The following is a 57,671-nucleotide window of genomic DNA, read 5'->3' as shown; positions in this document are numbered from 1 at the left end:
TCGGCTCAATGGAAGGTGGACCCTGACCGGGGGCGCGTCGCTGATGGGGGCCTTCGCGGGCCCGCTCACCGTCTTCCAGGGCAGGCTCAACGGCTCGCACCTGCTGGTCGCGCCGGGCGGTTCTCTGGGCGTGGCGTACCGGCTGAATCCCTCGCTCGAACTGCGGGCGGAGGGTGGCCTCGAGCTTCCGTTCGACGTGAGGGACGGCCGCCGTCAGCCGACCGGTTACGCCGGACTGACGCTCCGCTGGGGACGCACCTCCCGTCGCTGACGTGAGCGTCCGCGCGCGCTCGGCCCTCTTTGGCTGGGGTGTCGCGCGCAAGGTGACAGCGATGCATGGCCCCGGGACGGGTGGCTGGAGGGAGTGGAGGCACCAGCTTGCGCCCACTCTTTTCGCACCCGTTGGAGGGGGCCCATGTCCTTGCCGCGCCGCTGGCCGGATCCATTCGCCATCTGTCTTTGCTTCGGGCTGGGCTGGGTGTTGCTGGCGGGGGCCAGGGCTCCAGAGCCCGCCGCGCGGGCCCTGCCAGGGGGCTTCTCGTCCGAACTCGTGGTGGGTGGACTGCACTACCCCACGACGTTCGCGCACTTGCCGGATGGGCGCATCCTCGTCGCGGAGAAGGCGGGGGTGGTCCGGCTGGTCAAGGACGGCGTCCTGTTGCCCACGCCCTTCCTGGACCTCGGCGCGCGGGTGAACAACCACCATGACCGGGGCCTGCTGGGGCTCGCGGTGGACCCCGCCTTCGCGCAGAACGGCTACGTCTACCTGCTCTACACCTACGACGACGATGCCACGGATGACGACGGGCCCAAGACGTCGCGCCTGGCGCGCTACACGGCGGTAGGGGACACGGCCTCGCCCGCCAGCGAGTCGGTGCTGCTAGGCACCGTGGTGGCCGGCTCCTGCAACGACCATCCTCCCGGCTCCGACTGCATCCCTTCGGACAGCGCGTCGCACTCCGTGGGCAACATCCGGTTCGCGCCGGATGGCACGCTCTTCGTGTCGCTGGGGGACGGGGCCCGCTTCGACGCGGTGGATGACGACGCGCTGCGGGCGCAGGACCTGGACTCGCTGGCGGGCAAGGTGCTGCGCGTGACGCGCACCGGCGAGGGTGTGCCGTCCAATCCGTTCTGGAATGGGAATGGCCAGGCCAACCGCTCGAAGGTGTGGGCGCTGGGGCTGCGCAATCCGTACCGCTTCAACCTGCGGCCGGGCACCGCCACGCCCTACGTGGGCGACGTCGGCTGGAACGACCACGAGGAGATCAACGTCGCGACCCCGGGCGCGAACTTCGGCTGGCCCTGCTACGAGGGCTCGGGTCGCCAGCGCGGCTACGAGCCCAAGGGCGTGTGCCAGGCGCTGTATGCCCGGGGCCCGAGCGCCGTGCGGCCGCCGCTGTACTCCTGGACGCATGCCGAGGGCCAGACGTCCACGGGCGGCGCCTTCATCCAGGACCCGGCGTTCCCGGAGCAGTGGCGGGGCGCCTACTTCTTCGCGGACTACACCCAGCAATGGATCCGCGCGCTGCGGGTGGATGCGAATGATCAGCTCGTGCCGGACAGCGTGGCGCTCTTCGCCACCGAGGCGGGCGGCGTCGTCGACCTGAGCAGCGGGCCGGGCTCCCAGCTCCACGTCGTGGACATCCTCGCGGGTGAGCTGCGCCGCATCCGCTACCCGGCCAACAACACGCCGCCGGTCGCGGTGGCCTCGGCGACGCCGCGCGAAGGCGGGCCGCCCCTGCGGGTGTTCTTCTCCAGCGCCGGCTCTCGCGACATGGACGGCGACGCGCTCCAGTACGTGTGGGACTTTGGCGACGGCAACTCCGTGTCGGGCGTGGCGAACCCGGAGCACCTGTACGAGGTGGCCGGCCTCCACGTGGCCCGGCTGACCGTCAGCGACGGGCATGGCGGCAGCCACACGGCCTCCGTGCGCATCTCCGTGGGGAACCTGTCGCCGGTGGTGTCCATCCACTCGCCGTCGGAGGCGTTCCGCTTCAAGGTGGGAGACGTGGTGACGTTCGCGGGCTCGGCGAGCGACGCGGAGGACGGCGCCATCCCCGCCGACCGGATGGCGTGGACGCTCACCCTGGTGCACTGCACGCCGGGCGCGTGCCATTCCCATCCCTACGCCGAGGGCCAGGGCCCCAGCGGATCCTTCACCATCCCGGACCATGGCGACGACGTGCGCTTCGCGCTGACGCTGACCGCGACGGACTCCGCGGGGCTGACGGGCAGCCGGATGGTGACGCTGCTGCCCCTGAAGGTGCAGGTGACGCTGGAGACGTCGCCTCCCGGGCTGGAGTTGGTGTTCGACGGGACGGCCAGCCCCTCACCGCTGGTGCGCTCCGTGGTCGCGGGCTCCTCGCACGCGCTCTTCGCGCCGTCACCCCAGGGCCCCTACGGCTTCGTCGGCTGGTCCGACGGCGGGCCCGCGGAGCACACCCTCCAGGTGGGCACGGAGGACGTGGGCGTCACGGCCTTCTTCGAACCCGTCGGGCCCGCGGAGTGCCCGGCGGGGCAGTACCGCGCGGAGTACTTCACCAACCGGGAGCTGGCGGGCGTCCCGGTGGTGGTGCGCTGCGAGGGGGCACCGCTCATGAACTATTGGGGGGCGGGCAACCCCGTGGAGGGCGTGGGCGCGGATGACTTCTCCGTGCGCTGGACGGGGCGGTTCTACTTCGCGACGGGCCTGTACTTCTTCCTGGCCCAGGCGGATGACGGCATCCGGGTCTTCGTGGATGGCAGCCGCATCATCAATGGCTGGAAGGACCAATCCTCCACCAACTACATGCAGGCGCGCTGGATGCGCGCCGGTGAGCACACCGTCGTCGTCGAGTACTACGAGCACGACGGTGACGCCGTGGCCGGGCTCCGGTGGTTCCGGTAGCCCAGCGAAAGCGCTCGTGATTGCGCCGCCGCCGGAATAGAGGAGGCGCATGCCCGAGAAGAACGACGTCATCCGGACCGCCACCTGTGCCTGTGGACAGGTGGCGCTCGAGGGGCGCGGTCCGCCCATCATCCACGTCGAGTGTTACTGCGACGACTGCCAGGAGGGGGGCCGCCATATCGAGGCCCTTCCGAACGCGCCGTCGCCTCGCGGCCCCTTGGGCGGCACGGATTTCCTCCTCTACCGGAAGGATCGCCTCCGTGTCTCCCGAGGTGAGTCGCTCCTGTCGGGCTTCAAGCTCAAGGACGCTTCAGCGACGAGGCGGCTCGTCGCGACGTGCTGCAACTCGGGGATGTACATGGACATGGGCCCGGGGCCGCACTGGTTCTCGGTCTACCGGAACCGGTTCACCGGCGAGGTGCCCCCGTTGGAGCTGCGCACCTGCACCCGTTACAAGCCCGCGGGCGTGGAGCTCCCCAACGATGTTCCGAACCATCCGAGCTTCCTGTCGGTCAGGTTCATGACGAAGCTCTTCCTCGCGTGGATCCCCATGCTGCTGAAGCGCTGAGCAGGCGGCCCCCTCAACCCAGGGAGGCGGCGATCTCGAACCATCCTTCAGTCCGCGCCATCCGGCCGCTAGCTCCTCGAAGCCCGCCTCCGAATCCAGCTCCACCCGGGAGGCGCGCAGCGCTTCGTTGAGGTCGCGCTCGATTGTCACGGTGCATCCTCCCGACGACCCAGGCGGCGCCACGTTCACCTCACTCCGGCGCCGGGAAGTGTAACGCGTTGGCGGCACCAGCGGGCGACGAGCGCCTCGTAGCCTGCGTAGGACAGCGGCAGGAGCAGGGCGAAGAGGAGGGTGAGCGAGGGCAGGGCGGGGTGGGCCAGGGGATCCCTCACGTGCGAGGCCATGGCGCGCAAGAGGCGGTCCGGCTCCGAGAGCACGTCCCAGCTGTTCCAGCGCTCCACGCGGCCCAGGTAGATGCCATAGCCACACAGGCCGGAGGTGATGGCGACGAAGGCCCACGCCGCCGTGCGGCCCCAGCGCTCTTCCAGCCACCGCTTCCAGATGTCCAGGGACAGCAGGCCCAGCAGCCACCCGGTGGCGGCGAAGAGGGCCAGGAGCGCGGCGTCGAACCAGAGCGGGACCACGGGCCGCTGACGCAGGTGGATGAAGTCGGTGACCAGGTAGGGCGCGTTGGGAAACAGCGCGAGCCAGCCAAGCGCCAGCGGGGCCAGGAGCCACGGACGGCCCAGGCCTCGCACCATGAGCCCGCGTGCGATGAGGGCCAGGGTGTACGGCGCCCAGGCCAGGAACAGGTTCCACGACAGGAAGGCGAAGCTGGCGCGCTCGCTCCAGTCGAGCCGCAGGGCCAGCAGGTCCACCGCGAGGATGCTGCACAGGATCGCGGGCAGCAGTCCGTGGCGGCTCGGGATGGAGGCGAAGGGGGAGTGCGGTCGGGACATGGTTGCGTGTGGCGACCCAGCCGCGCACCGTGGCGGAATGGCCACGGTGCAACGGCTCCGGGAAGGGCGTGGACCCGGAGCGCCGTCATTGGAGCCCTCGGGCCTGCCCTTGAGCAATGCGCGGGCCAGGGCCAGACGCCACCGTCCGCCCCGGCCGCGCCCGGCGCTCAACAGTCGAGGTCGTACGTCTTGACGTCATCGTTCGGCGCGACGACCCGAAGTGTGTTGCTGCCGTCGTACGTCGCGGTGAACGTCCCTTCGCTGGTCTCCACCTGCACCATCCCCGCCGTGGGGCACTGGTGGTCGCAGCGCTGGTAGCCGGACACGGTCGCCGTCGAGTTGAGCCCGCCCTTCGTGGCCTGCGACGTACTGTCCACGGTGATGCACCCGCTGCCCGCCGTCCAGGTGACCGTGCTCTGGGACGTTCGCGAATCGAAGCGATTCGGCGAAAAGCTGTTGGAGGTGACGGTCACCTTGCGCTGGTCGCCATCCGGCGGGGAGCCGGCGATCTGCAGGGAGAGGTTGTACGGCTCTCCGTTGATGGTGAGCCCGCTGGAGTTCGCCGTGGCGGCGAGCTGCCCCTGATTGTCGGAGAGCACCACCTCCACGTTGCCCGAGATCTGCGTGAGCGAGACCGCCGCCGTGCAGTCGTTGAAGGTGTAGTTCACCGTCGCGCCCGTCGCCGTCGCGGTGGCGCAGCCGGAGGGGGTGAAGGCGGTGGAGGCATTCGCCGCGAGCTGGGTGGCCGCGGTGGCCGGGTCGACGGCCATGGCCTGCACCTGGCCGATGGCGTAGTACCAATAGCTGTAGACAGGGTCGACCCAGGCATAGCTCCAGGCCGCGTCATACGCCCCGTAGTACGAATCGTAGTAGACGTCGTCGTAGTAGTACGGGTCGTAGGTGCTGGTGCAGCCCAGGCCTGCGCCCAACGACAGGAACAACAGCGCCGCTTTCATCCGTTTCATCCGCCGCCCCCCTTGCGTGCGTTCATCTGACCGGGCCCAAGGTGGGCTCCGGTGGTGGGCGGGTGTACTGACCCGCGGACCGGCACGACTGCGAGGTGCTGGTCCGCGGCTTCACCTGTCAGTCCGGGCTCCGAAAAACATTTCCCGCCTTGCGAAGGGCGTTGAACAGCTTTTCCCGGTCCAGTCGCGCCCGAGCGAAAGCCTTTGGCACGAAGAGCTGTTGGAGCGACGCGTCCGTGGCGTCGAAGTTCCCTGCGGCGAAGTGATGCGTTGCCTTCACCTGGGCTTGCACGTCGTGGTCATCCGCGATGACCGCCTTGGCCTTCAGCACGCCGCCGACCCGGAGCGCAGCGTCGTTGCCGTGCCCCCAGACGACCTGGGCCTCCAGGTCCTGGCCCACGACCAGCTCCCCATCCGTATCCACGCCGCTCGCGCGCAGCGAGCCGCCCACCACGAGCAGGCCTTCGGGCCCTGCGTTGCTCAGCACGCCCTCCACCGTGAGGTTTCCTGTCACCAGCAGGGGCCCGTCCACCTGCACGTCGCCCTTCACCACCAGGTCCCCGCGCACGAAGCGTGGGAGCTTGGAGAAGGAAGGCGCCTTGGCTTCGGCTGGGAGCACATCCCGGGCGAGCTCCACCAGGGCCATGGCCGTCCAGGGAGGCATGCCTTGCACCGCCGCCGCGAGCGCGTCCCACGACGTGGCGCCTTCCAGCGCGAGCCGATTCAGGACCTGCTCCACGGAGTCCACGTCCTTGTCCTCGAAGTACCAGGCCTTGAGCAACGCCTTCCGCTTGCGGGTCAGCGCGGCCAGCAGCGGCTGCACGTCCAGCGCCCCCTTCTTCCCCGAGGGCGCCCTGGCGCCCATGAGCTGGGCGAGGTGCGGGTTGCCGTGCTCCAGCGCCTCCTTCACGGGCGTCTGTCCCGCCGCGTTCTTGCGAGCCGCGTCCGCTCCGGCCTGGAGCAGGACCTGGATGACGGGCCCGCGCTCCTGGATGCGCGCGTGCTGGTGCAGCGGCGTCCAGCCCTTGCCCGCGTTGGGGTTGGCGCCCGCGTCGATGATCGCTCGCGCCACGTCCGCCCGCCGCGCGTCGAAGAGCGCCGTGCGCCCCGCGTTGTCGAGCGCGTCCACGGGAACGCCGCCCTTCGCCAGCAGGGCGATGCAGGCCGTGCTTCCATGCTCGGCCGCGGCGTGCAGGGGCGTGGACTTCGCTGAATCGGTCGCGTCCGCGGGAGCGCCCAGCCGCAGGAGCTCCTTCACCAGCGATGCGTCGTCCACCATCGCGGCCAGGTGGAGGACACCGCGCTTGTTCTTGTCCCGGGCCTCCAGGTCGGCCCCCAGCGCAATCAGTGCCAGCACCCGGCCCGTGCGCCATTCCCCCTCGAAGCCAGGGCCGAAGAAGGGCGACGCGTCGAGCCCCGCCGCCTGCAGGAGTGCGTCGTCCAGGGCCTTGGCCTTCTTCGCCGGGGGGCGCGTCGCGGCCTTCTGCTTCCGGAGCCACGCGTGGAAGCCGTCGTTGGAGAAGGCGCCCTCCAGGCCCTGGAAGGCGAACGGATCCTCGTTGCCCTCGTCGTCGCGGGCGCGCGGGTCGGGAGCGGCCTCCACCCGGGCGAGCAGCTTCCGGTAGCCCTGCTCCGGAGTGCCTCGCCGCAGCGCGTGCCACGCTTCCAGCCCCCGACGCGCGCAGGCGTGGTCCGCGATGTCGCGCAGGGCTTCGGCCTCCACCAGCGCGGCCTCCGCCTGTTGGAGCTGCGCGTCCGTCGGCTTGCGCCGCACCAGATCGTCGGCCCACTGGCTCAGCGCCAGCGCGCGCGCCTTCTGCTGGGTCGACAGCTCTCCGCCGGGCTTCGTCCCGCGGGTCAATTCGAGGATGCGGTCGCGAACCCGCCAGTGCTCGGCCTTCACCTCGCGCTCCCAGCGGTGGGGCTCCATGCGCCGGGTCGGATCCAGGGCCCAGTTGAGCGAGTGCAGCGCCAGCAGGTGCTCCGGATCCGCCTCCACGATTTCGCGCAGGAGCGCGATGGCCTGCTCCAACTGGGGCGGCATCTCATCCAGCAACGCGTCCGCCTTCTTCATCAGCGCGGCGGTGTCAGGCTTCCTGGGCGTCCGGGGGCGTGGCATGGCAGGGGACCTTGCCAGGAGGCGCACGGGGTTGCCCGGGCAAACAGCGGCGTCACACGACAAGGCCCCGGATGCTCACAGGCAATCCGGGGCCTTCGTTCTTCAGCCGCGACGTGGGGCTACTTCACCGTCATGCGCCAGGTGCGGCTCTCCGTGGTGCCACCCCGGCCGTCCTCGGCGAGGACCTTCCAGAAGTAGTCCCTGCCGCCCTCCAGCTTCACCGTCCTGGACTGCTCGGGCACGCCCTTCGTGCAGGCCGCGTAGGTGAAGCGGGTGTTCACGTTCCAGACGCAGTGCCGGTAGACGACGGCGTCCCCGTCCTTGTCGTACGCGTCCTTCCACTCGAAGGTCACGGTCGACGAGGTGATGGCGGTCTCCTGCGGCGCCACCAGTTCCAGTGTCTCGGGCGGGAGGTTGCGGCCCAGCTTCTCCGTCGTGATGAACGTCTGGGCGAAGCCCGGCTCGCCGGTCGCGGCCACGTCCTGCGCGCAGTCGCGCAGACGCGCCTTCGACACGCCCTTGCACAGCGCCTCCGCCTCCTCCAGCGGAATGGCCTTCAGCGGCTCCACCACCGGGATGCCGGGCGGCGCCTTCTCGATGCGGCACATGTCCGCCTTGTACCCGGGCCATTCGCGCAGCGTGTACGACTCAGGGGAGTAGCCGGAGGCGTAGTCGAAGAGGGACGTGTCCTTGGACACGCGCCAGGACTCGCCGAACTTCTCGTACAGGCCGACGTAGCGGTCCCCCAGGTCCGAGGGACGCTCCCCCAACTGCGAGCCATCCGGCAGCACGGGCAGCCAGTTGCCCGGGGCGATGGGACCCAGCAGGCCCTCCGTGGCGCGCGCCTGCCGCACGTCGATGTTCATGTACCAGAGGCCGTAGTGCGCCCACCAATCCGTGGTGATGGTGATGCGCGTGCCTCCCGCGGATTCGATGCGGATGCCGCCGTTCGTCCCTGTGGACGTGATGCGTCCTCCGGCGGGGAGAAGCAGCTCCTTCTCCAGCGTCACCGGCTTGCCGTCGACGCGCAGCTCCAGCAGCTCCGGCTTCTCCGCGTTCATCTGGTAGCTGACGCGATGCGGGCCGACGCGCGCCGCCACCGCCGTCGTGATGCTCGCGCAGGCCGTCAGGCCGGTGTGTGGATCCGGCCCCACGGGGTGCTCGGTCTGCACGGGTGTGTGGCGCGCCTGGAGCTCCAATCCCGGGTCGCGCAGGAGCACGTACTCACCGGCGCCCTGGAAGTCGTAGCGCACGCCGTCCATCGTCGTCAGGTGCGGGTCGCCCCAGAGGGAGGGATTGCCGCCGATGATCCACCGCTTGATGGTTTCGATGTCCGTCTGGCTCAGCGGCGGCCCGCCACACGGCATCATCCCCAGCCCGTTGCCGCAGGCCTCCGACGTGCGGGTGATGCGGTCGAACAGCGGCGCCGTCAGGCTGGTGGCCAGGGACTCCGCGATGGCATGCGGCGCCGTGAGCGGATTCACGCCGGGGGCGCTCTGGTTCTCGGCCAGGTTCAGGTAGGTGCCGAAGTTCTTGTACGGCGGGTAGTCCAGCCCACCGTGGCACTCGATGCAGGCCTTGTTGAAGATGCGCTGCACGTCCGTGTACGTCGGGTCGGCGCCCGCGGGCGGCAGCGAGGCCAGCGTCGCGTTCACCGCCGGAATCAGGCTGGCGCAGGAGTAGGGCGCCGCCAGGCCGGGGACGGGGTCCGCCGTCAGATTGGCCTCCAGCTCCGTGCGCAGGGCATTGGTGTACGTGCCGAACACGTCGGCGAAGCCATAGGCGCGCGAGCGGCCGCGCACGCCCAGGGACCACTTGTCCACCGACACGCCGAGCGGCTCCAGGAAGTACCGGTACAGGGTCACCAGGTTCGTATTGGGGCTGTACTGCTCCCGGTCCACGAGGATGCCGCCCATGACCGTCGAGTCCGGGGCTGGGTTGTCGATGGGCCGGCGGAACACCTCCTGCCGCAGCCGGGCCAGCGACACATCCGTCGACGCGCTGGTCGCGGCGCCGTACTGGGGAATAAGGCCGTTCACCGTCGTCCCGGTCGTTACGTAGGGGTCGCTCGCGCGGCTCAGGTTGAGCTTCTCGATGTCGGCCTTGCGGCGCGGGATGCTCTGGGTGCGCGCCAGGGTGTCGTCGCGCAGGGCGTTGATGCCCAGGCCGTTGCGCGACGTGAAGAAGGGCAGGTCCACCGCCAGGCCCGCGGGGTTGCTCTGCACCGTGTTCAGCGAGCTGTTGATGGTGAGGCAGCCCTTGGTGATGGCCAGGGCCACCGGGCGCGGGTCGACGTAGACGCTGCCGGTCGCCCAGCGGTGGCTGGCGAGCTCGTCCGCGATGCGCCGCTGGTTGAGGCTTCCATCCAGGCCGCCCAGCAGGTCGAACAGCTGGACGCCGCGCCCCTCGTCCCCGGAGATGAGCGAGTCATGGAACAGCGTGACGGACGGGCCGCCCCGGGTGACGGACGTCAGCGCGCCCACGCCCGGCTGGGCGTTGAAGCCATACGCCGTCGCGATGGTGGGAGCGTTCCCTGACGGAACGGGCTCCGTCGTCACCGGGGGCGTCAGGTCGAAGCTGAAGCGCGGCGTCCCGTCGTTGGGGCCGCCCCGGTAGCGCGTGATGAGATGGGGGCTCCCCGCCGGCAGCCGTCCGGGGGGTTGCAGCCGGAGCTGTTCGATGAGCCGGCGGACCTCGGGCTGCGTCCGCCACGTCCAGGGGTTGAACAGCTTGCGGAACGCGGCGATGTCCACCGAGCCCTGGTAGAGGCGATCCCGGTTGAAGGGGAGCATCCCTCCCCAGTTGTCATAGGGGTCCCAGTTGGGCTTGTTCTTCGTCTTGATGACACCCACCGGGATGCCATCCGTGCCGGGGACGCCCGTGCGGTTCAGCACGTTGCGCGTCGAATGGCAGGCCGCGCACTTCCCATCATCCTTCTCGATGTGGCGCGAGCGCGGCGGGATGGCGCCCATCGGGGGGATGGCCGTGAGGATGATTTCGTGGAAGCGGAAGTTCTTCGTCGCCTCGTCCCACTGCATGTATTCGATGACGTCCGGATGCGAGCCTGGATAGGACGCATGCGGCGCGGGCCCGATGGAGAAGACGGACCGGGCGTCCTTGCTGGAGAGCAGCAGGCGCGGGTGCTCCGCGGTGCCCGTCTGGAGGCTCTCCGAACGCGCCATCAGGATGGGGCTGGCCCTGTACTCGGCCGGCAGGGCGCTGACGAAGCGGGCCACGGTGTTCGTGGCCGCGTTGGCGGGATTGTTGAGATACGCCTCGATTTCCTCGGGCGTGATGGCGCTCGGGTTGGCGACGGGGATGGGGTTGACGGTGCCCGCCGCGAGCCGGAAGACAGGCTTCACGGACCGCGCCACGCCCATGGACAGGGTGCAGAGGGGCGCCGTCCCCGTGCAGTCCGGCGTGGACGTCAGGTCCTCGTCCAGGTCGATGTTCCAGCCCGCGAAGGAGGACCCCGCTGACGGCGTGGCGGTGAGGGTCACGGACGCGCTGGCGGCATAGGTTTCATCGCAGTCGCTGCCGAGGCTGTTGGTGCAGTTGATGCCCGTGCCCGTGACGGTGCCGGAGCCAAGCCCCTGGGGCATGACCCGGAGGGCCGCGGCTTCGGCCGTCGCCGTGTACAGCGACGCCGCGAAAACCAGCTGAAGGGGAAACGAAGCAATGAGTCGGTTGCGTCTCATGCGCGGACCTCCGGGAAGGACGTGAGGCGTTGGGAGCGTCCGGAATCGCTGCAAGGAGATGGCCGCGTTCAACCGCGCGGAATCACTCCCCAGCGGCCACGTCTCCCGTGGCCCGGGAGGCAACGAAGCCCGCGTGGATGTTGCTTCGCTGGCAACGTCTGGCCCCGTGTACTCTCACAGTGAAAAAGGAGAACGCCGTGGCCAGTCCCAATCCCATCATCCGCGTCCTGACCCTCGCGAATCAGACCCTCTTCGTGACCGGCTTCGAGGGGTTCGCGCCAGGGGAGTGCCTCATCCCGGCGGGGACCCGGATCCTCCCCGGCGAGAAGACCTATGCGGATGTCGCGCGGCTGGACCTGTCCCAGGCGGAGCCGCGCCAGACCCTGGTCTATCTGGGGCTGACGCGCGCGAGCCGGGACTTCACCTGTTACATGCGCACGGATGGCAAGAGTCCCCAACTCCTCTTCGGGCTCTACCAGGGAGACGGCGCCGCACCCGCGCCGCTGGATGATCAGTACGGTTACGCCAAATCATTCACAGATGGGCTGCGTGAAGACATCTGGCAATACCAGTTGAGCAAGCTGCCGCCGTTCCCTGCGGCCCATGCCCGGCTCCAGCCGCTCGTGGAGGGCGCGGTGTTCGCAGGCGATATCTTCCAGCTCAAGTACCAGCTCCCCAAGCTGGTGATGGGCGCCATCGTCCGAGGCTCCGATGGATCCTTCGCGAGCACGGTCCTGGGCTGGGGCGGCAAGGATTGCCTGGAGCCGGATGCACGGACGCTCGTGCCGCTCGGCTCCATCACCAAGGCCTTCACGGGACACCTGCTCGCCAGGATGGTCGTGAAGGGGGAGGCCCGCTTCACGACCCAGGTCGTCCAGAATCCGGCCATCCGCCTCATCGATCTCGTCACGCACACGAGCGGCCTGCCCCGTGAGGTCTCACCGGACATCGGGCTCGAAGCGCCGGAGCCGGAGGAGCTGCCGTCCGTCCTGTTTCCGCCGGGAACGGGGGCGCTCTATTCGAACGTCGGCTTCAACGCCTTGTCCCGGGCGCTGGTCGATCAGTGCAACCCGTCGCGGGCCGCGTCCTTCTACGAGCTGTTGAAGCAGGAGGTGCTGGCCCCACTCCAGCTCGAACACACCTCGTACAACGCGCCGCCCTGGAAGGTCGGGTGCACCGACGACCGCACCCAGAACCTGTTCGGCGGCTACCATCCTGACGGCAAGCCGTGGCACATGGCGGACGAAGGCAAGCCGACCCACGACTCCACGCCTCGGGGCGCCAGCGGCCTGTACTCGACCCCTGGGGACCTGCTCCGGTGGCTCCAGTGGCACCTGGAGGTCGGTGGATCCGACACGGAGACGCGGTTGTTGAATCACGCCACCTACGTGCAGCGCGACGGGCTGCACCCCGTCCTCGGCCTCGACGAGTCCGGCCACATGGATGCGATGGGGCTGGGTTGGGTCGTGATGATGCCCAGGGGCGACCGGCCGTTCATCCTCCAGAAGGCCGGGGCCACGCGCGGCGTGTTCAACTACCTGGCGTTCTCACCCGTTCGCGGGGTCGGGTTCTTCATGAGCGTCGACAGGTTCGACGTCGGCGCGGCGACGGAGATGCCGCAGATGATCAACGACCTCATCGCCAGCGCCGCGCCGCGCTGAGCCCGGTTCCCGGGAGGGACGGCGGTGCTCAGGGGCTCCAGCGAGCCCGGCGCACCAGCCATGAGCTGCCGCCGCGCCCGTCCCGCACCACGGCCCAGAACGTCACCTCCTGGGCCGCCGCGCCCTCCGCCGGCTCCCACTCCACGCGGTGGCGCCCCTGCTGGCCACCGAAGTCCGCGCCGCCCGTCTCCGACAGGTTGAACTCTCCCAGCGTGGTGTACCAGGCGATCTCCCACGCCTCCTTGAGGTTGACGGCCTGCAGGCGCAGGCCCGGGACCACGTAGTTCTCCTCCCGGTCCGACACGTCCTCGGACGTCATCACGAAGGGCCCTGGGCCGCGCAGCTCCAGGGGCTCACCTTCCGGCCAGGCCACGTCGTCCACCCGCAGGCCCGGAAGCACGGGCTGCACGTTGGCCGTCATGCCCTCCACCACCGGGCACCAGAAGACCATCAGCTTCTGCGCGTAGACCTCTTCGTCGCCCGCCGACACCCTCAGGACGAGCGGCATGCGGATGCCTCCCAGCCCCTGGTACGCGTCCTCCGCCAGCACGCGCTCCAGGAGGAGCTTGTCCTGCGAGACCCGGGCCGCGCCGGGACGGATGGGGAGCGTCAGCTCGCCTGCGACGGTGGTGCCCTCCGCGAGCAGGGCGCGGTCCGCCTCGTTCGCGCAGATGCGGTCGTCCTGATCCGCGCAGGCCCACAACTGGTACTGGATGGGCCGTCCCTCGCCGGCGGGGTCCACCAGCAGCGCGCGGTACGTCACCTCCTCTGCCAGCTCGTCGAAGGCCTCCGGCGTCTGTTCGCAGGTGGAGGCGATCAGCTCGGGCTTTTCCGTGGACACGCCGAGCACGCGGAGGTCGTGCACGCTCGACGGCTTGTCCTCGGGTTCGACGCAGGCGAGCGCCGTCAGCGCCAGCAGCAGCAGGCTTCCGGTGTTGAGCAGGGCTTTCATGTCAGAAGCTTCCTTTCACGCCCACCACGGGGAGGATGGGGATGCCGGGCACTTCGTACTCCCGGCGCTGCCGGTAGTCGTTGAAGGTGAACTCGACGTTCTCCGCGTTGTAGAGGTTCTGCACGTCGAGGTAGGCCCCCAGCGTCCAGCTCTGGAACTGCCAGCTCTTGTCCAGCCGCACGTCGAGCTGGTGGAACCCTGCCATGCGCGCCGAGGCGTAGGGGCCGTACATGCCGGTGAAGCGGTTGCGGTCCACCTGGTACTGGTCGAACGTGTGGTTGAGCGGCGTCGTCGGGCGGCCGGTGGTGTAGCGGAAGCGCCCGCCCAGCTCCCAGCCGTTGCCCAGCACGTAGGTGCTCACCAGCGTGAGGATGTGCGTCTGGTCGAAGGGGCTGAGGCCATACGTCTCGTCGCCGTTGCCACCGAAGCCCCCGCCGAAGTCGCCACCATTCCCTTCGGGGGCGGAGCCCGTGCGCCCGTCGAGTGACTGGCTGAAGGTGTACGACAGCCAGCCGGACCACTTGTCCGTCGCGGACGCGCGCTGCTTCTTCACCATCACCTCCACGCCCAGGGCGCGGCCGATGCCCTGGTTGGAGTACGGCAGCTGGACCACGCCTCCACCCGGGAGTGAGAGGATGTCGCCGGGCGCCGCGATGTTGTCGAAGCGGCGGTTGAAGAAGCCCGTGACGTCCACGTTGAACACGTCGGTCAGCCGGTGCTCCACGCCCAGGCTGCTCTGGAACGCGCGCTGGTAGGCCAGATCCGGGTTGCCGTACGGCAGGGAGATGAAGCGGAACGTCTCCGCCGGCTGGCTGTAGAGGCCGAGCGAGCCCTTGAGCTGGGTGCGCTCGGTGGCCGCGAAGCTCACCCACAGCCGGGGATCCAACGCCACGTTCCGCGCGTCGCCCGCGCGCTGGTAGTTGGCGCGCACGCCGGGGGTGAAGGTGAATTTGCCCACCTTCAGGTCCGCCTCCACGAAGAGCGCGCCGTCGAAGGAGCCGAGGCCGATGTGCTCGACCAGCAGCTCGCCCACGGACTCGGCGCCGGGGAAGGCCACGTACTCGAAGTTCTCCGGGGCGGGGAACTCCACGTCGAAGGACTGGTGCTCGTAGACGAGGTCCAGGCCGGTGCGCACGGTGAGGTTGGAGGACAGCTCCAGGCCCAGCACCTCGCGCGCGCCCACCGTGTAGCCCACGCCATCCTGCTTCGCGGCGCCGAACTTGAAGCTGGTGCCGTCGTAGCCCACGTACGGCGTGAAGACGGACGTGAGCGCGCCCTTGCGGTACGTCCAGTCACCCTTGATGCGGTGGAAGAGGGTGTGCGTGTCCACCGTCAGGTCGCGCTCGGTCTCCGGGCCTCCGGTCACCAGCCGGAGCTGGTCGTCACTGCCAAAGGCCATGACGTAGCCGGTGCTGCGCGCGCCGCCCGCCAGGGCCTGGGCCTCCTCCTCCGAACGGGCATCCCGCTTCGCGCCGAAGTCCACGCGCAGCTGGTAGTCCCAGTATTTGGGGACGACGGACAGGGTGCTGCCCTCGCTCTTGGGGAGGACGGCGGGCAGAATCGTGTCGATGTACGAGCGCCGCGCGGCGGCGGCCACGCTGATGCCGTCCGTCACGGGGGCTTCCAGGAAGAAGCCCGCGTCCAGCAGGTCCACCTTCACCGAGCCATGGAATGTGTCGGCTGCGCCCTTGCGCGTGCCGACCTCCACGATGCCGCCCACCGCGCGGCCGTACTGGCTGCCGTAGCCGCCGGGGAAGAAGTCGAGCTGGTCGATGAACTCGGCGTTCACCACCGAGGGCCCGCCGAGCAGGTGGAAGAGGAGGGGGATGCCGACCCCGTCCATCATCGTCGCCGTCTGGCCGGGGTTGGAGCCGCGCACCAGCAGCTGGCCGGAGATGAAGGGCGCACGCGCCACGCCCGGCAGGGTCTGGATGACGCGGATGGGGTCGCCGAAGGTGCCCGGCGTCCGCTGCGCCTCCTGGCGCGTGATGGTCCGGCGCACGACCTCCTTCTTCGGCCGGTCGGAGCGCACGACGGTCTCCAGCGCGCCGCCGGTGGGGGCGAGGAAGAAGTTCACCTCCGTCGTCTCGTCCGCCTGGAGCTGCTCCTTCGTCTGGTAGAGCTGGTAGCCGGACGCCACCACGCGCACCGCGCACTCGCCAGGGGGCACGTCCAGGCTGAAGCGGCCGTCCGCGTCGGAGAGGGCCTCGGGCGCCTCCGGGTCGTCACCGCAGCGCACGGTGGCGCCGGCCACGCGCGAGCGGCTGCCGCGCGAAATCAACTGGCCCTTGAGCGTGGCCTTCCGCGCCACTGGGGCCTGGTCCGGTCCGGGGGCCTCCTCCGGAGGGACGTTGAGGGTGAAGTGGTAGATGTATTCCACCTGCACCGGCGCGGGCACACCGTCCACCTCCGCGGGTGAGAAGCGGAACTGGCGCACCGCCGCGATGGCCGCCTCGTCGAAGCCATGGCCCGCGGGCTCCGTGGGCAGCACGTCCGACACGGAGCCGTCCGCGGCGATGGTGATGATGAGGCGCACGGAGGCGGTGAGCCCCTCCGCGAGCGCTTCGGGAGGGTAGGGGGCCTCCACCTGCTGCAGCAGCTCCGGAGGCCTGGTGATGACGGGCTGGGCCTGCGCGGGCGGGGCCGCTTCCGCGGGCGGCGCGCCGTCCTGCGGTGCCTGTGCCAGCGCCGGGGGCGTCAGCAGGAGCGAGGCCGCGGCGAGCGCGCTTCGGGCGTTCAGGTTCAGGGACATGGGGCGCGGAGCATACGGGATGAGGCCTCGGGTTCCGCATGCCTGAAGCAATCACGGGACTGAATGTCACCGGCCCGTGCGCGCCGCGATGCCCGGGTGCCCTCCCGGAGGTGCTCCGAGGACGTGGACCGCGTAGAGATCGTTCATCCCATGAGGGGACCGCGCGCACCGAGGGCCGTGTCGGCACCCCGGCGAGGTCGAGAGGTGCGCCATCATGGGAAGGGCGCCGGGCGGCGGTAACCTATTCTCGGGGCCACGCATCCGTGTCAGCGAGCCGAGGGAGCGCACACCATGTCCGAGTCGCAACCACGTCCTGCGGAGCCTTCTCGCGAAGCGATGACGGACGCGGAGCGCCCACTCGAACCGGCCCGGGCGGACACCGGCCGGACGCGACTCGGAGAGCTCGGGGTCGCCGTCGCGGCGGTCTCCATGCTCTACCAGACGGGGCTCTTCTACGTGGTGCTGTTGCACGACGGCGTAGTGCACAACCAGTATTCCATCCACCGGCCATCCGCTGAACGGCACGGTGAAGTCGTTGACCTTCACCAGCCCGGTCATCACCACGAAGGTCCGGCTGGTGTGCAAGGACGCGCCGTACTGCCGCCTGCGGGAGCTCAAGCTGATGGGAACGCCGGGCGCCGTCCTGCCCACCGGTCCCACCACCTGCGCGGCGGGCCAGCAGACCGTGGCGCGCGGCCCCCGCTATGACGCGGCGGTGTTCCTCCCGGAGCACTACAACGACGACCGCACCACGCACTGGCCGCTCATCATCGCGCTGCACGGGATTGGCGGCTCGACGCTCAACCTCGAACACACGGCGGTGCTGAGCAACCCCGAGGGTCTGGCGAAGCAGCTCAACTCGGCCAGCTTCCGCGCGGCGATGCAGGCGATCGTCATCTCTCCCAATCAGCGCATGCCCGTCACCAACAGTGGCAATGGCTGGTTCAATGCCAACACGTTGATGGCGCTGCTGGAGGACGCGAAGAAGAACTACCGGGTGGACGCGGACCGCGTCTATTTCACGGGCCTGAGCGGCGGTGCCAACACCAGCATCGAGCTGGGCATGACCCAGACAGCCCACCTGGCGGCGATCGTCCCCATCGCGCTGACCTCCACGCCGACGAACGACCCGAATGTCTGCGTGCTGAAGCCGCTGCCCATCTGGGCCTTCCACGGGGCCCTGGACACGCCCGGACGCTCCACCAACCTCAAGCTCTGGCTGGACACGAAGTGCGGAGCGGGCGCGAGCGCGATGCGGGCCGTCACCGTCTATCCCAACGGCGGCCACAACGGGGCGACCTGGGACACGGCCTACGCCGACCTGTCCCTCTACGACTGGTTGTTGCAGCAGCGAATCAGCGACCGGCAGTAGGCGTCCCGGATTCTTGCCGGGATCGACTTGCATTCCAGGTGGCCAGGGGAGCAACGTGAATGCATCACCCCGATGGGAGGCATCAGATGCGCAAGCTTTTGCGGTTCCTGCTGGCCACCTCCGCCGTCCTCACACTCGCCCCGATCGCCTCAGCCCGTGCGGAATCATGTGAGACCGCATGTACCTGTGCGACTCCCTGCAACACGTCCTGCACCCATGATCAGGGCGGGTGGATCACGTGTAGCCGGTGGGGAGGAGATTGCATCGGCCGCTGCTTCAAGCCGGAATCCACACCTTCGGTGGCCACCCGCGACGAAGAGCCGCGGGACGAAGCATCCGGCCAGGTCTGCAGTGAGGAGCATCCGGAGCAGGAAGGCTCCGCCGCCATCAAGAGCTGAACCCCGCAGCGACTCAACGCCCGGCGCAAGGCAAGGCGCCGGGCCGCGAGCGCACCTCAGTTCCGCTGGGAGACAGGCCGTGCCCAGAACACATCCCAGGTCCAGTCCGGGAAGGTCTGCCTGGGCGTGGTGATCCGCACCCGCACCTGGGATGCGGCGACCTGGGCACCTTGTTGTCGCGCCTCGTCGAACAGCTGGGTGCGCAGGCCGGGGCCATCGACGTAGCTCGCGAACAGAAAGCCTGACTCCCCCACGGGCTCGGGTGGGGCGGAGAGGGCGGGCTCGGCGGGCTTGAGCCCCCAGTCCTCCAGAACGTCCGGATACACCTCGTCCAGGTCCATCAGCTCGACGCGGACGCCCCGGGCCCCACAGGGACAATCCCAGCCGATACCGCCCTCCAGCATGCCCGAGGCGAGCGTCCGTCCGCGCGCGGGTGCGCCGCACAGGCCACACCTCACCGGTGCCACGTCGCCCACCCGCTGGCCCTGTTCATCGAAGAGGAGGTGGAGCACTTCCGTGGGTTCGGGCTTCATGGACGCGGTGAATCAGAGCATGGGGGAGAAAGGCTTCTTGAGGGTCAGCGTGAGGCCAATCTCCCGGCCATACGGGAGGCGGCCCGACAGGTCCCGCCCGTCCTGGAAGGGGAGGCTGAAGCGGACGCCCACGGAGCCGTAGACGAAGCCGAGGAAGGGCGCCAGGTGGAGCGACGTCGTGGGCCGGTGGGCCGCCGTCCCCGTCTCGTGGGCCACGCCGGTCTCCAGTCCGAAGATCAGGAAGGTGCCCTGGACTCCACCACACAGCCGCGCGTGGTCGCCGTCCATCCACTGGCCCTGCCCGAAGACACCCACGGCGCCTGACTTGAAGGAGCGCGTGCTGTTGTTGTGCATCGCCAGGTTGAGCGTGGACTCCAGGCCCACGCCCCAGGTGGAGTCCCCCTGGCGGCGGCTCGCGCTCAGCAGCGGGCCCACCGTGAACCAGGGTTGCGGCGAGCCGTCTTCAGGCGACGCGGCAGGGACCACCAGGGCGAGCAGGGCAAGGGCATTCATCGCGTCAGGATACGCGGGAGACTCCCTGTCGCCCGGATTCCCCTCCAGACACTGTCCATGCAGGAGGATGCGTTACGCTCTTCCCCATGGCTCCCTCACCCTTCCAGGCGGAGTTCCGCGTTCTCATCGGTCCTCCAGAGCATGGAGGACCGGAGCGCCTCGGAGAACCCCATCTCGCCCCGGGTCGAAGTGGCGTTTCTTCCCTTCGCCCAATCCCTGGCGCGGCAGGGGCTTGCCTTCCTCGCGTGGGCGGAGCGGGTGCTCACGGCGGTCGACGCGCGTGAGCCTCCGGTGCCGGCTGCCCTCAAGACGGAGTTCAGCCGGGCCCTGAACCTTCCCCGCGACGTCCTGGAAGAGGTCGCCTCCAAGGTCGGCGTGACGGCTACCGGGGGATGAGGATCACATCCTCATCCTGTTCCAGCTGGTACGTTCCGTCAGGCTGCTGGCACCGCTCGGCATGCGCGCGGATTCGAGCATCGAGCCTTGCCGCCTCGTCCGGGTTCAGGGCCGCCAGTTGCGCGGCCGTGTAACACCCCTCCAGCACGAGGAAGCGGCAGAGCGTGTACATCTCCTCGAAGGTCTGCGCGGCGAACCCGCTCATCGTCGCGATCGCCTCGTGGGGCAGGTGCTTCCGCCGCAGCTCGGCGACGACCTCCTCGCTGAAGTGCAGGGTGTCGGAGAACTCGCGGCACATCGCATGGGTCGGCCCCCGGGCGGCGGCCATCACAATCAGACAGCTGCCGCCGGGCCGCACGAAGCCGAGCAGTCTGTCAATGAAGCCGCCCCATTCTGAGACAGGCACGTGATACAGGACGTGCGAGCAGACGACCAGGTCATATCTGTCATTGGAGGCGTACCGCTCCAGGGAGGCAGGGACGACCGTCGCCTTCTCATGATGGAAGCCGGAGCTCTGCTCGGGGTGGGGTTCGAGCAGGGTGAGCGAGCCGAAATGCGGAGCGAGCCGTTCCGCGACCTTGCCCGCCCCCGCTCCGACATCCAGCAGGGTGGGGTGCTCGGGGAGACCTGGGAACAGTCGCTCCGTGACGATCTGGTGGATGTTCGTCGGATGCCTTGCGGACGCAGCGAGCAGGCGGAACGCCGTGGCGTACTCCTGCGGTGACATCGTGATTGCCATGATTCCCCCGGTGTCGGGACGACTGCCGGGGGGACGCTATCATTCCGTCGCGCGGGGGGCCCGGAGACCCGGCTCCCTAAGATCTCTTCTGGGCGCGAGCCCGGGTCGGCTCGGGTGCCTTCCCAGAGGCAGCCTTCGATGCGCCTCCGACAAACTCCGCCAGGTGCTTGCCGGTCAGCGTCGACTTCGCCGCGACCAGGTCGGCCGGGGTGCCTTCGAACACGATGCGTCCGCCGTCGTGGCCCGCGCCCGGCCCCAGGTCGACGATCCAGTCCGCGTGCGCCATCACCGCCTGGTTGTGCTCGATCACGATGACGGACTTCCCGGAGTCGACCAGCCGGTCCAACAGCCCGAGCAACTGCTCGAGGTCGGCCAGGTGCAGGCCGGTGGTCGGCTCATCGAGCACGTAGACGCCGCCTTCGTCCCCCATGTGCGTCGCGAGCTTGAGCCGCTGCCGCTCTCCACCCGACAGCGTGGTGAGCGGCTGGCCGAGCCGGAGGTAGCTGAGGCCCACGTCGGCCATGCGCTGGAGGATCGCGGACGCGGCCGGCGTCTGCGCCTTGCCTGAGCCAAAGAAGGCGACCGCATCCTTCACGGGCAGGTCGAGCACCTGGGCGATGTTGAGCCCGCCGAGCTTGTACTCCAGCACCGACGCCTGGAACCGCCGGCCTTCGCAGTCTTCACAGACCGTGGTGACGCCCGCCATCATCGCCAGGTCGGTGTAGATGACGCCGGCGCCGTTGCAGGTCGGGCAGGCGCCTTCGGAGTTTGCGCTGAACAGGGCAGGCTTCACGCCGTTGGCCTTCGCGAACGCCTTGCGGATCGGCTCCAGCATGTCGGTGTACGTCGCCGGGTTGCTCCGCCGCGAGCCGCGAATCGGAGCCTGGTCGATGGACACCACCCCGTCCCGGTTTCCCACCGAGCCATGGATCAGCGAGCTCTTGCCCGACCCGGCCACGCCGGTCACCACCACCAGCACACCGAGCGGGATGTCGACGTCGACCTTCTTCAGGTTGTGCGTGCTGGCGCCGCGCACCTTCAAGACGCCAGACGGCTTGCGCACGGACGACTTCAGGGCAACCCGGTCGCTCAGGTGGCGCCCCGTGAGCGTGTCGCTCGAGCGCAGCGCCTCGACGGTGCCTTCGAAGACCACTTCGCCACCGGCGGTGCCGGCTCCGGGGCCCAGGTCGACGACGTGGTCGGCGATCGCGATCATCTCCGGCTTGTGCTCGACCACGAGCACGGTGTTGCCCTTGTCGCGCAGCCGCAGCAGCAGCTCGTTCATCCGCTGGATGTCGTGCGGGTGCAGTCCGACCGTCGGCTCGTCGAAGACGTAGGTCACGTCGGTGAGCGAGGACCCGAGGTGGCGGATCATCTTGGTGCGCTGCGCCTCACCGCCCGACAGCGTGCCGGCAGGCCGGTCGAGGCTGAGGTAGCCCAGGCCGATCTCCACGAACGATTCGAGCGTGTGCCGCAGCGACGCCAGCAGCGGGGCGACGGACGGCGAGTCCAGGCCGCGCACCCACTCGGCCAGGTCGCTGATCTGCATCGCGCAGGCGTCGGCGATGTTGATGCCCTTGATCTTGGAGGACCGGGCGGCCGCGCTGAGCCGGGTGCCCTTGCATTCGGGGCAGGAGGTGAACGTGACCGCGCGCTCCACGAACGCACGGATGTGGGGCTGCATCGCGTCCACGTCCTTGGACAGGAACGACTTCTGGATCCGCAGGATGAGCCCCTCGTAGGTGAGGTTCATCTTGTCGACCTTCACCTTGGTCTGTTCCTTGTAGAGGAAGTCGTGGAGCTCCTGCTTGGTGTACTTGCGGATCGGCTTGTCCGGGTCGATGAAGCCCGAGGCCCCGAAGATGCGCACGAGCCAGCCGTCCACGTTGTAGCCGGGGATGGTGAGGGCGCCCTCGTTGAGCGACTTGCTGTCGTCGTACAGCTGGGTCAGGTCGATGTCGTTGACCTGCCCCATGCCCTCGCACTTCGGACACATGCCGCCGGTGACGTTGAAGACCTTCTTCTCCGTCTTGCTGCCCTCGCCCTTCTCGACGGTCATCTCGCCGGTGGCGCGGACCGACGGGACGTTGAAGGAGAAGGCGTTGGATGAACCGATGTGCGGCTTGCCCAGGCGGCTGAACAGCACGCGCAGCATGGCGTTGGCGTCGGTCGCCGTGCCGACCGTCGAGCGGGAGTTCGCGCCCATGCGCTCCTGGTCGACGATGATGGCGGTCGTAAGGCCTTCCAGGACGTCGACCTCGGGCCGGCCCAGCGTGGGCATGAAGCCCTGGACGAACGCGCTGTAGGTTTCGTTGATCAACCGCTGCGACTCCGCGGCGATGGTGCCGAACACCAGCGACGACTTGCCGGAGCCGGAGACGCCCGTGAAGACGGTGAGCCGCCGCTTGGGCAGCTCCACGCTGACGTCCTTCAGGTTGTTCTCGCGAGCGCCCTGGACGCGGATCAGGTCATGGCTGTCCGCGGGGTTCGAACGGCGCTGAGCGGCGGTCTTGTCGGAGGAGGTCATGGGTCCATTTTCTCCAGCAGTTGTTCGAGGCGGTCGACGCGCTCCGACCAGAACGCGCGGTAGTGCGCGATCCAGTCGATGAGCGGCTTCATTCCGCGAGGATCCACCCGGTAGTAGGTGCAACGTCCTTCACGCCGGCCCTTCACCAGGCCAGCGTCCTTCAACGCCGCGAGGTGCTGAGAGACCGCGGGCTGCGAGATGTCGAATCGCGCCGTGAGGTCCTTCACCGCCGCTTCGCCACGCGTGAGTGACACGAGAATCGCCCGGCGGTTCGGGTCCGCCAGCGCCTGGAAGATCTTGTTCTCGGCCACGGCCACACGCTGCATGCGCAACGCATAAGTCGATGCTTATGCGTAGTCAAGCCGACCCTATCTCTCCGCCACGGCCAGGACGAAGCGCGCGTAGCCCAGCTCCGCCGCGTTCTTCATCAGCTCCAGGTTCACCCACGCGACGATGTCCGCGAAGGGCCTGCCCTCCAGGGGCCAGCGGGTGCGCTTCGACGCGTGCAGCTCTGCGTCGTCCAGACCCATGACGGAGGTGCGCCACTGGTCGTGCAGGCGCGCAATCCAGGCCTGGACGCCCTCGGCTGTTCCGGGCCAGTGCACGTCCTCGCGCTTCAGCGACCCGGTACCGAACGAGTGGTCGTGCACCATCGACCACCAGAAACCCATGTGCCAGGTCAGCCAGGCGATGGACGCGGGCCCGATGTCATAGCCCTCCGACTCAGGCCACTCCGCGCGCCAGACGCCGTCCGTGCCTTGCTCCACGTGCAGGCCCTTCCGCGCGGGGCGCTGGAGGCACTCCTGCGTCGTGAGCCCGTTGAGATGGTATTGGGTGAGCGCCCAGGCCGTATCCAGCTGCGTCAGCAACACGCTTCGAAGGCCACCGCTCTCCTGGTTTTCCATCCAGCGAGCCTTCCATGGCGGAGGACGTGCCTCAAGCAGGGGCTGCCCGCCCTCGACCTGCCTGAACAGCTGGGTCGTGGCGTCCGCCTCCTGTCCTTCATCCGATGGGAGCCGTGCGAACGCCTCCAGCCAAATTGCGGCGATCATCCGCGTGCGGCTCCTCTGGAGATGGGGATTCTGAACTCGCGCTCACAGGGGCGAGGCGGGTAACGAACCCATGAGGTTCTGGTCAAGCGCTATCTCGCACCAGTCATCCAGGGTCGTTTTGTATAGACAATCGAACGCTAGAATCGTAGCGCGGCATTGGCATGCAATGCATGCTTTCCTGGTGGGGCAGAGGCCAGCTTTCAATATAAAATCAAGGCGGGCGAAACCCTGGGGCGATGGGGGCGGATTGGGTCTATGCACGCATCAATGATCAATGAGCCCCTGGCCGCCAGGACGAGCGTTCATGTCGAAGAGCGCGGGTGGTTGTCATGGCGCTGATGGTGGAGGCACGACTGCAGGCCCTCGCGACTCAAGAGCTTGAGGAACTCGGACGTGCCTCTCCCGGTTCCGAGGACCTGATGTCGACGCTGCCGCGTCTGGAGTCACAGGCTCGGGCAATGTTCCTGCTCGAGGAGCGGGAAGTCCCAGAAGTGCGGCACGTCCTCTCGCAGCATCGTCGGGCATGGCTTGAGTTCATTCGGTCAGACCTGCCAGCCGTGATCTGGACGGGCATCGACGCTCCTCAAGCAAGTGAGCAATTGATGGTCGTTTGCGAGCTTTTGAGTGGCGGCTTGCTCTCGGCCATCGCAGCCGGAGATGAAGTGGCGGTCGCCACCTTTCGAACACGCTTCTTCGAACTCGCGCTCCCCGAACCTGACCTCTCACTCGCGACGCTGTTGCTGACGCGGCAACTCTGCTTGCTTGCGGGTCTGGAGTTCGATAGCGCGGCGAATGAGATGGAGGAGGCCTGGTCTGAGTGGGTCGAGGCGGAGCTTGTCCATCCGGCGGATGCATTGTGGAGTGGCTTGAGAGGGATTGCGGTCAATGATGTGGCCCGGGTCCAGGATGCACTCCTCGAGTTGTCGACGACTCGGGACGCGGCGCTGCATCATGCGGCCCAGAGTGGATGGGTGCTGCGGAGTACACTGCCCGTGGCGCTGACGCTTCAAACGAACGCCGCAGCGCTGGTGAGGCTCGCCCGGCTGAGAGGCATGGGGCCACTGCTGCCCGTCGGACGGTTCTTGGTGCCAAAAGCGGAAGCGCTCTGGCAACTGGATGGATGAGGACCGAATGCCGCGGAGTAGTCTGCCCGGCATGCCGCTGAAGGTGATGACGCTCAACATCCTGATGGGAGGCGAGGAGCGGATGCCGCTGCTCCTGGCCCTCATCGCCCGTGAGAACCCGGACGTGCTCGTGCTGCAGGAGTGCCTGGGTTGGGAGGACGGCGAGCGGCTTCGTCAGGTCGCCGCCGCGCTCAACCTCCCCGCCACCGACGCCCACGTGCGGCTGGGCACCGCGCGGCCCCGCCCCAGCGGCAGCCGCTACCATGTCGCTGTCGTCAGCCGCTTGCCCCTGCGCTCGGCCCGCGCCCACGCCAATGCCCACTTCATCGGCCACTGCCTCCTCGAATGCGAACTGGAGACGGGCGCGGAGCCGCTGACCCTCTTTGCTGCCCACTTCGACTCCCACCATGAGGCCCTGCGCTTCGTGGAGGCGCGCTACCTGCGCTCCCTGATCGAGCCCGCGGCCTTCGGTGCGCTGGACTTCATCCTGGCCGGGGACCTCAACTCCCTGTCGCGCGCGGACCCCTATCCGGTGGATCTGGCCGATCGCGTCCGCCGCGCGCGGGTGGACAAGTACGGCCACCCACCACGCTTCGACGTCATCGACGACCTGGAGGCCTTCGGCTGGCTGGACACGCTGCGCCTCAAGCCGGGCTCGCCCCAGTGGGCCACCGCCCGGCGCCAACGCGAGGGGGAGGTCATCGACTTCCGCACCGACTACATCTTCGCCTCGCCCGTGCTGTCCCGGCGGCTGCTCGCGGCTCAAGTGGTGGACGTAGGCACGGCCTCCGACCACCACGCCCTGACCGCGAGCTTCAGCGACGCGTGAGGCACTCCCTCACGCCAGCTCGTGGCGCTGGAGGGACTCCGCCTCCGCCACGATGGCCGCGCGGATCTTCCCCTTCAGGGGCGCCTCGTTCTTGAGCACCTCCTTGAGGGCGGCTGTCTTCCCGTAGAACACCCAGGTGGAGGAGTGACTGCCTCCGCTCGGGGTGGAGACCCGCACCTCGAAGAAGCGCTCCAGCTTGCCCTTGTCCCCGCTCAGCGGAGCCACCCGGAGCTCGACGTCGCCCACGCCGTCCACGAGCGCGCCGCCCGCGAAGCGCGTGCTCAGCGCGGTGAACGCCCCCGTGTCGGGCACGCCCTGGAGCGCGCGCCCCGACAGCTCATGGAGCGCGGCGCCAATCGCCTGTTGCAGCTTCTGTTCGTTCAGGACGATCTGCATGGGGCTCCTCAGGGTTACTTGTATTTGGCCTTGATGGCCGCGATGGAGCGCTCGAGCGCCTGGATCCGTTCGATGCTCAAGACCGGACTCAGCCCCGGGGGCAGCGGGGGCGCGTTGGACGCCTGCCCGAGCTCCATCATGCGGGCGTGGATGTAGGCCTGGTTGAGGTACTGGAGGTATTGCGCCTGCTGCGCCTCGGTCAGCGCGGACATGGCGGTCTCCATGGGCTTGACCAGGTTCTGGAGCTCGACCTCCGCGGCCTTCGACACGTTGCGCACGAGCGGCTTGCCCAGCAACACGTCGTAGGGGATGTGCTCGGCGTTGGCGATCGCCAGCACGTCCTTGCCGATGATCTGCAGCTCGCCCCGGACCCCGTTGCCATGCTTCAGGTAGGCGCACACCACCGTGTAGCCGCTCTCCATCAACTTGGACTCGGTGATGCGCAGGGGAGGCTTCCCTCCTTCAAACGCCGCGAGCTGCAACGCCTCCAGGTGCTCGGCGGTGAAGTAGGGCTTCCCCCCGGGCCCATGGAGGTTGTTGATCTCGATGACCTCCACCTCCCCCAACCGGATGGCCTCCGCGAGCCGGTTCACCACCCGCGTCATCGCCGCCGGTGACGTGTCCGACAGGACGAGCCGCGTGCCAATGGCATCCCAGAGGTTGGTGATGGCCTCCTGGACGGTGGAGACCTTCGCTCCGAACCTGTCGACCGCGCGCTGCAACCGGTTGGCCGCGGAGACGGGATCCTTCGCGCGCGCCTGCACCGACCCCATCTCCTTGAACACCCGTGCAATCAGGTTGCGAGCGGGCGCCAGCTCCTTCTCGTAGAGGGGCGCGGCCTGCTCGGCGAGCTGCGCGATGGTCGGCGAGGGGGGCTTTTCGCGCTCACGCAGGCGTTTGGCGACCTGGCTGGGACCGGGCACCTTGGACTTGCCCGCCGAGTGATTGGCGGCGCGTTCCTTGAGCCACGACGCCAGGCGGGTCGAACCAAAGGCCTTCTCCACCGCGGTGCCCTTGAGCGCCTTGAGCGCGGCGCCAACGCCCTTGGCCGTGGCCCACATCGCCAGGACCTCGACCAGGACGCCCGCGAGGACCCCGATGGTCTCGGCCAGCTCGCGCGCCGCCTCGTCCAGCCGCTGCGCGTTTCCGCGCGCGTCCCACACCTTGCTGAAGAACTTCCCGAACGCGGAGCCAATCTTCTTGAGTGAGTTGAAGATCCAAGTGGCCAGGAAGGCCAACCCCATCCACTCCAGGAGCGCGAGCCCTACCTCGAACCCCACGGCCGCACCCGGCGCGGCACCCGCTCCGCCCGCGAGCGCTCCCAGCGCCGCGCCCACCGCCGTGCAGATGGCGAGGAAGAGGATGGCGCCCACCGCCATCTCGAGGAGCGCGATGAGGACGGTGCGCAGGGCCTGCTCGACGTGCCGCGTGACCGCTTCGGGGATGTACTTCAGCGACAGCTTGATGGCCTCCCAGATGTCGCTCAGCAGCTCGGCCACCCGCTGGAAGCCGGACGCGAACGCGTCCACCACGTTGGAGCTGTACGAGCCCGAGTTGACCGAGCCGCGCAGCCCCTTGGCGAACTCCTTGCTGGGGACCCAGATGTACGTGTCGGCCTTGAACTCGAGCGACTTCCAGCCCGCGGTGGTGTTGGGAATGGCCCGCCGGTTGACCTGGGCGAGCACGGCCACGAAGAAGCGCAGGTCCGCGCCCCATGCGTGCGCGACGTCGCCGTAGTAGGTCTCCGCGATGGCGATGGCCGTGCCACTCACGCCGCTGACGACCCGGTGGAGCCGGGCGTTCGGTTCGGGCATCGGGTGGCGTGGCGCGGACCAGACGTAGTCGGCGGAGACGAAGCCCACGCGCCCGTCCCGCGTGCTCACCGACAGCCAGCCGCCGGGCATCTGCGCAATCACCTGCACGGGCGTGTTGAACGCCAGGCTCCCGAGGACGTTGTTGCCCTGCTCGGGGCTGGAGCGCAGCTGGAGGGGCGGCGACTTGCTCCACATGACGATGCCCACCCCATGCGCTGGCGGGGCATCCGCGCCCGGCGGACGGACGGGGAGGGGAGAGGCGGGCTTGATGACCGTTGGGGCGTTGGCGCGCGTCAGCCCCACGAGCTTCCCCGTCTTGAACGCATCCGCCAGGCGCTGCTTCATCACGGGGTCGGCCGGCCACGTCGCGGAGCCCGGGGTCGCCGCGCAGGCGGTGTACATCTCCCGGACCGCCTGACGGTGCGTGCGCATCCACCCGTCGAGGCACATCTGCATCACCGCGGGAGCGACCCGGCGGCTCGTGTTCTTCGCCTCCGCGTCGTTCCACAGGACGACAACGTAGGTGGCCCCGCCGCCGGAAAGTACCCACTGCTTCGACATGGCTTCCCTTCAGGTGACGGGGGCGATGGATGCTAGCCAGTTGGGCAGGGGCGGACCAGGGGCGGGCCCGAAGACCTCGTCGCGTCTCGGTTCCAACGCAGAGAACGTTTGACGCGCGCGCCGAGGCTTGATCCTCTCCGAGGATGAGCGCTCACCCCATCGACTTCGACCCTCAGCTGGCCGCCCTCCTGCCCGCGCTGGAGGGGTATGTGCCCCGGAAGATGACGCTGGAGCAGCTGGAGCACTTCCGTGGCTTGAGCCGCGTGACCCGGGAGGACCTGATTGGCGACGCGAAGGTCCACTGCGTCGATTACAGCATCCCCGGTTATCAAGGCGCCGAGATCACGGTCTCGGTCATTGCCCGGCAGGGCCATTCGGTTCCGGGGCCGGCCGTCTATCACATCCACGGCGGCGGCATGGTGATGGGGACCCGCTTCGCGGGAGCGAAGCCGCTCGTGGACTGGGCGCTCCGGCATGATGCGGTCTGCGTGACGGTCGAATACCGGCTGGCGCCCGAGCACCCGGCGCCGACCTTGGTGGAGGACTGTTACGCCGGACTGGCCTGGATGGCGGCGAACGCCGACCGGCTGCGGTTTGATCCGAACCAGTTGGTCATCTTCGGCGGGAGCGGCGGCGGCGGGCTCGCGGCGGGGACCACGCTCCTGGCCAGGGATCGGCAGGGCCCGAGGCTGTTGGGGCAACTGCTGCAATGCCCGATGCTGGACGACCGCAATGAGACGGAGTCCGCCCGCCGGTATGACGGCGTCGGCGTCTGGGACCGCACCAGCAACCTGACGGCCTGGCGGGCGGTGCTGGGCGAGCGCCGCGGGGGCCCGGACGTGTCTCCCTATTCCGCGCCCGCGCGCGCAACGGACCTGCGGGGGCTGCCGCCGACCTTCATCGACGTCGCGGCAGGGGAGACGTTCCGAGACGAAGCCGTCGCCTATGCGCGCGGCATCCTCGATGCGGGCGGCGAGTGCGAGCTGCACGTCTGGGGCGGAGCCTTCCATGGCTTCTACGACATCGCGCCTCAGTCCGACGTGGCGCGCGCCTGCATTTCGACGCGCGACGCGTGGCTGGGACGGATGTTCGCCCGAGGTGCCGCGGGAAGGGCCACCACGCCTGTCCCGTGACTGTGATCAGGGTTGCGCCACGCCCGTCTCGTACGCCTTGAGGACGGTCTGGGCACAGGCGCGTGACTTCTCGCCCTCCTCGTTGCCGAGCTGACGGCTGCGCGCCAGGACCATGTACCGGGTCCTGGCGGCGTTCACCCACGGATAGAAGCCGAAGGCCCCCGCCGACGAGTGGCCCGTCACGGTCCAGGTGCCACTGACGCTCTCTCCTTCAATCCAGTGCCCGAGCCCGTAGTACGCCTCGCCCGCGCCGGACCACGGCGTGTGGGCCACGTTGGGGCCTCCCGGCCAGGCGGGGACGGAGTCCACGGTCAGCTTGGAGGACAGCGCGTTCTGGTTGTTGAGCAGCTTCAGGAGGAAGACGCGGTACTGCGCCGCGCTGCCGGAGAAACCTCCTGCCACGGCGACGTCGCTGTCGGACTCCGGGAAGGTGGTGCCCAGCAAGGGGTTGAGCCAGTCCATGACGCTCAGGAGGCCCGTGCCCTTGCGCGCGCCGATGTCATCCAGGGCCAGCTTCTGCATGTGCCCGCCGTTGTAGAAGAAGCGGCCGTTCTGGAGCAGGCGGTAGGTGACGTCCTTGAAGGAGGGCCCGTAGCACGCGGAGACGGTCGTCCCGGCGGCGTCACACAGGGTCGTGTTCTCGTCGATATAGCCGCTGGTGAAGTTGAGCCGCTTCTTCTCATCCGCGGTGAGGTTCGCGTACCCCTTGGACTGCACGTAGGCCCCCGCGTACAGCCACTTGCTCGCGGACGCGATGGGCATCACCGTCGTGGCCGTGACGCCGCTGCCTTTCGTGAAGCCGTAGAGCAGCCCGGACCCGTTGCCGAGCTCCCAATAGAAGTTGCCGAGCGGCTTGCAGCCCGCCGCGTTGTGGGCCGTGTCCAGCGCGGCTTGTTCGTACACGGTGAGGGCCGCCTGTGACGTTCCCCAGGTCACGCCATCGCCGGAGTCGAGCGTGTCCTCCGGGTGTCCACAGCCGGCACTGCCCAGGGCCCACAGCGCGCACGCCCAGATGAACTGCGTCGTTCCGCTTCGCTTCAAGGGGATTTCCTCCAGGAAAGCCCTCATGAACCCGGACCGCGCGCGGAAGTTGCGGTCAGAACTTGAAGTTCCATTGGGCAAGGTGCAGCAGGTCGCTCGCGCCTCCCGTGGGGATGCGCTCCGGCACGGGCTGGCGGTGCGCGGGAGCAGGCACGTCCACTGCGATGCGTTTGACCCCGGTGGTCTTGTCGAGACCTCCGCACCAGGTCTGCCAGCGCTCGCCATTCAGACGATCCCGGAAGCCGATACCCGCCACCTGGTCCGCCGTGGGCGGAGTGGGGGAGAGCAGGTCGAGGTACTCCATCCGGCCTCGCGGAATGCCCCGGCCGTCGGTGCGCACCTCATGGCAATAGGCGGCACCCCACAAGTCCTCGCGGAAGCGGATGGCGTACACACTGCCCGGCGTCGGAGGGCCGGTGATGGACTTGGGCCGGGGGCCGGCCGGGCTGGCCGTCTTGCGGCGCGCGGTGGGCGTTGCTGTTGGAGGGGTGGGCTCCGTCTTCGGTCTCTTGAGATGGCCGAACAGCGTGGCCAGGAGCGTCTCCTGGAGGCCCTCCTTCGCCGACCACCACGCCAGCGGCGCCGGCACCTCCACGCGTACCGAGGGTCGGCGGTCGCGCTCGATGGCGGGCGTGAAGCGGGTCATCAGGCCCGGGTGCTCGGGTGTCTGGAGGATGCCGATGAACGCGAGCGCCTCCAGCACGGTCCCGCAGCGCGAGGGACGGTTGGTGCTCAGGAGCCCGGCCTTGTGGAGCGCGGTGCGCGCCTGGCTGTAGCGCGCAGTGGGGGGCAGACCGCGCAGCAGGTCGAGCACCTGATGGAACACCCAGACATCCCGCGGTGTGGGCTTGGGCCAGGAGGAGGGCGGGCTGTCGATGGCGGCGCTCAAGGCGAGAACACCGTTGACCGGTTGGGCGTCGCCCCAGCCCGCGCCCTCCAGGTGACGGAAGTACGCGGCCTGGGTGGTGTCGATGGCGCCTGCCTCGAAGAAGCAGACGCGGCAGCTGCCGCCGCGCATGGACTCCTCGGCGTGGACCGGCATGGCGCGCCCGAGGACGGCGGCGGGCAGCACGGTCAACCAGGCGAAATCGGCGGATACCAGCGAAGCCACGAAGGCATCGGCCGCCGGGCGCAGGTCGACCTTCGTGGCGGACTGGCGCAGCTTGTCGATGGCTTCGTCATGTCCCCACTGGATGAAGACATTAGGCACCAGACCGGCGTCCCGCAGTTGCTGATGCTCCGCTTCCGTGAAGGTGGAGGGGATCCGGTGGCTGTAGCGGCCCTTCGCATCGAAGAAGCTGTTGCGCGAGTCGTAGACGCGGGCCAGCAGGGCCATGACGGCGGAATCGGGATGGATCATCTCAAGGGAGCGGCGCGGGAAGGGGCCCCCGTTCTATCGTAGCGAGATGGATTCCACCCGTGAACGCCAGCGCTACACCTTGTGGCAGCTGAACTCCGCGCGCTTCTTTCTGGCGGCACTGAAGACCGTCGGTCCGTTGACCCTCGTGTGCTCGGTGGGCTTTGGACTGTCGCAAGGCTGGCCGGGGCTCGACGTCATGGCCTTCGCGACCGGGTTGTTCATGTTCGGATTCCTCTTCGGCCTGTTCGGAATCCTCTTCCTGGTCTTCAAGGTGGATGCTCACGGTTCGACCTATTGCAAGGACCCCTTGATGCATCTGGAGCCGTCGGAGCACGACCTCTCCGCGCGAGATGCCTCCGGAGGGCTCCTGGGAAGGGTCTCCAGCGGCACCTTGCGCGTGGTGCACGTGAACGTGATGCAGGGGAAGCGGGGCCTGATGGGCGCGCTGCGCCTGGACCACGCGAAGGGCTCGGTCTGGCTCAGTCCCTACCAGTGGATCGGTGCCTGGCCGGGACTGAGGTCCGAGTCCTTCCACGAAGCGATTCATTACGTCGAGGATCCCCTGTTCGACGCGCTGTCTCGGCTCGCGGAATAGCGGGGCGTCACGGCCAGAAGCGGACCAGCCCCGGCTCCGGCACCGTCTTCGCGAGCAGACAGCCATTCGGCTCGCGGATGAAGCCAGACACGGAGCTCAGCCGGACGTCCAATCGGACGAGGCCTACGTTGCCCGCCCCTCCGTCCCGAACCCCACGACGGGCCTGCCATCCGCCTCCCACCGCTGCACGGCGTAGACGTAGGGGCCGCTTTGGGTCGGGTCGTAGTACGTCAGGGCCACCGACACCCGGCCCACCTCGTCCACGAGGAGCTTCACGAGGGAACGGGAAGCGGCATTGAAGCGCGTCGACGCGACGCCCTCATCCCCGAAGCTCGTATCGAGCATGCCCGTGGCGAGATGGCGCGAGACAAGAATGGTGCAGGGAGTCGCGTTGTCGCCGTCGTGGCAGTCGGCGGCGGCGCCCGCCACGAGGCTTCCTCCCGTGGGCAGGGTCTTGAACGCAAGCATGCGTGACACTGCCGGACGCGTGTGCGTTACCGACCCGAGCATCCCGAACGTCAGGTCCGGGATGCCGTCCGCATGGTGTCGCTCCAGCACGAAGCCCTGGGGGCCTGGCCAGGAGGCACTGGCGATGGGATAGGCCGTGAGCAGCTTGCCGTCCGCCAGCACGTCGAAGAACCGCGACCCATCCGTCCAGCCCAGGGGCGCCACGGGGAAGGTGGGGTCCAGCGTGAAGGAGGGGCCCGCGACCAACATCCGCAACGGCCGCGAGGTGGACCGGCCCTCCGCCGTGGCCACCAGCGTGGCGTCCAGGCGGGTCCTCGGGCCGACGCGCCCGGACACACTCACGACCAGCGCCGCCGCGTTCGTGTCCGCCGACCCCCAACGGTCGGCCACGAAGACCTCGGAGGGCAGGCCGCGAATGGCGAGGGTAACGGGGCCGGTGAAGCCCTCGCGCCGCTCGACGCCCACACGCAGGACCGTGAAGTCGTCGCCGCGCACGAGCAGCTCGGACGGCGCGCGCAGGTCGACAGGGAGGGGCAGGGGCACGTCTGGGCCGGCATCCGGAGCGCCGCCATCCACCGCGCCGGCATCCGTGGCACCACCCTCCGCGGGGCCCGCGTCGGGGGGCTCCTGGACGGTCGTCCCCCCATCGCAGGTGGCGTCGGCACATGAGGCGTCGGGAGTCGCGGTGGACGCATCCCGCCCGCCCGCATCGGCCTGGGGTTCGACGGGGCCGGGCTTCTCGACGGGCTCCTCGTCACCACAAGCGGTGGCGAGCGGGAGGAGGGCGAGCGCCACGAAGAGGGCGCGTCCAGACTGGGGAGGACGGGAGGGCTGGGACCGGTGGGTCATGGACGTGAGCAGGGGCTGTTATGCCTGCCTATACCGTCAAGCCCACCGAGCCCTGGTCGGAGGCCCGGCCGTTTCCGTCCGGCTACGGCTTCGGTGCGATGGAGACCTTCACGCCCTCGCTCCACACCTTGTGCTCGTCCGCGTAGTACAGGTACGCGCGGCTGGACGGGCCCGTGTAGGTGCCGGGCACCGCGGCCACCAGGGACAGCGGCACGTCGATGCGCTTGTGGGGCTCCATGCCACGCCAGTACAGGACGACGTCGCGCCCGAGCACCTCATACGCATCCACCACCTGCCGCTTCACCAGCTCCTTGAGCTGGTCGTGCCGCACTTCCAGTCCGCCCGGCACGCCGAAGATGGCCACCGCCGTGGGCAGCCGCTGGCCCGTGCGGTTGGCCACCACCACCCGCGCCTCGGTGGGCTCACCCTCGGTGAGGGCCGTCTTCGCCAGCGCCACCTCCAGCGTCACCGCAGTGTCCTTGGAGCTGTCCGGCGTCAGCATGTTGTAGGTGACCTCCACCGAGTACGGCAGCTCCGCGCCTCCCTCCATCCGCAGCTCCACGCGGCGCTCGCCCGTGCCCAGCAGCGCGCTCACGTCGGGCAGCTTGAGGGCTTCCTGGGAGGAACCGTCGAAGCGCACCGGTTCACCCACCGGACGGCCGTCCACGTAGACGCGCACCAGCCCCGGGGTGAGCTTGGACGCGCGCGCCTTGTCGTAGGCGATGATGGCGCGCAGCGCGAGCACCGTGCTCTGCGTCGCGCCGTAGCGGCCACCGTCGCTGGACTCCGCGAGGAACTTCATCGCGCGCTCCACATTGCCCACGTAGGCGGGGTCGCGCATCCAGGCCAGCGCCGCCAGCGCGGTGGTCTCGATGTTCAGCGTCTCTCCGGAGCTGCCCACGATGGACTGCGTCGCGCCGCCCACCACGCCGTCCTGCCCCTGCGCGGAGGCGAGCCGGCCCATCAGCTTCCGGGCCTCGGCGGTGTCACCGGCGAGCGCCAGCGCGTTGGCCGCCAGGGCCACCACGTAGCTGTTGGTGCTCTTCGCCGCGGCGGCCTTCACCGAGGCCACTTCGCGCGACAACTCCTTCGCCTGCGAGGCCGGCTGGCCCGCGCTCTCCAGCAGCGTCCAGACGATGTACGCGTTCGACGTGTCCGGGTCCTCCACCCACACGTGCAGCGCGCGGCGCTTGCGATTGAAGCCGCCCTGGCCGTCCCGCTGCTGGAGCAGCCACTCGCGCGTGCGCTCCATCATCGCGGTGTCCACGTCGCGCACCTGGCGCATGTCCGTGAAGTGCAGCAGGCCGAACGCGGTCAGCGCCTCATGGCCCGGGTTCTGCCCGAACCACTCGTAGCCCTTCTCGGACGTCTCGTAGCCCACCAGCCGCTGGTAGCCGCGCTCCAGCTTCTCTCGCGCGCTCGCCACCAGCTCCGGGTTCACGCCGGTGTGCGTCTGGAAGTACTGCTGCGCCATCGTCATGGGGTAGGTCGTGGAGCTGGTCTGCTCGAAGCAGCCGGAGGGCTCCTGGATGAGGCGGGCCAGCGACTCCGTCATGTTGGCCAGCGGGCCCGGGTACACGGCGATGGACGTCCGCACGGTGCCGGGCACCAGGCTCCTGGGCAGCACCACCTGGTGCGCCGCCGGTGCCTTCGAGGACAGCAGCCCGCCGTAGGACACACGGCCCGGGAAGCCCCGGGGCTTGATGGACAGCGTGCGGGTGACGACGTCCGTGTACTCGCCCGCGCTCGCCGTGAGCTTCACGTCCACCGGCCGCGCCTCCTGGCCAATCTCCAGCGAGAAGAGCTGCCGGCCCCGCGCCTGCGAGGCCAGGTCCAGCGTGGGGCCGCCGGAGACCTTTACGTCCCCCTTCAGGTCCACCTTCACTCCCGCGCCTGAAAGCCGCGCCTCCGTCCCGTTCACCAGCGCCACCGGCAGCCGCACCACGTCTCCCGACGTCACCTCGAGCGGCAGCTTGGGCTCCGCGTAGAACGGCTGCACGGACTCCAGCTCCGCCACCGCTGAACCGAGCGCGCCGTCACCGCCCACCGCTCCCGCGAACGCCTTGAACGTCGTCACCGAGTCGCTCATCGCGAAGGACACCCGAGCCTCGCCGGTGCGGGCATCCGTGCGCACCCCGGCGTTCCAGTAGAGCGTCTCCGCGAAGTCGACCCGGTCTCCCGCCTTGCGGTTGGGCCGCGCGGTGTGCGCGAACTCGCGGAGGTAGATCATCTGCCCCTGGATGACCTGCTTGTCGTCGAAGCGCATGTCCCTCTTCGCGCGAAGGGCCCTCCGCTCCATCGGTGCCTCTTCCTCCTTCGCCACCTGGAGCACGGGGGCCGGTGCCTCCACCTCCTGGGCCGCCTCCGCCGGGGGCATGGGAGGCGGAGCCGCCGCGGCGACGGGGGCCATCTGGGGGACGACCGCGCCCTCGGCCTGGCCGGCGAAGGCGTCATCCTCGTTCACGACGTTCCGGTCCATCAGGGGCTTCTCCATTCGCGGCATGCCCGCCACGCCAGCGCCGCGTCCGGCCTTGCTGATGGACGACGGCCGGGGCTTGCGGACGGGCTCCTGCGGCCAGCGCACCGCGAGCACGCGCATCGCCGCGTCACCATGCCGGGCGAGGAAGCCCTGCGTGTCGGTCAGCGCGAAGCGCCGCCAGCCCTGCGTCCCCAGCAGCAGGTCCACCGCCAGCTTGGACTTCGGATTCTTCGCGTCGAGGTAGAGCTGCGCGTCGGCCAGCTCCTTCACCTCCGGCTCCAGCAGCACCATGACCGGGAGCTGCGGCGCCTGGTCGCGCTTCTCCTGGAGCTCCAGCACCGCGTCATCCGTCACGGTGAGCATCACCAGCGCGGAGACCGGCTGGCCACCGCGCGTCGTCCGGGCCGTGAGCCGCACCGGGCCACCGGGCACGTAGCGCGTGCGGTCCGCCTTCAGCTCCACCGACAGCTCCTTCGAGGGCTGGCGGAACACCAGCCGCTCCGCGACGGGCCGCCCGTCATGGTCCCACACCGTGGCGACGAGCACTCCGTCCGCCTCGCCCGGATCCAGCGTCACCGGCCCGCCCTTCACGTCGCCCAGCACCGCGGAAGCGACGCGCACCTCACGCTGGCTCAGCGTCACCGTCGCGCGGCCGACGCTGTTCAGGCCCACGACGAGCTGCACCAGCTTGCCCGCCGGCACCACGTCCTCGCGTACGCGGATGACGGCGCCCCTCGGCTTCACCTCCGGCAGCGGGAAGCTCTTCCGGATGCCCGACGGCGAGTCGATGCGCAGCGCGTACCGCACCCCCGCCTGCGGAGTCAGCTCGAAGCGGCCACGGCCCTCGTGCTCCGAGCTCACGCGGGCGACCACCCGGCCGCTGTCCACCTCCACCACCCGGCCCATCAGGTCCGCCGGCTTGCGCGCGGGCGTGCGCGCCTCGAAGTAGACGCGCGAGGCGAGCCCCGCCACCAGGTCGCCGCCCTCCGGGTACAGGGCCAGGTCCAGCGTCTGGAGGAGGATGGGAATCGTCTTCGCCGCGGACTCCACCACGCCCCCGTCCTCGATGGTGAAGGCCAGCGTGCCCTCGCCGCGCTCCATCGCCGCGGGCAGCGGGAAGCGCACCGTGCAGCGCCCCTTCGTGTCCACCGTGCAAGGCACCTGCGCCACGGTGACGCCATCCACGAGCGCGTTGGCCGTCACCTTCGCGCCCTCGGGCACGCCGCCCTCCGCGCGCTTCACGTCCAGCGTGGCGGTGACGGTGTCGCCCGGCCCGTAGCCATCCCGGAGGAACTCAATCTGGGACTTGAGCCGGGGGGCCCGGTAGGCGCGCACGTCGAACTTCCGCTCCGCCGGGGCCGCGCCCGTCCACGGGTAGGTGACGCGCAGGGTGTACTCGCCGCCGGGTTGGCCAGCGGGGATGGGCCAGGCGTAGCCCCAGACGGCATCCGCCGTGGACGCCGTGCTGGTGGTGACGACGTCCCCCTTCGGGCCGCGCACCTCCACCTGCGCCTGGAGTGAGCCCGCGTAGGGCTTGCGGCTCAAGGCCTCCAGCACCAGGCCCCGCACCAGCACCTGCTCTCCGGGGCGGTAGAGCGGCTTGTCGGTGGTGACATGGGTCAGGTAGCGGTTTTCGCCACCCAGGGAGCGCGTGGTGGCCCGGGCCGCGAGGACCTGGGGCGACAACATCACGAAGACGGCGGCGAACCCCAGCGGCAGGAGCGCGCGCAGGGCAAACGGGACGAGGTGGGCCATGGCGGCATTCAACGGACGACCCCGCCAGAAGTTCTGGTCCTCCCCCGGAGGTACTGCCGGTTCCGCGGCGCTCCGCGGGGAGTGCCACGGAACCGGGGCGACTTCGGGTCGCCTAGCGGTCGTCGCCGTCGCGACCCGCGGAGGCGTCTACCGTGGGACTGACCTCCTGGCGCCCGCCCGTCAGCAGCCAGGCGCGCTGACTGGGGGCGAAGCGAGGTGCCAGATAGCCATCGTTGATCTCGCGAGTCACCGCGAAGCGATTGAACGCCGTGGCGGGGATGAACAACCGCGAGTTGTCCGCGAAGCCATCCGAGGCGGCGTCGACGTCTCCCTCGGCGGCCGAGACGACGCCGTCACCATTCTGGTCGACCCTCGCGACTTCCCGGGCGTAGGCCTGGAAGAGGCGGCGGTTCAGGTTCTTCTCCCAGGGCATGAACGACGCCAGCCGGACATAGACATCCAGGAAGATTTCGTTGGCGAGCCCGCTCGGGATGAAGCGCTGGCGGAACTCCCGCTGGGACTCGATGTCCGCGTCAAAGAGGTCCGGATCGCGGGGGCGGTACGGGCTGTCTCCATACTCTTGCGGAAAGTTCTTCACGCCCAGGGGCCCCGAGCCCGGGACGATTGACTTCAGCAAGCCAATCTCACCGTCCTCGAAGGCGTCAGGAGGTGCCCCAATCTTGTCGGGGAAGCCACCGGTGAACGGCAGCTCGTAGAGCGGGTGGACCCAGTTCGTGGTGTAGTTGAACTCCCAGTAGTTGTGCACATCCAGCTGCTGCATGGCGTTGTACGCCCCCATGCTCAGCTGGATGGGGACGACGTTGCTCTGGATCCACGGGAAGCGATCGTTCTCGCTCGGGAACCGCACGGCCTTCCCATCCGTCGTGAAGAGATTCCCGGGCACATTGTTGTGGTGTCCGATCTTCGCCATCATCGCGGCATCGGCGGGGGTCATCGTGCCGAACTGGGCACGCCCGTCAGGGCGCGCGGGCGCGACCGGCGGGACGACCAGGTCGTGGATCATCCAGCCCTCGTACCACCCGCTCTCGTTGTTGATGACGAAGAGCCCGGAGATGTCCGTGAAGACGTCGATGAAGGCACGGACGTTGTTCGGGTCGGTGGGAAGCCCGGGCTTCGGCTCGACGACGAGCCGTACCGACGCGATGGTGGGCAGCCCGCAGTTGCCGCCCGTGGCCGTCAGCATCGCGGTGTCATTGACGCCGGGAATGATGCTGACGAAGACGTTGCGCTCGAAGCCATTGGTGTCCAGCAGGTAGTACTGGAAGAGCTGGCTTGGCGTGTCCGCCTCCGCGTAGGCCTGCATGGGGAGGAAGGTGTGCGGCCGGCTTGCGAGCCGGAGGATCCGATCCTTCAGCGGCGTGGGCAGCGCGACGATGTCTCCACGTTTGGCCACGGTGGCGACATCCGCGTTGGCATTCGGGTTGGGATGGCACGGCGGCGGCGGTTGCTCCGCGTGAGCCTGCTGAAGCGGGAGCCATGGGGTGACCAGCGCGAGTGATGCGAGCGCACCCATGGCGCGTCTGCGCACCTGCATGAATGGGGAGACAATGTAGGGAGCTTGCACTTCGATCCTCCTTCGGGCGGTGTGCCGACCGTGCACGAAGGAGGGCAAGCGGATGCCTGCCCTCCTTCCTTGACTGCGCCGTGGATCTAGGCCCTGTTCCGCTGGACGCTCAGTGTCCGCACGTCGTCTCCGCATGAGCAGAATGCAACGACCAGGGGACCCGATCGTCTCAGGAGCGCAGGCCCCTCCCTCTCACGTTGCGCGCACTCAGGGGTCGTTGAAGATGAGCAGCCCGCGCGCGGTATCCACCACGTAGACATACCCATCGCCCGGGACGCGCATGCCAATGGCGCCCTCGTAGACGAAGCCCAACCGCTTCGGGTCGGTCTCACGATAGGTGTTGAAATAGGCAATCTCCTGGGGGCGTGTGGGATTGGCCACGTCGAACACACGCACGCCTTCCTGGTACCAGGCGACGTACAGCCGGGTGCCCTTCAAAATCATGTTGTGGATGGAGGTGGTGGGGCGCAGCCAGTGCTCGGCGATGAGCTGGATGTGGGCCGGGTCGGTGACATCCAGCACGCGAAGGTGCGCGCCCTCCTGCTCACTGCCTTCGAACGCGATGGTGCGGCCCGCGAAGGTCCCCACCGCGCTGGCATGGCTGTATTGCCGGTTGTAGTGGTACCGGCCCAGCTCCTTGACCTGCATGGGGTCGCTCGGGTCGGTGACCAGGAAGCCGATGTCCGTGTGGTTGATGTAGAGGCGGCCCTCGTAAGCGAAGGCGTCGTGCGGATAGCTGGTGACGAACTCCTCTGACGAGAAGGTGAAGCGGTTGAGCAGGACGGGGGCTTGCGGTGACGTGATGTCGAAGATGATCGTCTGCTGGGGCCGCAGCGCCATGGCGTAGAGCCGGTTGCCCTCCACGAACAGGGTGTGCACATCCAGGGGAGCGCCGCTGGGCACACTGCGGAGGTAGGTCGGGTCCCCCGGATTCGAGATGTCATAGAGGATGACGCCGGAAGCGCGGGTGGCGATGTAGAGGACGTCGTCCTTGGCCCATGCGGCGTTCCAGTACCCGTCGTCCGGCAGGGCAATGACCTTCTTCAGCACGGGGTGGCGGCGGTCGCTGACGTCGAAGACCGTCAAACCTCCCGAGGGCATGTAGTTCTTGAGCTGGATGGACACCACGTAGGCATGGTTCTTCGTCACGTAGACGTCCGCCGGAAAGCCAAGCCCGACGAAGGACTCGGAGACGAGGTCCAGGCCCCCGGAGGACTCGGCCTCACCGCGGCCCCAGGTCATGCGCTCCGAGTCGAACGTGCCCTTCTCCGCGAGCACGCCGTTGCTGCAAAACGCATAACAGCCGGTGATGTGGTTGCGTTCGGGAGCGTCGCAGCCCGCCAGCGCATACTTCGTGACCACGCCCCGGGTCGTGGTGAAGGTGTTCGCGAGGAACAGGCCCCGCTCATCGAACTGCTGCCGGGTGAGGGGCGTGAAGTTCAGGGTTCCGGCGCCGCCATCCTCCGGGAGCAGGATGCCGGCGCCGCCCCATGGGTACTCGCCGGAGGTCGAGCGCAGCTCCGTCTGGTAGATGCCATGCCGTGCCGCCGTGCTGAGGGCCCCCAGGTCGCACTTCGACAGGTCGAAGAGGGCAGGGGTGTCGCAGTCAAGCGGGGTACCGACTGGAGGGGTGAACTCGCAGGGAGCGAAGACGCCGCGGTCAATCCAGTCGCCCTTCTCCTCGATGGGGGTGGAGGTGCCATCCCACCCCACGACAGGGGGCGTGCCGGCATCCGGTGTCCCCTGGGTGTCGGCGCAGGCCGTCAGCAGTAGGGGGCAGGCAAGCAGCAGTACTCCCAGACCACGGGGAAGACAGGTCATCGATGGGCTCCCTTGCTGGCAGAGGCGGTCACTGACTGGATAGGAGACCCGCACGGCCGCCGTGATGCATCCGGTTCCAGGATTGTGTCCTGGCGAGGTGTCACCGGGGGGGAGTATGAGCAACGGCCATGAGCAATGAGCGCACGCCGGCCGAACCCGAAGTGATGGAGCCCACGTTCTGGCGGAAGAACGGGTGGACGGCCAAGGTCATCAAGAACGAAGACGACGACGGCTGGGCCGTGGAGATCCGCAAGCAGGGGCTCTCCGAGCCCGTCCTGATCAGCCCGTGGGTGATGGGCCGCGACAAGAAGAATCCCAAGCCCTTCGACGCGACGGCGTTCGCGACCTTCGTGAAGACGGCCTCGGAGGTCCTGGATCGCTCCGCGCGACAGCACGAGCAGGCGATGACCAAGAAGCTCTCCATCGCCTGGGAGGGCCGCTGGTACGAGGTCCGGCTCGAGATGGTGGCCGACGAGTACGAACCCCACGCGCTGCTGTCGGCCATCGACGACGCGGGCGCGACCGTCGTGAAGCATCGCGTGCCGGTGAACTTCAAGTTCACCCGGGACGTCGCCAACGAGTGGGTGCGCGGCGGCTTCCGCGAGCCCTGAGTACGCAATCAGGACGCAGGACGACTTCGAGCTCGCCGTCCTGCGGACTTGACCGACAGGGTTTCATCATCACCCTGAGCCAGCAGACTGGATGGGTTGGGAGCTGCCCTTCCAGTGTCTCCATTATGTTTTGATCTTCTTGCAATGCCTGGGTTGCTGCCTCAGGCTGGAAGTCAACGAACACCCGATATCCTGTTTTCGAGGGGGGTGTTGCAGAGGGGGAGACTTCCATGCCGATGCGTCTCAACGTTGCTCCGCGGAACCTGTTTGACCTGGCTTTCAATGGCGGGGGCAGCCGTGACTTTCCGTCGTTCACGGTGGATCAAGCCCTCTCACGGCTGGACCAGATGGGGCTCATTCAAGACAACGTCCGCTACTACAATGCCGCTCGGCAAGCCCATGCCGAGGTGGAGATCGTGGGGGGGAAGATCGTCCGCGCCAGGGATCGCCACTTCTGGAGCAGCACCCGGGAGTTCCTCAATTACAATGGGCTCTTCGCGGTTGGAATGGACGGCCGGGTCCTTGTCACGCAGGACGAAGGGGCGAGGGGCGTGGGCGCGGCCACGAGGAAGAAGCACAGCAGCATGCTGGCGGGAGGCCAGGCGCTGGCTGTCGGTTGTTTCTCGACGAACGCCCAGGGATACCTGACCTCACTCGACAACAACTCCGGGCATTACATGCCCAGTGCTCAATCCCTGAACTGGTTCCTCGCGCAGTTGATCCAGCAAGGCCTCAACCAGATGAACCTGGCTGGGGTCCGCTACGTGTATTCGATTCCACATGGTCAGCAGGCGAGTGTGGTGGTCAACCTGATCCGGTGGAATGCCCTTCAAACAGCGATGAGGTTCAATCAGCCGGCTCAGGTGGCCATGCCCGGTGGGATGTTGAGGTTCGATCGGGTCGCGCAGCCGCGCGTGGTCAACGCTCAAGGTGCGGCGCCCAGGCCGGGCATGGTGGATGCCTGCTTCTACGCATGTGACATTGACCTGGCGAGGGAGTGACCGCGATGGAGGCCATGCCATCCGGACGCTCAGACATTGTGAGAGGAGCAGCGGCGATGAACATGTTCAGGTTGATGTGTGTGCTTGGCTGTGGAGTCCTGATGTCGTGCGGCGCCCCGATGCAGGACGAAGAGGCGGCGGTGCTCGGCACGCGGCAAGAGGGCCTTGCCCAGGTCTTCACCCAGCAGGCGGGTTTCACGGCGGCCACCGGCGCCACCCAGCTCGCGTTCCCCGCGATCGCGTTTGACGCGTATCCCGACCATCCCTCAGGCGCGGGGTCGAGCTGCGGCCATACACCGCCGGGCGTCGACCTGCCGTGGGGCTCCAGCGCGCCCACCGTCAACGTCCTGGCGCCTCGTGCCAACAGCTGGCTCTGCTTCATGGGGCCCGGCTGGAATCACAGCAACAACACGAATCCCCTGCCCGTGAAGCCCACGATCATCGCCAACGGTGAGGACGACTTCGAGATCGCCTTCCTGCGACCCGTCTCCGCCGTGGGCCTGGAGTTGCTCACGAACGGCGTGGCCCAGCACAAGGTGACCCTGACCTTCACGGACGCCACCCAGGAAGTCTTCGAAGACGCGGTGCTCGATACGGGTGCCAATGCCTTCGAGTTCGTGGGGTTCCAGTCCTCCAAGCGCATCCGGTCCATCTTCATCGACACCACGGGCGGCGCCTCGCAGAACGAGGGCATCGCCGCCATCTGGACCGCGCCGTGACGGACCGCGGCCCGTAGCCGTGGGCAGATCGAAAGATCCGCCGATGCCATCCGAAGCCACGCCCTTCCGGGGTCGGCGCGAGCTGCCTACCGTCGGTCGCATGGACAATGTGGCGACGATGACGGAGAGGCTGCTGGCGGACGCGGGACTCCGGGTGGGAATGCGGGTGCTCGATGTCGGCTGTGGAAGGGGCGACGTGACCTTCATGGCCGCGAGCCAGGTGGGCACGCAGGGGCAGGTCGTGGGCGTGGACCGCGATTCCGGGGCGATTGAGCTGGCCCGCGTGAGGGCGCGGGAGCAGGGCCTGTCGAACGTCACGTTCGTGGAGGGAGACCTCCTTGCGATTCCGAAAGAGCAGGGCCTGTTCGACGCGGTCGTGGGACGGCGGGTGCTCATGTACCAGTCGGACGCCGTTGAAGCCGTGCGGGGGCTCGCGAGGGCCGTGAAGCCCGGGGGGCTGATGGTCTTCCAGGAGCACGACTCGACGGGGGGACCGGCGAGCCTCATGCCCTTGCCGCTTCACGTGAAGGTGCGTGAGTGGATCTGGCGCACGGTGGAGCGCGAAGGCGCGAACATCCACATGGGCTTCGACCTGGCGTCGGTCTTCACGAAGGCAGGACTCACGGTTGAGCAGGTCCGGGCGATGGCCGTCGTGCAGACGCCCACGCAGGCGCATCCCACGGGCGCCATCGTCCGCGCCATGTTGCCCCGAATCGTGAAGCACGGTGTGGCGACGGAGGCGGAGCTCGATGTGGACACGCTCGACCAGCGGCTCACGGAGGAGCGCGTGAAAGCGGGTGCGACCTACATCGGGGAGCTGGCCTTCGGAGCCTGGGCGAGGGTGCCCGGGTAGGCGTACCTGGGCTCCCAGGACAGCCGTGGCTGGCGTCGCCCCCCTTCTGGAACCTGCAACGCGCTGGTAAGGGCAACTTCCAGCGACTCGACGCTGCGCTGGACTACATCGGCCGCCGTCTCAAGGAGGACTTGGCGGACATCCTGGGCCCGCTGAACCTCACGGCGAGCGAGCTCGCCCACCAGTTCCAGCGCGCCAGTCAGTACGCCAATCTCGCCGGAGACCTGGCCCGCCAATCATCGCGAGGCTATCGACTTGGATCATCGCGACCTCTCGAGGGGCGACAGAGGGGCCTTCGTGGTCATCCGCTTCAGCCCCGTGGGGCTGCTGGAGCACTCCCACGCCACCCGAATCTTAAGGCCCGGTGAACGACAGACAGGGACTGAAGCGGCTATGACGCCATGGGGCACTCGGCGCGCTGGAGAACGTATCGCTTGGCGCATGAAGCGCCCACGGCCGTACATCACGACGCATCTGCTTCTACGGATGGAACTTTTACGACGTGTGGCGTCCCTGGTGCCTCCCTCCTCGGGCAAGCCTCACGAGGTTTCACGGCGTCCTCGCTGCAGGCGCCGAACTGCCGCCATTTCTGGTCCCTCACGCAGGTGATGAAGATGCGAGCGCGGGGATTAGGCCGCGGCCAGGAAGAAGAGGGAGTCGCAGCCTGGGCAGGCGCGTACCTGAAGGGGCTGCGCAACCTCCCCCGTGGCCAGCGCACTTTTCGGGCGGCCTCCTTCAGCAGCCGTCTCCTACCTCGCATGCACCAGCATGCCCCTCAAAGGGCCTCCACCTGCTCCATCCGTTGGGCGACTTTGGTAGTAATAGAGACGCTAGGGAGGGCCCATCATTACAGGCCTTATTTCCGGAAGAAAAAAGCGAGGGACCCCATTTTCGCTGTCCTCATGTTGAAGTCTCATCCAGGGGACAGGATTCGGGACGTTGGTACAAATATAGACGCTGAAGCGGGTTCAATCGTTACACGGGCCCCTCCGTTTCCCAGGGCGCATCTTCAACTGGCTTGAAGTTCACATAGCTCACCCGCTCGGGTCTCCAGGGGTTGCTGTTTTCATTGGGGATAGGCAACCTACGGGGTGAAGGTGGGGGAGGTCGAAGGGGGCGATCCAGGCGGATGTGTGTACGGGCGGCCTCTCGGCCGTGTGTGTCTGGCCATGAGCATCGAGGAACAGCCAGGACGTTATTCCAGCGCTCTCAGGTCCGACGAGGCCGAGGACGCTCTCAGGTCTGAGAAGGCCGAGGAGCTTGCGCGCTTCTATGCGGAGCATCGGGCGTGGAGCTACCAGCTGGCCCGCCAGTTCAGCGGTGGTGGGTTCGACGAGGAGGACCTCGTCTCCGAGCTATGGACGCGCGTCGCGCAGCACCTCTCGTGGTGGGCTCGTGAGCCGGCAGTCGCGCGCGCCTGGATGAGCGTCACCTTCAAACGTCTGGTCGTGGATCTGATCCGGCGGCGCCGCCGGGAGGAGGAGGTCAAGAATGCGGGGCTCTACACCGGTCTGGCGAGCGGGACGTACTCCTCCATGTCTGGCACTGACGAGCTGGCGCAAGATGAGTACCGGGAGGCGGCTGCCCATGTGCTCGACCAGCTCTCGTCAGACGAGCTGGAGCTGCTCCTTGATGACGGCCGGGCGTCGCCAAGCTCGCAACCCCTGGATCCACGAGAGGCGAACGCCCGACGGGTGAGGCGCCACCGACTCCGTCGGAAGCTACGCGAGGCTCTGGATGGAGCCGGGTTGCTGCGTCCCGAGGATGAGGGGCGCAATGGACACTGAGGCCACAGAACTACTCATCCTCATGAATCAGCTGGCCAAGCTGGGGGTGCGCGAGGGGCTGCTGCCGGTCAGTCTATTGCTGATGTATCGTCGGCTGCCCGCAGTCGTGCAGGTGGCCATCGTCAAACGCTGCGGGTTGCCCTCCCTGGCGTTCGGAGTGATGGGGCTCGTGGCAACGAGGCTGTATCCGGAATTACAAGCCCTTGGCTCGACCTGTGGGATCGGGGGAGGCATGATCCTCGGTGCCGTCATCGCGCGGCTGTGGGAGCCGCTTCACTTTCATCTGAGTTTGAGGGAGACAGACCGCCTTGAGAAGCGGGGAGTGATTACGGCTGAGCGAGCCAAGGAACGACGGGCCTACTTGGTGGACGAGCACTTCGAGGAGTCTGTCCGCGTGGAGGTGGGCCCTCCGGTCCTGCGGCAACAGCTGGCCCCCCCGCTCCAGAACAACGGCAGCCAGCTCATGCCTGACGGCAACAATGTGTCCGGAAGCTCCGGAATCAATTGATCTTCTGATGCTATTTCCCAACCCCATGAAGCAGGAGGGGGCCGTGCAGCACTCCCATTTGGACGCACAGCAGCAATCCATCGTCGACGCTCCCCCGAGCGCCAGACTCATCGTGGAAGCCGGCCCAGGCTGCGGGAAGACCCAGGTGGCCTGCGCGCGGGTCGCCGGGGTGCTGGGCAAGGGGGAGGTGCCAGACCGCATCCTCCTGCTGAGCTTCACCCGGACCGCCGTGCATGAGATGCGCAACCGCATCGCCCGGATGGTGGGGGCCGGAGTCAGCGCCGTGCGCGGCGTGGAGATCCGGACGATCGACTCCTTCGCCTGGCGTATCACGACGGGCGTCCAGGAGGTCACGATCAACTCCTACGAGGACAGCATCCAGGCCGCGTGCTCTGCCCTTGCGCATCCTGATGACGAGCTTCGCAGCTACCTCAACCGTTTCAACCAGGTCCTGGTGGACGAGGCCCAGGACCTGGTGGGCCCTCGCGCGGCACTCATCCTCACGTTCCTCAACGCCCTGCGGAAGGACGCTGGCTGGACGGTGTTCCTGGATCCCGCGCAGTCCATCTACGGCTGGTCCAACGATTCCGGTGAGAGCGGCACGGGCGAGGGTTTCCTCTCCAAACTCGACCAGCTCAAGGGCTCCGTCCAGCGCAAACCGCTGACCCGCATCCACCGGACGACTCGCCCCCAGCTCCTCGAACTGCTCTCGAAGACCCGGTCCATCGCCCTTGATGTTCCGTCGGGCAGCCGTCTCGAGCAGATGCAGGCCGAACTCGCGAGCCGCGCGGCGCCCGAGAAGCACAACCCCAGCGACACGGTCGAACTCGTCAAGTCGCTTGGTCAGGACGTGGATGACTCGTTGCTGCTCTTCCGCTGGCGGGTAGACGCCCTCATGGCGGCGTCCTACCTCACCGGCGCAGGCATCTCGTACCGGCTGCGCCTGGGCGGAATGCCCCGGGTCGCCGCACCGTGGATTGCCCTGGTCGCCAATGCGCTCGCTCGCGCACGTGCCCGGATGTCGGGGGTGAGCCGCGAGGAGTTCGATCGGGCTTGGGCTTCCGAGTGCGCCCCGCGGTGGTTGGCTTCAGGCTGGACGGCGGACTCGGCCTGGGATCTGCTGCGGCGGATCGGCCCCTCGGGAAAATTCTACGTGGACTTCAAGAGAGTGGCGGACCGACTCGCGGTGGCCGTCCTCCCGGATGAGGCCTTCGTCAAGGACATCGGGCCCGGTGGTCCCATCATCGGCACCGTCCATGGCTCCAAGGGGCGTGAGGCACGCCACGTGTTCTTCTGCCTTCCCCCCGGGACCCGCGATTGCGAGAACGACAGCGAGGCCGACGAGGAAGCCCGCGTCCTCTATGTCGCGGTGAGCCGGGCGACCCAACAGGTCCGCGTCCTGCGCGGTGCCGAGCTGGGGCGCGCCTACCATGAGCACCGCCCCTGGCGGAACGTCCACAAGGGGCTCCAGGTCGAGCTCGGGCGCGAGGGGGATGTCGATCCTGTGTGGCCCCTCTGCATGGAGCATGGCGGGGAGGCGGAGGCGCAACAGGATGCGTTGGCCGACTTCGATGGACAGGTCCGCACCGTCCATATCCAAACGGAGAGCCGCGGCAGCTGGACTCGTCGCATCATCCTGGATGGGGAGGAGCGCAAGCTGCTCGGTACCCTCAGCAAGAGATGTCTCGACGAACTCGGGGAGATCATGAAGCTGCAGCGTGCTCGAGGAGGAGCCCCGCTCCGGATCGGTTTCCTCTCGTGGATGGACGTCACGACGGTTGCGATGCACGCGGATGACTCGCGCCTCTCCAAACTCGGGTTCCCCTGGAACGAGACCCGCCTGTGGCTCGCGCCCGTGATCGCGGGAATGGGCTACATCAAGAAGTATTGGTGACGACATGAACCACCTGGAACAGTACCTGGCCGCCGTCGAAGCCGATCTTGTTGGCCCGGCGTGTGGACCCGATGAGCGCCTCGAGAAGGCGCGACCCTCCGACCGTTATCTGACGGGCATCCTCTTCCCGGAGCAGACAGAGGAGCTCAGCGAGGAGACCTCCGCCGAGGAGGACGACGACCGGGACGAGGCCACGGATGATGATCTCGGGCTCGACATCCCCGTGGCAATGAACGCCATGCGGAGGCCAGCCTCCATGGGGATCTCGTTCTGTATTCGCGGCAATCGCATCCGCGTGGAGGCCAGCGCCGCTCGCTACGTGCGGCGTTGGCTCCTGGCGGGGCAGGTTGTCCGCGAGGACCAGGGGCGCAGCAAGGAATGCTGGGTACGGGAGCCGCTGGCCTTCTCCCGGGACATCGAGCTTCACGAGGGGCTGTCCCATGTGGAGGAGGCCATCCCGGGCCTGTGCTGGTGGGTGAGGGTGCTCGGGCTTGAGGCCGGCGTCCGCCAAGTCACGGTAGTGCTGCAGAACACCCATAAATCGGTCGAGGGCCGGGCCGAGATGGAGGAAATGGCCTTCTTCCAGACCCGGTTCGAAGCGCGGGCCGGTCCGGGTGCGGAATTGCTGCCCCGCCATCCGTCGCGACGCTGGCTCGATGAGGACGGCCGCGCCAGCGCCCTCATCTACCGCAAGATGGAGGAATGGGCGGTGGGGCATACCTGCTCCGCCACCTGGGGAAAGGACGAGCGGGGTCGGTTCGTCTCCGCCACCTGGATCCCCAGGCAGTACGTGCCCTCCACGAGCGCCAATGGCCACGAGCTCTTCGCCCAGGTCTCGGTCAAGGTCACCGGGAGCCCTCGCGGAGCCTTCCAGGCCGAGGCACTTGCCTCTGCGGACCCGAAGCGGCTCCATGCCCTGCTCTCGGTCTTGCCGCGTGCCTACCGCGAGTGGATCCAGGAGCAAAGGGAGCGCCTGGGGGAGCTCTCTTCGGAGGAGAAGACGCAGGCCCATGTGCACCTGAAGCGCGCGGAGGGGATCGCAGGCCGGATCGAGGCGGGCATCGCCTGCCTTGATGAGGATGACAATGCGCGGCGCGCTTTTCAGCTCGCCCACCGGGCCATGCTCATTCAACGGCGCTGGGGGAGCTCCAATCCGAAGCTGGCGCTTGAGTGGCGTCCTTTCCAGCTGGCCTTCCAACTGCTGGGAATCCCCGGGCTGGTGCATCCCACCGCTGAGGATGGATCGCCCTCCCGAGAGCGGCAGATCATGGACCTGCTGTGGTTCCCCACGGGCGGCGGAAAGACGGAGGCCTACTTGGGGCTCATCGCGTTCCTGCTCCTCTTCCGGAGGCTGCGGGCGGGAGACGAGCCGGACCGCGGCGCGGGGGTGGCGGCCATCATGCGCTACACCCTTCGGCTACTGACGGTACAGCAGTTCGAGCGCGCCTCGCGGATGGTGCTCGCATGCGAGCACCTGCGGCGCGAAGCTCATCGCAGGGGAGACGCCTCCCTGGGGGAGAAGCCCTTCTCGATCGGGCTGTGGGTGGGAGGGGATGCCACGCCCAACCTGGTCCAGACCGCACGCGAGAGCGAGTACGAGGCCAGGAAGGCCCGGCAGCTGACTCGCTGCCCCGCATGCCAGGAGCCCGGGCTTGTCTGGGATGCACTCCGGCAAGGGGAATACATCGTCGAGTGTCGCGCCGCTGGGTGCCCCCTCTCGGGCGCCCCGCTTCCCGTCCACACGATCGACGAGGTGATCTACCAACAGAGCCCCTCGCTGCTGATTGGCACTGTGGACAAGTTCGCGCAGATCGTCCGGAAGCAGCAGACGATGCATCTGTTCAACGCGGCAAGCATCCCCCCCGAGCTGATCCTCCAGGACGAACTCCACCTCATCTCGGGCCCGCTCGGAACGGTGGTGGGGCTCTATGAAGCGGCCATCGATCAGATCTGCAGCCGGGAGGGCATCCCTCCGAAGGTGGTGGGAAGCACGGCGACGATCCGCCGAGCGGAGGAGCAGGTGCGCGGACTCTTCAACCGAGAGGTCTCCCAATTCCCGCCCCCCGCCATCAACTGGGATGACTCCTGCTTCGCCGTGCGGGACACGAAGACCGCTGGACGCCTCTATGTCGGGGCGACCACGGCGGGGCGCAGCCCCAAGTTCACCCTGCAGGCTGCCTGTGCAGCATTGTTGCAACGGGCCGATCCAGGAGAAGGCATCTTCCCGACCGACGCGGAGCGGGATCCCTACTGGACGCTGCTCGCTTATTTCAACTCGATGCGCGAACTGGGCGGCGCCCACGTGATGATGCTCGACGACGTCAATGACAGCATGACTGTCTACTCGCGCTCGCACGGTTGCAAAACCCGTGAACGCATCGAGGAGCCGCTGGAACTGACGAGCCGCGTACCCTCGTCGGAGATTCCCGACACCCTCGCACGCCTTGAGAAGAGCCTGCCCCGGCAGGATGTCAGCGTGGTGCTCGCCACGAACATGATCTCGGTCGGTGTCGACATCCCCCGACTGGGGCTGATGGTCATCAACGGCCAACCCAAGAGCATGGCCGAGTACATCCAGGCGAGCTCGCGCGTGGGCCGTGGCAACATCCCCGGGCTGATCGTCACCGTGTACAACGCGGGTCGGGCCCGGGATCGTGCTCACTACGAGTCGTTCCGCACGTGGCACCAGTCGCTGTACCGGGAGGTGGAGGCGACCTCTGTCACTCCCTTCGCGCCTCGTGCCCGGGACAAGGCGCTCCACGCGGCGCTGGTGGCCCTGGCACGGCACCTGGTGCCCGGCATGGAGAATGACGCCGAGCTGACCGATGAACGCCGCGAGGAACTGGAGCCGTACGCGCAGGCGCTCTACGAGCGGGCAGAGGCCTGCGATCCGTACGAGGCGGAGGAGACCTGGGAGCATCTCGTGAAGTTGCTGGACATGTGGGAAGGCCGCGGGCCCTTGGGTGACTACTGGAATGACTACAAGCCGGCTCAGAGCCTGCTCGTGTCCGCAGAGAAGGTCGCGGAGGTCCGCGCGACGAGCGGGAATTGGAACCACGCCGCTCTCGCGACTCCCAATTCGATGCGTGAGGTGGAGCCGAGCGTCCGGTTCCGATTGGTCAACGGTCTCGCGCGCACCCAAGGGGAATGAAGATGTCAACACCTAGGAGAAGCAACAGTGGCCCTCGCCGTCCCATGAGGCGCGCTCCGGGGCAGGGCCCCGCAGGCCCCCAGGTCCCACAGGGCCCCCGGATCATCGGCAGCGTCCGCCGCAGTCACGTAGCGAGTACCTTCGGACCTGGATCCGTGGTGGACTTCCGGGCGCCGGGTTCTGGCGCGCCACTCTCCGGCCTCGTCACGGGCCTGGAGGAATGGGATGGGGCCGCCCCGAACGGTCGTTCAGGTCTGCTGCACTTCCAGAGAACGTATGAGCCCCGACTGCAGCGCCTCCTCCGTGTGGGCGGGTTCCGGCTTCCTCCGGTCAAGGAGGCTGCGGACGAGTCGTGGACGGACGTACTCCCGGTGGTGCGGTTTCCCCACTGGCTGATGTGCCCGGCCTGCGAGCGCCTGGCTCCCGCCGACGAGTTCTCCTTCGACCCGAACAGGCCCGAGCGCCGCTGCGCTGGTTGCTCCCGGGATGCATCCACCACCTATGCCGTCCCGGTCCGCTTCATCGTCGCCTGTGAGAACGGGCACCTGGACGAATTCCCCTGGACGAGGTGGATCGACTGCAAGTGCGCTTCGCCGAGGCTGGTCCTGAAGACGACGGGGGCGGGTCTCGCTGGCAAGCTCGTGCAGTGCACGAATACCGACTGCGCCGGCTCGCCTCGCTCCCTCGAGGGGGCCTTCGGGAGCGAGGTCCTGGCCACACGGCGAATGGCGTGTGCAGGTAAGAGGCCCTGGCTTCCGACCGCACCGGAGTGGGGTTGCGAGAAGAAACCGCGGGTCATCCAGCGCGGCGCGTCCAGCGTGTACTACTCCGCCATCGAGTCCGCGCTCGATATTCCCCCGTTCTCCCCGAACCTCTCCCAGGTCATCGGCCCCTATGCCGACGATGTGATGAGTTGCCTCCCAAAGGATTGGCCCGATTTCATTCGCATCAATCGATTGGAAGAGAAGTCAGGGACGAGCAGGGAGGAACTCCTGCGCACCTTCGAGGAATGGCGCCAGTGGAGTGAGGGCAAGGAGGCTGATGCTCCGCTGGAGTGGGCGGAGTACCGGCAGCTCAAGCTCTCCGCACAGGAGCCGGTCGACAAGGGTGAGTTCCAGACAAGACCGGAGCCTGTCCCGCAGGAACTCAAGCCGTATCTGGACTCCGTTGTCCTGGCACGGCGCCTTCGCGAAGTCCGTGCGCTCGTGGGCTTCACCCGGATCAAGCCGGCCTCGGGACCATTCCGGTCTGATAACAACAGCCGCTTGGCGCGCATCTCCGTGCAACCCCCGAAGTGGCTCCCCGCAGTCGAGCTGCGAGGGGAGGGCATTTTCATGCGCTTTTCGGAGAAGGCGCTAGAAGCTTGGGAGGGCAAGAATGTGCGCGCGCGCGCGAACTGGTTGGCGTCCCGCCGGACAAACCCACACGCGGAGCCCGCTGAGGAGTCATTGAGGACGGGGCCTAGGTTCCTCCTGCTGCACTCGTTCGCGCACGCGCTGATGCGTCAGCTCTCACTCTCCTGTGGCTACAGCAGCGCGGCGCTGCGCGAGCGACTCTACGTCGGTGATGATCCATATGCCATGTGCGGCGTATTGATTCACACCGGGAGCGCCGACTCGGAGGGTACACTTGGAGGACTGGTGCGGCAGGGGAAGCAGGAGTTCCTTGAGAAAACCATCCGGGAGATGTTGGCCTCCATGGCTTGGTGCTCCTCGGACCCGCTCTGCATCACGTGCGCAGTGACCTTGTCCTCGCCCGACAACCTCTCCGCTTGCCACGCATGCCTCCTGGTACCGGAGACGTCGTGCCAGCATTTCAACCTGTTGCTCGACCGCGCGATGCTTGTCGGAACGCCTGAGGACCCTTCAGTGGGTTATTTCAATCCTCTTCTCGCAAGGAATTCATGAGGTGTTCGTGACGTTGCCGCGCCGCGCGTCCACCGAGGGTCCCCTCAGCCAGAGCTTCATTGAGGCGTGAATGGGCTTAATACACACCGGCCTGAGCGGTTCCCGGTTCCTCGGCGTCTAGGCCATGCGCAACTACGTCGCAAGCCTCGTGCTGGAATTCGACGAGGACCTGGCGGGCATCCTGGGCCCCCTGAATCTCACGGCGAGCGAGCTCGCCCACCAACTCCAGCGCGCCGGACAGTATGCCAACCTCGCCGGAGACCTGGCTCCGCAGTCATCGCGAGGCTATCGACTTGGACCATCGAGCGACCCCACAAGCGGCGACAGGGGGACCTTCGTGCGCATCCGGTTCCGCCCCGTGGGACTGCCAGAGCGCTCCCATGCCACCCGGATCTGAGGGCTCTTTCCCACCCCATCCTCAGTAGCGCCCGCGGCGCTACTCCTCCGCGGCCTCTTGGGGCTCCTGGAGGTCCACTGCGACGGTATGCTCGTGAGATGTCCCCGTCATTCCTGGTGTTGCTGTTGATCGCAGTGGTCATGGGAGCCCTCGTGGGCTTCTGGTTGCGCTCCTCCAATCGTGAGCAGCCATCGGAGCCGCCTCCCCAGCTGTCTTCGGAGGAGGGGCAGAAGAGCCTCGCGGAGTTGATCGAGTCCGGGCAGATGATCAACGCCATCAAGCTCTACCGGCAGATTCATGGCTGCGGCCTGAAGGAGGCGAAGGACGCCGTGGAGGCGATGCGCGATGGCCGGGCGCCCATGGAGTCTCTGGCGCGCCGTGAGGTGTCCGGCCCGGACGTGAACGACGCCATCGAGCGCGCCGTTCGAGACAACAACCTCATCCAGGCCATCAAGCTCTACCGCGACCAGCACGGCGTGGGCCTGAAGGAGGCCAAGGACGCGGTGGAGGCAATGCGAGCCGACCTGCTCCGGCGGGGATGAGAAGTCGAAAGAGCCAATCTCAATGATTGGCGCAAAGTGCATGACCTCCTGAGTTGGAGGCGGCCATCGTCGGCGCATCTTCTCCAGTCTCGCCTATACTTCGGCGCCGCGTCCGTCGCCCCGTCCTGCTGGAGGTTCGATGCCGTTCACGCCCGTTCCCGCGACCTATCCCATCCAATACACCTGGACCAACGGTCCAACCGCCGCGCTCAACCGCCGCATCTCGGATGTCGGAGGCGTCGCCACGGGAGGGGGTGGTGCGGCCACCCGGCTCTCCGCGAAGGACTGGGCCAGCGCCCTCGATCCGCGTGAATCCGTCATGGGGGCTCCCATACGACCTGGCGGCGTCGACGCCAGGGCGCGCTACAACGCGCTGGGCGCTTGGGTGACCCGGGCGATTGCTGACTCCGGTCGTATCTTCGAGGAACTGGCGGACGCCGTCCGTCTGGCGGAGAGCATTGACAGTGTATTGCCCACCGGGACGCCCGCGGCGCCGTTGGCCCTCATGCCGGATGGCACGACGAGCGCGATCGCGATCAACAGCGACATGACCGGCGACCTGTGTTGGCTCATCGCCGCCATGAAGCTCTGCCCCGAGCTCGCGGTGGCGATCCGCATCGGGCCGACCGAGAAGCATCTGAGGGTCTGCTCCGCCATGATTGAACAGCTGGTCGATGAACGCCTGGGCCGGCGGACCATTCTCATCACCGGACCCGTGCCGCCCCAGCACGCACCGGTCCCGGCCTGGGCGACGGGGTCCAAGACGACGCACTGGCATCCTGTCCACATCGCACGCGCGAGTCTGCCGGCGAGGACGAATGTCGAAAGCTGCTTGAGTACGTCACGCCGGGTCTTCGAGGCCGCGCGGGAGCAGGCGCTGGATGATCAGCGCTCGGTCGCGGATGTCGCCTGTGAGTTGTTCAAGCAGTCCTTCGCGGACCGCCTGATGCTCACGGAGAGGAATGCCATTGATGGCGCGATCCAGGCCTTGACCCAGAATCCTGGCTGTCTGAGCACCCACGCCGGCTACATCCTGGTGGCCAACCGCCTCGAAGATTACAACTGCCAGCACAACACCACCGCGGCTCGCCTCGCCGCGGTCAACGGAGCCCGTGGCGCTCGAAGGCTGGTGACCTTCGGGCGCCCTCCGGTGGGAGGCGTAGGCAATCACATCGACCTCTACGCGAATCATGCCCGCACCGAGCGACAGCGCGCCTATTTCTGGGCCGCCCTCAAGGCGACGATGCGGCAGCTGGGGCGCGATGTCGTGATTGTCGGGGGGCGGAGTGGAACCTTCGATATCGCCTACCACTCGGGGGAGGAGCCCACTGGTGGAGGGTTGTGTTGGGACATTCCCGGGGCGGCACGTCGCGATCCCGAAGTCGATCGGCTCCAGCAACAAGCCGGTCCCGGCGGCAACAGCGGCCTGAGCCTCGCCAGCTTGGCGCCCATCGCGTCGGACCGCCGCAACGGCGGCGACGCCGAGGCGGGAGATATCGCCGCGAGGCTGACCGGTCTGCTCTACGGAGGCGGACCGGGCCTGGTCCGCAATGCCACCTTTGCCTCCGTTACCGCGACCACAGTTGCAGGTGCCGAGAGCCAGGCGATGCGCAACGCGGAGGTGGGCCGCGCCCTCTTTCAAGGTCAGACCGCGGGGAACATGGGCTCCGTCCAGCTTGGAACGACGGAGAGACTGTCGGATCAGATCGTCAGCGATCTGGCCTGGAGGGAGGCCACCACGGCACGTCGGGCACTGCCGGGAGTGGCATTGGCTCATCCCGCGGCGGTTCCGAAGCCCAGTCCCGACCCCGCCCAGTTCCGGTGCCCGGTCTGTGGCGACACGCAGCCAATGAAAGCCAAGTACCGGCTCCACCGGATTTTTAACCGGCATTGAGCGGGTGGGCGGGCGGTCCGAGCTTCACGCGCGAGCGGCTTCACCGTCTTCTTTGTGGGAGGAATCTCCCACATCCAAGGAGCGATGACCGTGAGCGGTGACGACAAGCAGAAGCAGTATCCCTTCTTCTGGGGCATCTACTACGGCCTCGCGAGCAAGCCTCCCCAGCTGTTCGTCGGTGGGCTTCGCACGCTCGGGCAGCTGGGATTGCAGGGCCCCCAGCAGCAGCAGGTGATCCAGTACCACAACCTGCTCACGGCCCGGGCGCTGAAGGCCGGGTTCCGGTACGCCTCGGGGTTGAACGTCGATCCGGCGCTCGTCGCGACCCTCTGGAACGCGCTGCCTCCCGAGGCTCAGCAGAACACCCTCGACTGGACGAAGCAGCAGGTGGGGCAGTTGATCGGTGGCTCGGCGTTCAGCTGGGTCCTCGGCAAGGGGCTCGTGAAGTACCTGCCCAAGCAGATCGTCACCCCCGCGCTGTTCTTCCTCAGCTGCCAGGGCGCGATGGGGCTCTTCTGGAAGGATGGGTGGGACAAGGGGCCTCCGCCGCCTCCTCCTGGGGTGGG

At 68.0% G+C, this 57,671-nt stretch carries 43 protein-coding genes (1 of these 43 running past the window's edge); 23 read left to right on the top strand and 20 right to left on the bottom strand.

From position 1 onward, the window contains the following. From D7Y21_RS10650 to D7Y21_RS10640, 3 genes are all read left to right on the top strand, one after another. Positions 1-271, top strand: partial view of a hypothetical protein gene (locus D7Y21_RS10650; protein ID WP_233591798.1) — the 3' end only. The gene continues 383 nt to the left of window position 1, outside the view; only the last 271 of its 654 coding nucleotides appear in the window; its start codon lies off the left edge, out of view; the stop codon is at positions 269-271. A 144-nt stretch (positions 272-415) separates the two neighbouring features. Further along, positions 416-2,887 (top strand): PQQ-dependent sugar dehydrogenase, encoded by a 2,472-nt coding sequence (locus tag D7Y21_RS10645; RefSeq protein ID WP_121712960.1) that lies wholly within the window; start codon positions 416-418, stop codon positions 2,885-2,887. 49 nt (positions 2,888-2,936) lie between these two features. Further along, entirely contained in the window at positions 2,937-3,455 is a 519-nt protein-coding gene (locus D7Y21_RS10640; protein ID WP_120565815.1) for a GFA family protein, read from the top strand. 185 nt (positions 3,456-3,640) lie between these two features. Here the strand turns inward: D7Y21_RS10640 and D7Y21_RS10635 are convergent, their stop codons facing one another. The 4 genes from D7Y21_RS10635 to D7Y21_RS10620 form a co-directional block, all read right to left on the bottom strand. Continuing rightward, entirely contained in the window at positions 3,641-4,354 is a 714-nt protein-coding gene (locus D7Y21_RS10635) for a DUF1361 domain-containing protein (protein ID WP_121712958.1), read from the bottom strand. Positions 4,355-4,521: 167 nt separating this feature from the next. After that, positions 4,522-5,319 carry a hypothetical protein gene (locus tag D7Y21_RS10630; protein WP_147443324.1) on the bottom strand — a complete coding sequence of 266 codons (798 nt, stop codon included), beginning with the start codon at positions 5,317-5,319 and terminating at the stop codon, positions 4,522-4,524. A gap of 118 nt (positions 5,320-5,437) precedes the next feature. Then, a complete protein-coding gene (locus tag D7Y21_RS10625) occupies positions 5,438-7,438 on the bottom strand; it encodes an ankyrin repeat domain-containing protein (RefSeq protein ID WP_233612053.1) in 2,001 nt (666 codons plus the stop codon). Between the two features lie 119 nt (positions 7,439-7,557). After that, positions 7,558-11,136: a VWD domain-containing protein gene (locus D7Y21_RS10620; protein WP_121712956.1), complete on the bottom strand. Its 3,579-nt coding sequence runs from the start codon at positions 11,134-11,136 to the stop codon at positions 7,558-7,560. A 197-nt stretch (positions 11,137-11,333) separates the two neighbouring features. Between D7Y21_RS10620 and D7Y21_RS10615 the strand changes: the two genes are divergently transcribed. Continuing rightward, a complete protein-coding gene (locus tag D7Y21_RS10615; RefSeq protein WP_158627269.1) occupies positions 11,334-12,797 on the top strand; it encodes a serine hydrolase in 1,464 nt (487 codons plus the stop codon). Positions 12,798-12,825: 28 nt separating this feature from the next. Here the strand turns inward: D7Y21_RS10615 and D7Y21_RS10610 are convergent, their stop codons facing one another. Together D7Y21_RS10610 and D7Y21_RS10605 are read right to left on the bottom strand one after the other, a co-directional pair. Next, positions 12,826-13,749 (bottom strand): hypothetical protein, encoded by a 924-nt coding sequence (locus D7Y21_RS10610; RefSeq protein WP_121712952.1) that lies wholly within the window; start codon positions 13,747-13,749, stop codon positions 12,826-12,828. 1 nt (position 13,750) lies between these two features. Beyond that, positions 13,751-16,501, bottom strand: a complete 2,751-nt coding sequence (locus D7Y21_RS10605; RefSeq protein WP_121712950.1) for a TonB family protein — start codon at positions 16,499-16,501, stop codon at positions 13,751-13,753. A 526-nt stretch (positions 16,502-17,027) separates the two neighbouring features. Between D7Y21_RS10605 and D7Y21_RS10600 the strand changes: the two genes are divergently transcribed. Then, positions 17,028-17,873: a hypothetical protein gene (locus D7Y21_RS10600; protein WP_121712948.1), complete on the top strand. Its 846-nt coding sequence runs from the start codon at positions 17,028-17,030 to the stop codon at positions 17,871-17,873. A 454-nt stretch (positions 17,874-18,327) separates the two neighbouring features. Here the strand turns inward: D7Y21_RS10600 and D7Y21_RS10595 are convergent, their stop codons facing one another. Together D7Y21_RS10595 and D7Y21_RS10590 are read right to left on the bottom strand one after the other, a co-directional pair. Further along, positions 18,328-18,804, bottom strand: a complete 477-nt coding sequence (locus D7Y21_RS10595; RefSeq protein ID WP_121712946.1) for a hypothetical protein — start codon at positions 18,802-18,804, stop codon at positions 18,328-18,330. A 12-nt stretch (positions 18,805-18,816) separates the two neighbouring features. Beyond that, entirely contained in the window at positions 18,817-19,317 is a 501-nt protein-coding gene (locus D7Y21_RS10590) for a hypothetical protein (RefSeq protein WP_121712945.1), read from the bottom strand. Between the two features lie 141 nt (positions 19,318-19,458). Between D7Y21_RS10590 and D7Y21_RS10585 the strand changes: the two genes are divergently transcribed. Then, positions 19,459-19,713, top strand: coding sequence for a hypothetical protein (locus D7Y21_RS10585; RefSeq protein WP_121712943.1), 255 nt, complete (start codon positions 19,459-19,461; stop codon positions 19,711-19,713). Here the strand turns inward: D7Y21_RS10585 and D7Y21_RS10580 are convergent. The 4 genes from D7Y21_RS10580 to D7Y21_RS10565 form a co-directional block, all read right to left on the bottom strand. Continuing rightward, positions 19,700-20,452: a bifunctional 2-polyprenyl-6-hydroxyphenol methylase/3-demethylubiquinol 3-O-methyltransferase UbiG gene (locus D7Y21_RS10580; RefSeq protein ID WP_121712941.1), complete on the bottom strand. Its 753-nt coding sequence runs from the start codon at positions 20,450-20,452 to the stop codon at positions 19,700-19,702. The two genes, D7Y21_RS10585 and D7Y21_RS10580, sit on opposite strands and share 14 nt — an antisense overlap. A 76-nt stretch (positions 20,453-20,528) precedes the next feature. Continuing rightward, positions 20,529-22,979, bottom strand: coding sequence for an excinuclease ABC subunit UvrA (locus D7Y21_RS10575; RefSeq protein ID WP_121712939.1), 2,451 nt, complete (start codon positions 22,977-22,979; stop codon positions 20,529-20,531). After that, positions 22,976-23,305, bottom strand: coding sequence for a helix-turn-helix transcriptional regulator (locus D7Y21_RS10570; RefSeq protein WP_120565802.1), 330 nt, complete (start codon positions 23,303-23,305; stop codon positions 22,976-22,978). Before D7Y21_RS10570 ends, D7Y21_RS10575 begins: the two co-directional genes overlap by 4 nt. A gap of 42 nt (positions 23,306-23,347) precedes the next feature. Then, the gene (locus D7Y21_RS10565; RefSeq protein ID WP_121712967.1) at positions 23,348-23,884 is read right to left on the bottom strand and encodes a DinB family protein; all 537 of its coding nucleotides are present in this window, start codon (positions 23,882-23,884) and stop codon (positions 23,348-23,350) included. Between the two features lie 476 nt (positions 23,885-24,360). Here D7Y21_RS10565 and D7Y21_RS10560 point away from each other — a divergent pair, with 476 nt between their 5' ends. Further along, positions 24,361-25,155 carry a hypothetical protein gene (locus D7Y21_RS10560; protein ID WP_147469253.1) on the top strand — a complete coding sequence of 265 codons (795 nt, stop codon included), beginning with the start codon at positions 24,361-24,363 and terminating at the stop codon, positions 25,153-25,155. A gap of 7 nt (positions 25,156-25,162) precedes the next feature. After that, entirely contained in the window at positions 25,163-25,984 is an 822-nt protein-coding gene (locus tag D7Y21_RS10555; RefSeq protein WP_233612052.1) for an endonuclease/exonuclease/phosphatase family protein, read from the top strand. Between the two features lie 9 nt (positions 25,985-25,993). Here the strand turns inward: D7Y21_RS10555 and D7Y21_RS10550 are convergent, their stop codons facing one another. After that, on the bottom strand, positions 25,994-26,380 hold the full coding sequence (locus D7Y21_RS10550; RefSeq protein WP_120565798.1) for a hypothetical protein: 387 nt from the start codon (positions 26,378-26,380) through the stop codon (positions 25,994-25,996). A 14-nt stretch (positions 26,381-26,394) separates the two neighbouring features. Further along, positions 26,395-28,755 (bottom strand): SH3 domain-containing protein, encoded by a 2,361-nt coding sequence (locus D7Y21_RS10545; protein ID WP_121712934.1) that lies wholly within the window; start codon positions 28,753-28,755, stop codon positions 26,395-26,397. A 143-nt stretch (positions 28,756-28,898) separates the two neighbouring features. Here D7Y21_RS10545 and D7Y21_RS10540 point away from each other — a divergent pair, with 143 nt between their 5' ends. Further along, the gene (locus D7Y21_RS10540) at positions 28,899-29,888 is read left to right on the top strand and encodes an alpha/beta hydrolase (protein WP_121712932.1); all 990 of its coding nucleotides are present in this window, start codon (positions 28,899-28,901) and stop codon (positions 29,886-29,888) included. 6 nt (positions 29,889-29,894) lie between these two features. On the opposite strand, the gene D7Y21_RS10535 is transcribed toward D7Y21_RS10540, so the two are convergent. After that, entirely contained in the window at positions 29,895-30,929 is a 1,035-nt protein-coding gene (locus D7Y21_RS10535) for a hypothetical protein (RefSeq protein WP_121712930.1), read from the bottom strand. Positions 30,930-30,984: 55 nt separating this feature from the next. Beyond that, complete coding sequence (locus tag D7Y21_RS10530; protein ID WP_233612051.1) at positions 30,985-32,265, bottom strand: hypothetical protein; 1,281 nt, start codon at positions 32,263-32,265, stop codon at positions 30,985-30,987. A gap of 70 nt (positions 32,266-32,335) precedes the next feature. Here D7Y21_RS10530 and D7Y21_RS10525 point away from each other — a divergent pair, with 70 nt between their 5' ends. Then, positions 32,336-32,884 carry a hypothetical protein gene (locus tag D7Y21_RS10525; RefSeq protein ID WP_120565793.1) on the top strand — a complete coding sequence of 183 codons (549 nt, stop codon included), beginning with the start codon at positions 32,336-32,338 and terminating at the stop codon, positions 32,882-32,884. A 123-nt stretch (positions 32,885-33,007) separates the two neighbouring features. On the opposite strand, the gene D7Y21_RS10520 is transcribed toward D7Y21_RS10525, so the two are convergent. From D7Y21_RS10520 to D7Y21_RS10505, 4 genes are all read right to left on the bottom strand, one after another. After that, the gene (locus D7Y21_RS10520) at positions 33,008-34,147 is read right to left on the bottom strand and encodes a hypothetical protein (RefSeq protein WP_121712926.1); all 1,140 of its coding nucleotides are present in this window, start codon (positions 34,145-34,147) and stop codon (positions 33,008-33,010) included. 136 nt (positions 34,148-34,283) lie between these two features. Continuing rightward, the gene (locus D7Y21_RS10515; protein ID WP_121712924.1) at positions 34,284-38,435 is read right to left on the bottom strand and encodes an MG2 domain-containing protein; all 4,152 of its coding nucleotides are present in this window, start codon (positions 38,433-38,435) and stop codon (positions 34,284-34,286) included. A gap of 112 nt (positions 38,436-38,547) precedes the next feature. Beyond that, entirely contained in the window at positions 38,548-40,020 is a 1,473-nt protein-coding gene (locus D7Y21_RS10510) for a hypothetical protein (RefSeq protein WP_199724555.1), read from the bottom strand. Between the two features lie 207 nt (positions 40,021-40,227). Continuing rightward, entirely contained in the window at positions 40,228-41,841 is a 1,614-nt protein-coding gene (locus tag D7Y21_RS10505; protein WP_121712922.1) for an LVIVD repeat-containing protein, read from the bottom strand. Between the two features lie 128 nt (positions 41,842-41,969). On the opposite strand from D7Y21_RS10505, the gene D7Y21_RS10500 reads away from it, so the two are divergent. From D7Y21_RS10500 to D7Y21_RS10435, 13 genes are all read left to right on the top strand, one after another. Then, entirely contained in the window at positions 41,970-42,452 is a 483-nt protein-coding gene (locus D7Y21_RS10500) for a hypothetical protein (protein WP_120565789.1), read from the top strand. Positions 42,453-42,682: 230 nt separating this feature from the next. Then, a complete protein-coding gene (locus tag D7Y21_RS10495) occupies positions 42,683-43,453 on the top strand; it encodes a hypothetical protein (protein ID WP_120565788.1) in 771 nt (256 codons plus the stop codon). A 101-nt stretch (positions 43,454-43,554) separates the two neighbouring features. Further along, entirely contained in the window at positions 43,555-44,172 is a 618-nt protein-coding gene (locus D7Y21_RS10490) for a hypothetical protein (RefSeq protein ID WP_147469252.1), read from the top strand. Positions 44,173-44,215: 43 nt separating this feature from the next. Then, positions 44,216-45,025: a class I SAM-dependent methyltransferase gene (locus D7Y21_RS10485; protein ID WP_121712918.1), complete on the top strand. Its 810-nt coding sequence runs from the start codon at positions 44,216-44,218 to the stop codon at positions 45,023-45,025. A gap of 1,169 nt (positions 45,026-46,194) precedes the next feature. Continuing rightward, the gene (locus D7Y21_RS10475; protein ID WP_147469251.1) at positions 46,195-46,812 is read left to right on the top strand and encodes a sigma factor; all 618 of its coding nucleotides are present in this window, start codon (positions 46,195-46,197) and stop codon (positions 46,810-46,812) included. A 22-nt stretch (positions 46,813-46,834) separates the two neighbouring features. After that, positions 46,835-47,320, top strand: coding sequence for a hypothetical protein (locus D7Y21_RS10470; RefSeq protein ID WP_147469250.1), 486 nt, complete (start codon positions 46,835-46,837; stop codon positions 47,318-47,320). 43 nt (positions 47,321-47,363) lie between these two features. Continuing rightward, a complete protein-coding gene (locus tag D7Y21_RS10465; RefSeq protein ID WP_199735393.1) occupies positions 47,364-49,214 on the top strand; it encodes a UvrD-helicase domain-containing protein in 1,851 nt (616 codons plus the stop codon). Positions 49,215-49,218: 4 nt separating this feature from the next. Then, positions 49,219-52,365 (top strand): helicase-related protein, encoded by a 3,147-nt coding sequence (locus tag D7Y21_RS10460; protein ID WP_121712909.1) that lies wholly within the window; start codon positions 49,219-49,221, stop codon positions 52,363-52,365. 44 nt (positions 52,366-52,409) lie between these two features. Next, positions 52,410-54,272 (top strand): DUF1998 domain-containing protein, encoded by a 1,863-nt coding sequence (gene drmB / locus D7Y21_RS10455; RefSeq protein WP_121712907.1) that lies wholly within the window; start codon positions 52,410-52,412, stop codon positions 54,270-54,272. Positions 54,273-54,396: 124 nt separating this feature from the next. Beyond that, a complete protein-coding gene (locus tag D7Y21_RS10450; protein ID WP_121712905.1) occupies positions 54,397-54,669 on the top strand; it encodes a hypothetical protein in 273 nt (90 codons plus the stop codon). A gap of 98 nt (positions 54,670-54,767) precedes the next feature. Continuing rightward, on the top strand, positions 54,768-55,211 hold the full coding sequence (locus D7Y21_RS10445; protein ID WP_121712966.1) for a hypothetical protein: 444 nt from the start codon (positions 54,768-54,770) through the stop codon (positions 55,209-55,211). Positions 55,212-55,350: 139 nt separating this feature from the next. Continuing rightward, complete coding sequence (locus D7Y21_RS10440; RefSeq protein ID WP_121712903.1) at positions 55,351-57,105, top strand: hypothetical protein; 1,755 nt, start codon at positions 55,351-55,353, stop codon at positions 57,103-57,105. Positions 57,106-57,195: 90 nt separating this feature from the next. Continuing rightward, on the top strand, positions 57,196-57,671 hold a 476-nt coding region (locus tag D7Y21_RS10435), incomplete at its 3' end, for a hypothetical protein (RefSeq protein ID WP_147469249.1).

Source organism: Corallococcus sp. AB045 (assembly GCF_003668895.1).
Classification (GTDB): domain Bacteria; phylum Myxococcota; class Myxococcia; order Myxococcales; family Myxococcaceae; genus Corallococcus; species Corallococcus coralloides.
The sequence above is the reverse complement of the archived record's forward strand: the minus strand, read 5'-3'. Positions and strand labels throughout refer to the sequence as shown.

Excerpts from the sequence above, each read along its gene's own strand:
- D7Y21_RS10585 (WP_121712943.1), top strand. The coding sequence starts at position 19,459 with ATGGAGGACCGGAGCGCCTCGGAGAACCCCATCTCGCCCCGGGTCGAA.
- D7Y21_RS10470 (WP_147469250.1), top strand. The coding sequence starts at position 46,835 with ATGAATCAGCTGGCCAAGCTGGGGGTGCGCGAGGGGCTGCTGCCGGTC.
- D7Y21_RS10485 (WP_121712918.1), top strand. The coding sequence starts at position 44,216 with ATGCCATCCGAAGCCACGCCCTTCCGGGGTCGGCGCGAGCTGCCTACC.
- D7Y21_RS10590 (WP_121712945.1), bottom strand. The coding sequence starts at position 19,317 with ATGAATGCCCTTGCCCTGCTCGCCCTGGTGGTCCCTGCCGCGTCGCCT.
- D7Y21_RS10525 (WP_120565793.1), top strand. The coding sequence starts at position 32,336 with ATGGATTCCACCCGTGAACGCCAGCGCTACACCTTGTGGCAGCTGAAC.
- D7Y21_RS10630 (WP_147443324.1), bottom strand. The coding sequence starts at position 5,319 with ATGAAACGGATGAAAGCGGCGCTGTTGTTCCTGTCGTTGGGCGCAGGC.
- D7Y21_RS10595 (WP_121712946.1), bottom strand. The coding sequence starts at position 18,804 with ATGAAGCCCGAACCCACGGAAGTGCTCCACCTCCTCTTCGATGAACAG.
- D7Y21_RS10515 (WP_121712924.1), bottom strand. The coding sequence starts at position 38,435 with ATGGCCCACCTCGTCCCGTTTGCCCTGCGCGCGCTCCTGCCGCTGGGG.
- D7Y21_RS10555 (WP_233612052.1), top strand. The coding sequence starts at position 25,163 with ATGCCGCGGAGTAGTCTGCCCGGCATGCCGCTGAAGGTGATGACGCTC.
- D7Y21_RS10545 (WP_121712934.1), bottom strand. The coding sequence starts at position 28,755 with ATGTCGAAGCAGTGGGTACTTTCCGGCGGCGGGGCCACCTACGTTGTC.
- D7Y21_RS10460 (WP_121712909.1), top strand. The coding sequence starts at position 49,219 with ATGAACCACCTGGAACAGTACCTGGCCGCCGTCGAAGCCGATCTTGTT.
- D7Y21_RS10445 (WP_121712966.1), top strand. The coding sequence starts at position 54,768 with ATGTCCCCGTCATTCCTGGTGTTGCTGTTGATCGCAGTGGTCATGGGA.
- D7Y21_RS10560 (WP_147469253.1), top strand. The coding sequence starts at position 24,361 with ATGGCGCTGATGGTGGAGGCACGACTGCAGGCCCTCGCGACTCAAGAG.
- D7Y21_RS10605 (WP_121712950.1), bottom strand. The coding sequence starts at position 16,501 with ATGTCCCTGAACCTGAACGCCCGAAGCGCGCTCGCCGCGGCCTCGCTC.
- D7Y21_RS10540 (WP_121712932.1), top strand. The coding sequence starts at position 28,899 with ATGAGCGCTCACCCCATCGACTTCGACCCTCAGCTGGCCGCCCTCCTG.
- D7Y21_RS10640 (WP_120565815.1), top strand. The coding sequence starts at position 2,937 with ATGCCCGAGAAGAACGACGTCATCCGGACCGCCACCTGTGCCTGTGGA.
- D7Y21_RS10450 (WP_121712905.1), top strand. The coding sequence starts at position 54,397 with ATGCGCAACTACGTCGCAAGCCTCGTGCTGGAATTCGACGAGGACCTG.
- D7Y21_RS10575 (WP_121712939.1), bottom strand. The coding sequence starts at position 22,979 with ATGACCTCCTCCGACAAGACCGCCGCTCAGCGCCGTTCGAACCCCGCG.
- D7Y21_RS10645 (WP_121712960.1), top strand. The coding sequence starts at position 416 with ATGTCCTTGCCGCGCCGCTGGCCGGATCCATTCGCCATCTGTCTTTGC.
- D7Y21_RS10635 (WP_121712958.1), bottom strand. The coding sequence starts at position 4,354 with ATGTCCCGACCGCACTCCCCCTTCGCCTCCATCCCGAGCCGCCACGGA.
- D7Y21_RS10505 (WP_121712922.1), bottom strand. The coding sequence starts at position 41,841 with ATGACCTGTCTTCCCCGTGGTCTGGGAGTACTGCTGCTTGCCTGCCCC.
- D7Y21_RS10440 (WP_121712903.1), top strand. The coding sequence starts at position 55,351 with ATGCCGTTCACGCCCGTTCCCGCGACCTATCCCATCCAATACACCTGG.
- D7Y21_RS10625 (WP_233612053.1), bottom strand. The coding sequence starts at position 7,438 with ATGCCACGCCCCCGGACGCCCAGGAAGCCTGACACCGCCGCGCTGATG.
- D7Y21_RS10570 (WP_120565802.1), bottom strand. The coding sequence starts at position 23,305 with ATGCAGCGTGTGGCCGTGGCCGAGAACAAGATCTTCCAGGCGCTGGCG.
- D7Y21_RS10550 (WP_120565798.1), bottom strand. The coding sequence starts at position 26,380 with ATGCAGATCGTCCTGAACGAACAGAAGCTGCAACAGGCGATTGGCGCC.
- D7Y21_RS10500 (WP_120565789.1), top strand. The coding sequence starts at position 41,970 with ATGAGCAATGAGCGCACGCCGGCCGAACCCGAAGTGATGGAGCCCACG.
- drmB (WP_121712907.1), top strand. The coding sequence starts at position 52,410 with ATGAGGCGCGCTCCGGGGCAGGGCCCCGCAGGCCCCCAGGTCCCACAG.
- D7Y21_RS10475 (WP_147469251.1), top strand. The coding sequence starts at position 46,195 with ATGAGCATCGAGGAACAGCCAGGACGTTATTCCAGCGCTCTCAGGTCC.
- D7Y21_RS10490 (WP_147469252.1), top strand. The coding sequence starts at position 43,555 with ATGTCGTGCGGCGCCCCGATGCAGGACGAAGAGGCGGCGGTGCTCGGC.
- D7Y21_RS10565 (WP_121712967.1), bottom strand. The coding sequence starts at position 23,884 with ATGGAAAACCAGGAGAGCGGTGGCCTTCGAAGCGTGTTGCTGACGCAG.
- D7Y21_RS10495 (WP_120565788.1), top strand. The coding sequence starts at position 42,683 with ATGCCGATGCGTCTCAACGTTGCTCCGCGGAACCTGTTTGACCTGGCT.
- D7Y21_RS10580 (WP_121712941.1), bottom strand. The coding sequence starts at position 20,452 with ATGGCAATCACGATGTCACCGCAGGAGTACGCCACGGCGTTCCGCCTG.
- D7Y21_RS10530 (WP_233612051.1), bottom strand. The coding sequence starts at position 32,265 with ATGGCCCTGCTGGCCCGCGTCTACGACTCGCGCAACAGCTTCTTCGAT.
- D7Y21_RS10610 (WP_121712952.1), bottom strand. The coding sequence starts at position 13,749 with ATGAAAGCCCTGCTCAACACCGGAAGCCTGCTGCTGCTGGCGCTGACG.
- D7Y21_RS10620 (WP_121712956.1), bottom strand. The coding sequence starts at position 11,136 with ATGAGACGCAACCGACTCATTGCTTCGTTTCCCCTTCAGCTGGTTTTC.